We start from the raw sequence: 57,671 nt of genomic DNA, 5'->3' as shown, positions 1-57,671 counted from the left end.
TTCTGCTGAACGGGAGATGGCAAAGGGAGCCGGAATGCCAAAGTCGTCCTGCAAAATAGGAACAGAGCCCTTCGTACCTGCCTCACAGCTGTCCACACAAATAAAATCCACACCGCTGCTGCACAAAATATCCAGATCTGCTTCCAGGTACTTCCCGGCGCCAATCTTAGCCCCGATAGGTACGCCTCCTGTGATATCCTTCAGCTTTTTAACCAGTTTTTCTACGTCCCTCGCCTGCTGTACTTCAGGCTGGCGGGAATGGGCTACCAGATCATAACCCGCAGGATATCGAAAATATCTCAGCATATCCTCATCGATTTTCTCTGCCTTTGTCCTGCTGCCAATACCCCCAATGGCTCCCTGACCAAACTGAATTTCTATAGCATCACTTTTGCATAAGGTTTCTTCATCCTTTGACCAGTCACCTCGGTTATACTGCAGAATATAGTACTTTGCGGCTTCCCGTTCCTCTGGGATGATAGGACCTTCTCCGGAGGTTGCAGCAGTGCCTACCTGGGCAGTGGCTTTGGCAAAGGCAATTTTCACATCCTTTGATAGGGCTGTGCCATAGGCCATGGGAGCAATGAGAATAGGGATATCAATGGTAAAGGATTTTTTAGATTTTTTACCGATAACCACACGGGTGTCTACAAAGTCTTCAAATTCTATAGGGAGAGTATGGAGTTGTGCGATGTTGAACATAAGGTCATTCAAGCTGGGAAATTTTCTTATTGACCCTAGGGGGCGGTCGATAGCAATACCTGCTGCTGCTCGAAGCTCATTTTCAAGGGTTTCTATAATCCCTGTCTTATATGTAGCTGTAAAGATTTCGAATATATTCTCTTCATAATCATCGGTCATTAAGACCTCCGTATAAGTTGCTACCATACGTTTAAACATACGGCGAAAGAGATACCGGATTGGATGGCGTATAGGGGAAAAAGCCCTTGATTTTGATTTTTCAGACATGAAAAACCTCCTTTCTTGGACGATTATGATATTATTTTGCTTGAAACCGGGAGAAATATGTAGGAACAAAGAATTAAAAATAGAAAGGAGACATAGGTGAAAATCCGCATAGAGTTGACAGGGATATGCCAAAATATAAATATTATGGACAGTTAAGGAGGCAGCTGCTATGGGAACACTAAAAATTGTATCCTTTATTCCGGGGAGGCTAAGGCTCAAATACAGGGAGATCTATCAATTCAATCCTAGAGCTGCACAGTTAAAACAGAAGCTCTGTAGTATTGACGGTATTCGTAGTGTAGAAGTAAATAGCTCTAGAGATTCGATCTTAATCTTATACAATGAAAAAATCTTGAGTCAAGGACAGATTTGCAGTCTGATTTTAGGACAGAACCTAAATATTCCCACAGGAACGAAAGAAATTTCAAAATCTTTCTTAAAAAATCCGGACAATGAAGACAATAATATAACATACCAAAAAAAGCAGGTAATTGCAGGCGGTGTAGTTTTGGCTTATACCTTTATCAAGACAGTTGTGCTGGGAATACCTATGCTTTCATTAGGGCCCATCAATATTGCATCGGTCACTACCATCGTTATAGGATATGCCCTTTTTAGAAATGGTATAAGCGGTGTGCTGGTACATAAGAAATTCAACAACGATTTGCTAATTTCCGCTGCCACTGTGCTATCCCTGGCCATGAATGAATACATGACTGGTTTAGTGGTCATCGGGCTCATCAATCTCAGTGAGCTGTTTGAAGCAATGACAGTAGACCGGTCTAGAAAGGCTATACGCAATATGCTGGATAATCATCAAGAAAAGGCCTGGCTGCTGGTGGATGGGATAGAAGTGTCCGTGGATGCAGAAGCACTAAAGGTGGGAGATACTGTGGTCATACACAGCGGGGAGAAAATTCCTGTGGATGGAATTGTCCTCTACGGAGAGGCCGTAGTGAATCAGGGTCCTATTACCGGTGAATCGGTGCCGATCATTAAGGAAAAGGGAGATACAGCCTTTTCGGGAACCATCGTAGAGCAGGGTAAAATACTTGTACAGGCCAATAAGGTAGGGGATGATACCTCTATTTCCCGAATCATTCATATGATTGAGGAAGCCAGTACCACAAGGGCACCCATACAAAATATTGCTGATATCTATGCCGATAAATTAGTTCCCTATTCCTTTTTACTATCAGGATTGGTATATTTATTGACTGGGGACTTTATCCGCGCAGTGACCATACTGATCGTTGCCTGTCCCTGTGCTGCCGGCCTTGCAACACCTACAGCCTTAGCAGCGGCACTGGGGAATGCAGCAAAAAAAGGGATTCTCATCAAAGGAGGCAGGTATTTAGAAGAAATGGGACAAGTGGATACGGTTCTTTTCGATAAAACGGGAACTCTTACAAAGGGAAAACCCTTTGTGACTTCTATATATATGCTGGATCAAGAAGTGAATCAAGAAGAAACCATGTACTTAGCTGCCTGCTGCGAACAAGGCAATCGGCACCCTCTTGCTACAGCTGTAGTCAGCAAGGCACTGGAAATGGGCATTAAGCCGGAAACACCTGAGGAAGTGGAAGTGGTAGTAGGCCGGGGTGTGATCGCAGCCATCAAGGAAAGTCAAATTGTCCTTGGCAGCAAGCGAATGATGAAGGAACAGCACATCGATACTTCTATAGGGGCAGAAGCTGAAGAAAGAATGAAGAAAGCTGGTGAGACCACCATCTATATGGCAAGGAATGGAATACTAGTTGCCCTTATCGGCATCAAGGATGTGGTAAAAGAAGAAAGTGCAGGAGCTGTAGATGGACTAAAACAAAGAAGGATCGGTCATATTGCCATGATTACGGGAGACCATCAGGCCACTGCCGAAGCTATTGCAGGCCCTCTGGGCATAGAAGATATCTATAGCGACGTTTTGCCCGAAGGGAAAGCAGCCATCGTACGGCAGGAGAAGAAAAAGGGAAGGAAGGTACTGATGGTGGGAGACGGGGTAAATGATTCTCCGGCCTTAGCTATTGCAGATGTGGGTGTTGCTATGGGAACGGGAGGAACAGATATTGCCATTGAAACCGCAGATATCGTGTTGGCAGGGGATGATCCGCAAAAGATTCTGGAAGCTATAGATATCAGCAGAAAAACCATCGGTGTGATCAAACAAAGTTATGGGATCGCCATCGGCATCAATGCCCTGGGGGTTATTCTGGGAGCAGGAAGGCTGATTTCACCCTTTATGGCCGCCATTCTGCACAATCTCAGTACGGTAGGTGTAGTTTTGAATTCCGGGAGATTATTAAAGTACCAATCGAATAAAGGTACTATCAATAAGGGGCTATAAGAAACAGTATTTTTACAGAAAATCTTCTCTGATATTGTAGGATTTTGCAGGGACAGGCCTCAAGGCCTGTCCTTTAAAATAGACCATTTTATTGCCTAACAGAAGGGGGATTGGGCAATAATTAGGTATAGTTTCAGAGTCGAATGATGCAAATAGGAATTACTTGCATTTATAAAAAATGTGTGATATATTCGAGCTAGGTAAACGAACAGCACTTCGTTTCCACCCATCTCTGCAGCAGCAATCAGGCTGCTGCATTTTTTAAGGAGACCATTACATAGAAGGGAGTTTATAGGATGAAAAGTAAGGGTAATATTTTGATTGTAGTGCTTTTGATCGTAACAATGGTGCTATCCGCTGGTTGCGGGAAAGTTAATACGCCTCCTGCCCAAGGGGAAGGAGTAGAAGAAAAACTGCTGGTATATGCAAGCTTTTATCCCATGTATGATTTTGCCACAAAAATTGGCGGGGATAAGGCAGAGGTCAGAATGATGGTACCGCCGGGAGTAGAAGCCCACGACTGGGAGCCTACGGCAAAGCTGATGGGAGAAATTGAAAAGGCTGATGTGCTTATTTATAATGGATTGGATATGGAGCCTTGGGCAGATAAGCTATTGGGAGCCATACAAAATGATAAATTGATAACAGTAGAAGCAGTTGAAGGAATAGAGCTTTTGAAAACAGAGGAAGAAGCGGAAGATGAGCATGAGGAAGAAGATCATGCCCATGGAGAATTCGATCCTCATGTATGGTTAGATCCAATGAATGCCATGAAGCAGGCAGAAAACATTAAAAATGCCTTTATTCAGGCAGATGAGGCTAATAAGGATTATTATGAGGCTAATTATCAGGAATTTGCAAAAAAACTAATAGCTTTAGATGAGCAGTTTAAGCAGGAATTAAGCAGTCTAAAGAGAAAAGAAATAGTAGTTGCCCATGCAGCCTTTGGTTATCTGACCAATCGGTACGGCTTGGAACAGATTGCTATCCGGGGCATATCACCACAGGAAGAACCGAGTGCTGCAAAGATGGCGGAGATCAGTAAATTTGCTAAACAGCATGATGTTAAATATATTTTCTTTGAAACGCTAACCAATCCAAAACTGGCAGAGGTATTGGCAAGAGAGGTGGGAGCACAGACCATGGTGCTAAATCCCCTTGAAGGGCTCACCGAGGAAGAGCTAAAAGCTGGAAAGGACTATTTTGCTGTCATGGAGGAAAATTTAGCTGCACTGAAAAAAGCGTTAGGAGAATAATGCATGGAAAAGATCATTCAATTAAGGGATGTATCCTTTGGCTATGATGGCAACCGGGTACTGGAGAAAATCAATTTAGATATTTTTGAGGGGGATTATTTAGGGATTGTGGGGCCAAACGGCTCCGCAAAAAGTACCCTCTTAAAGCTCATGCTCAATATCCTGAGTCCCCAGGAGGGGAGCATCCGGCTGTTCGATCAGGAACAGCATCGCTTTAAAGACTGGGGCAAGATTGGGTATGTTCCCCAGAAGGCCACATCCTTTAACAGCAGCTTTCCGGCTACTGTAGAAGAGGTAGTAGGTGCCAACCTCTATCCGTTGATAGGACTTTTTAAACCCATGGGAAAAAAATACCGTGATAAAATCTATGAAGTCCTTCAGGTAGTAGGAATGGAATCTTATGGAAAGCGGCTGATCGGCAACTTATCGGGAGGGCAGCAGCAAAAGGTTTTTATCGCCAGAACCCTTGTGAGCTCGCCCCAGGTTATCTTGCTGGATGAACCTACCGTAGGGATTGATTTGAAATCCCAGGGAGAGTTTTACCAGCTTCTGGAGAAGCTAAATAAAGAAATGGGTATTACCATTGTTATGGTATCTCATGACATCGGTGTGATCACTGAAAAGGTAAGCCGTGTAGCCTGCATGGGGGATAAACGTCTGGTAACACACCACAGCTGCTGCAACATTCCTTTTAATGAAGTGCTGACTCAGTTTTACGGAGACAAAATGAAGTTGATGGTTCATAAACACAATCACTAAATAAAGGAGCAGTAGTATGTTAGAAATTTTACAATACAGCTTTATGCAGAGAGCACTGCTGGCGGGTATGATTATCGGAATTTTATGCCCTCTAATTGGTATTTTTATAGTACTCCGTAGAATGTCCCTGATCGGTGACAGTTTATCCCATGTGGCCTTAGCCGGGATTGCAGCAGGGATTCTGACAGGGATATATCCCCTTGGAATGGCCTTGGGTGCTTCCGTATTGGCAGCCTTGGCTATTGAAAAACTGAGAAAAACCTATGAACAGTATGCGGAGCTGGCCATAGCCATTATTCTATCCGCAGGGATTGGCATTGCAGTCGTGCTGATCAGTATGGCAAGGTCCTTCAACGTGGATTTATTCGGCTATCTATTTGGAAGTATAACTACTGTGCTGCCGGAGGATTTAAGGCTGATTGCTGCCTTAGGTCTATTCATTATCGGTTCAGTGGCATTATTATATAAAGAATTATTCTATATTGCCTTTGATGAAGAGGCTGCTGCTTTGGCGGGAATCCCTGTCCAGTGGATTAATATTTTCTTTATCATCGTGATTGCTGCCACGATTACATTGTCCATGCGCATTGTAGGGGTGCTGTTGGTTTCTTCCCTGATGGTTGTTCCGGTGGCCACCAGTCTTCAGATTGCAGGCAGCTTCAAACAAGCTATGCTATTCTCTTTGATCTTTGCAGAACTGGCTGTGATTTCTGGGATTATTATATCCTTTTATTTTGAACTGGCTTCAGGAGGAACCATTGTTTTAGTTTCTATCTTCATTCTGATAGCAGTGCTTTTGGGAAAAAATATACGGCAGGGTATCCAGGCAAAAAAAACAGTATCGGAAAATAAGAAGACGGCCTCTTTATAGGAGGGTAGGTCTATGAAGCGATTCAATGTGAATGAGTGGATCTGGTTTGCAATTTTACTGGGGTTTTCCTACTATATCTATAATCTGATTGCTACAGAAAAGATAGCTGTATTTATTCATCCTAAAATGATGAAATATGTGTACTTCTCCCTATTTGTATTTGTATTGCTTTCTATTTTTCAGATCAGGAGGCTTTTTCGCAGGAGCCATTCAACACCTGTAAAATTAGGCTATATCTTATTTATCATTCCCCTGATTCTGGGCTTTGGTGTAAATCCTCAGGGACTAAGTGCGGATGTGGCGGCAAAAAAGGGTATTACCTTCAATCAAGGGAAAGGTTCTATTTCCATACAAAATGGGCAGCCCCTATAGAAATTCATTTTATTTTCGAAGCTGAATTTTATAGGAATAAACAATCTATAAGCTATTTTGCGGAATAGTAGAATGCTGTGAGCTAGTACAGCTTGATAGGATTGTCATCCTGAACATAGGGAAGGATCTTGAGATCAAATCAATAGACCCATTCGCTGTGCTCAGGGTGACACGCTGTGATGGAGATAGATGTAGGGGCCAACAGTGTTGGCCCGCTGTGAATATGTATCGGTAGAACGATGTTCTCCCCTACAAATGATCTATTTGCTGATAGACATTAATCTGCAGAGAACCGTCGTAAGGGCAGACGACGGTGCAGACCAACAGAATAGAAGGGTTCTAATGTAGGGTTGGGCCTCTGTGCCCAACCGAATGGATAAAATCTTGATGGCGGGCATGGAAACCCGCCACTACGCATATGCGCATGAATGACATATATTCTAATTTGGAATGGCACAGGAGTAGTTCCTTACGCCAGATCCGGACATTTCCTTGTATAGATGGTCGGACGATTCCGTCCGACCATCTGTGTTATCTCTTTCTTATTGAGCTATCAAAAAAACTCATTGATATAGTTCTGATGTTTTGGAAAAATCTGTGCTAAAAGATTCAGCTTCTCCGGCTGTATCCGTATAAGCTCTAGCCGGATCGCCTGATCCATGTCAATAGCCCCCCAAAAAAGCTGGGAAAAGGCGTTGATACTGCAATACAGGTCTATATTCTCTCCAGAATAGGAAGCAACTTGAGCGGTACCTTTTTCTACGGTAACAAGAAATTTCCCGTGATTCCATGGCGCTGTTAAGTCCTGCACAGCTAAGGAAAACTCTCCGGAGACGGAAGATTCGAAGGAAAGATTCTCTAAAGCCATCTTTACATCTACTACCCTGCCAGCCATGAAGGGAAGGACTTTTACAGAGTTTACTGCCTTTGGTGTGATTCTGTCGGGAAGATACAAATAGGTTGGATCTCCCATGGGAGCAGTCCAGCCAACTTGATCCACTTGGGCTTTATGGCGATATAGAAAATCAAAAATAGCCCTCTGAGCCCAGGCAGTAGTGTACGCGATTTCTTTGGCAAAGAGCCTATGCTTTTCAAGGTAATACAACACATAGCCCACGGGCTGATGCTGATCGTCCCGAAGCAGCCGGGCATAACCGCCGTCGCAATATAAATCCTTTAACAGATTTAACCAATCCCTATGACTTCTGGCAATATAGCCTTGATAGGATGTCAGCCATTGGCGGTACACAGCATCCATAGAGGAAATATCCTTCTCAAGGGATACCATAGAAAATAGACCTCCCGGTTGAGATATTTTTCGCAAACTATCGGGGGGAACTTCATAACGAAGCTGGGTATAGCATAGTTCCCAGCCATAGGGTTGATAATAGGTGGTATCAAAGGGCATGAGTATGGATAAGCTGTGATTTCTCCGCCTCATTTCCTGCAAAGATGCTTCCAGTAAGGGTTTCATGAATCCCCGATTACGAAATTCCGGTGCCGTAATTACCCCTACTACGTAGGAGGCAGAAAAGCTGCTGCCTTTCAATTTTAACCTATAGGGATTAAGCTGCAGGCAGGATACAAGCTGGTTCTCGAAAAACACACCTATTGAATTTTCAGGCTTAAACACTTCATCAAAATACCAGCTATAGAAGGGTTCATTTTTTTCAAAGGCATATCCCCACAGCTCTTTTGCAGTGGGGATATGGTTTTTATCCAGCAGTCGAATATTCATATACACCTCTACTCCACAACCACATCGTATTTTTCTAATAGCCTAATGGGATGATAAGATTCTTTTGCCTTTCTCAGATTTGCAAAGCCCATATCTTCCTCACGATTTACATATTGAATATCCTTGCATTCTTCCTGGCAGAATAGAAAGTTGATAGCTTGATAAAGGCCCCGGATTTCAGCATTGGCTTTTTCGATGTGAATCAACATCGTATCAGCATCGGTTTGCTCTCCTAAGGTAAAAGCTTCTACCTGGCCATTGATGAGAAGGGCTGCCCCTTTGTAGTCCAACTGCTTCATGTGTTTCAGGGCCTCACCAACGGCCCTTTCTTCATTCTCCAATAAGTCCTTTTCCAAAGGGGAGTAATCTCCTGCCTTTAATCTTCTCGTCAAATTTATGCATTCATCTACAAGAGATGGAGTTATAGGAATATATTCATAGGAGGTGTTGCGCATAAAAAAGTTCAAGTGATTTTTTTTACTGTGATATTTTCGTCCCTGCAGCGTGGATAAATCCTTTGCAGCATAAATATAGTCAAAATTATCGCGATCACTTTTAAAGATGAGCCGGTGGGACTTTAGGTTTTGAAAATCCTCCAGCATGTGTACCGGTAAAAACTTTATCTTTAGAGGGTAAGAAAAAATCTTAAAGCGGTTTTTTAAGATCGTCAAAGTATGAGAAAGAACTGCCGGATCATAGGATTTTTGGGCCAGGGGCGGAAGGATAAAGGGTTCCCCATAATAATAGCCCGATATACATAGCAGTCCATTGATGACTTCATAGCGAAGGCTGTAGAGATGCCGCCACATGAAAAGGTTGGTGAAATTAATATCAGAAGCCTGATAGGGAAAACTTTGAATATAGCGATTAAATAGTTCCTGATCCTCAATGCGGATTTCGTTAGAAAGTAAGTTTGTCGTGTCTACGTATGCTTGACATGGTAACATAATAATCCCCTTAACTATAAATTTGTATTGGCTACTCCTTATGCTTATTTTTCCGGAAATAGCTGATTTATTTATACCCCAAAATATACCCCCTAATCCAACAGCAGGGTTATTGAACACTCCAGGAATATTATACCTTTTTATTTTTATAAAATCAAAAAATCCTTTGACAGGAAAAGTAAAGCTATACTATAATTATAAATGAAAACAATAATCATTTCCAATTAAGAAACACTATTATCATTTGGAGGGATGAAGATGGAGAGACAATCTGGTAAGTGCTATTGTGTACATAGAGATACAACAGATTTTCTACATTGGTTAATTGAAATATTAGGGCCCGTAATCTTAGGCGCTAAACCCTCAGAAATACTCAGCTTTCCACTGCATGAAGCAGACAGCATGATGAAAATCAGCGCAATAGAGTCGATTTTCGACCAGGACAGTAAGATTGCGTACAAAAAAATAAACTACCACAATAAATGTGTAAAGCTATTGTTCTATCATCCCTGTGTTCTGGAGGAGACCTTGAAGGAACCAAAAAATTTGAGGTTTTTAAAACATATGGGTTATAGTACAGAATATGAATTGGAAAAGTATTTGGAATACTTAACGGAAAAGATTAGACAAGGAAATATTCCTGATGAAATCGGGGTTTTTCTTGGATACCCATTAAAGGATGTGCTGGGGTTTATGGGACATCCTTCCCTAAAGCTTACGAAGATCAATGGATGGAGGGTTTACGGGGATGAACGGCTTTCTGATCGAAAATATAATGAAATTCTTAGAACAAAAAACCAAATCAAAAGAATGCTGCAGTGCAGCACACCAAAAAGTATTATCCAATCAGCTTCTTAATTAAATAATCCTAAGCAGGAAGCCTTCTGCTTAGGATTATTTTTTAAGATTACATTTCTCACAGTATCCGTAGAGTTCAAACTTATGGTCTGTTAAAGTAAACTGTTTATTGATTTTTTCATAAATGTGGGGAAAAGGGCAAAAATCAATGGATTCCGTTTTGCCGCAGCCCTTGCAGATAATATGATGATGGTGAGTGTCCTCCATGATTAGACCATAGTAGAAGGTACCATCGCTAATATTGGTCTTATGCAGAATGTCCAACTTTTCAAACAGTTCCAGATTTCTATAGATGGTAGAGAAGTTGGTTTGAGCATATTTTTCCTTGGATTTCATATATATTTCCTCTGCAGACAGAAACCGGTTCCTATGCTCGAAAAATACGTCCAGCATGGCATTACGCTGGGGTGTAAGCTTATATTCATGATCCTTTAAGATCTGTATTAACTTATCTTTATCAACCACGGAATTCACTCCCATAACTCTGTTTCTCTTATTGTATAATATTATGCCCATGAAAGCAATGGATATAGCTGTAGGGCAAGATGGCCAATGAATGACAGAAATGAGGATTTTTTCAACGGCAAGGGATTTATAGTTTATCTGAAAAAAGCCGGCGGGTGATCATCTCCCGCCGGCTTTATGAATGGATGGGGTTACATTAGTGCTTAGCTTCCGCATAGTCATAGGTAGGCTCTGCGTCGCGATCCTCTTTGCCATCAATTGAGAAATATATCATAATACACACTAAAATCAGCAGAATTTCCATCCTATCACCACCAATTATTTTATAGATAAATTATAGCATAATAATATTCTGAAAATTACAATGTCATTAATTTGTAATAAAAATGTAATTCGTGTAATAAAATGGAAAACTTGTCCAAAAAGTTTCTTAATAACAGTGCATATAGTGGATTTCCAATAGTTGTGAAATTGATTAAAAATTACATAGAGTAGTTATGTAACAAAGAGAAAAAAATATTAGCAGGAAACAAAATATTTATCCTTTGGAAAGGAGATCTAGAAATATGAGATTGCATAAATCAATGATAGTATTTGTAGTATTTGCCCTTATTATTGGGCTGGTAGCAGCAGGCTGTGCTCCTGCAAGAAGACCTATCACCGACAGAGGGGTAACACCTGGAACACCTGGTGTCGGTGGAATGGGCGGTGCCGGCGGAACAACCGGAACAGCTCCGATACCTCCTGCAACTGAGCCCCTGCCTCCTGGAGATGTAGGGCCGACTAGAGATCTTGGTGGAGCCGTAAACAGAGAAACTGAAAATAGAATTCAAAGAGAAGTAGAGGCTATGAATGGTGTAAGAAATGCAGTAGTCATTGTGAACGAAAATGCCGCCTATATTGGCGTAGAAATGGAAGGCGCTCGTGCAGGGCAGCTTACAACCGATATGAGAGATCAGATTGTAGAGAGAGTTCGGCGGGTAGAACCGACGGTTACAAGAGTTCAGGTATCAGCAGAAACAGGAGTGGTAGAACGATTGAGAGGTTTTGGTACAGAGATTAGAGGTGGAAGACCAGTAACTGGTTTTATGAGAGATATTGAAGATCTATTTAGAGCACCTGCGGGAACACGATAATTAAAAAATCCCCACAAATAAGAACCGGAAATTTCCGGTTCTTATTTGTTTTAGGAATATGAAAAGAGTATGCACCACCGATTTTCCTGGAACATAAGATATAGTACTTAGAATTTTCTTTTTTGAGATGTTCACCACACAGGGTACTAATGGAGTAGAGGGTGTAGAAAACTTTAATTTGTACACAAAATGAACACAATAGGGAAACAGTGCCCCTTTAACCTGCTAAGCTTAATGGATTTGACATAATTTTCTCCTGGAGTCAGGCGTAGTTGTCTGAGAGAAGCTAACTTCCCATTGAGCTATGGTGGGTTATCTAACAATGGCATCATAATTGCAATAAGTATAGTTAGTTTATTTATTAACAAAAAAAAGGGGGACTATACATGGGACACACCTACGAAGAAATAAAAATAGGAGACAAGGCCAGTTTCGAAAAGACAGTAACAGAAACGGATATTTACCTTTATGCAGGAATAACCGGTGATCTGAATCCTGCCCATATCAATCAAAGGGTAGCGGAGAATAGTATGTTTAAGGGCAGGATTGCCCATGGAATGCTGTCAGCAGGTTTTATTTCTGCTGTTTTAGGAATGCACCTGCCGGGACCGGGAACCATCTATCTTTCTCAGGAGCTTAAGTTTATGGCGCCGGTTTTTATAGGGGATACCATCCGGGCTGAGGCAGAAGTTATTGAAAAAATGGAAAAGGGAAGGATCCGATTGAAAACTGCCTGCTATAATCAGGAGGGAAAAACAGTGTTAGATGGGTTTGCTGTTGTATTAGCTCCGAAAAACCGTTAATAAAGTAACCATAAAAAGCCTAGGAAAGTATTCCTAGGCTTTTCGCAGGGAAAGGGCTAAAAGCAGCTAATGACGAAATATGTTCACTTTCTGTACACTGGTAGAATGGGGATAACGCCAGCAAATAACAGGGTTTAGGAAATAATTTGAACCTATCAAATGTGTAAATATTATGAACAATCCTATGGGTTCCAGGAAAAGAAGTATAAGGATAGGTCAGGATGATATGGGAAAGAAGCCGCTCAAGAGCCAGAAAAATCAAGAGTGCAGAATGCTTTCTAATGAATTTGTGAACCGGTGATACGGCAGAGATTCTAGTTTGGCACGATCCTTGCGAAAATAATAAATGAAAACATTTTCACAAGTAAGGAGGTTGTGTAGATGAGAGTAAGATTTACAACAGCAGAAGAAGCAGTAAAGATTATAGATAGCGGGAAAACAATTGCCACAGCCGGGTTTGTAGGAAACGCGGTTCCTGAAGAATTAGAAATAGCTCTGGAAAAACGGTTTGTTGAAACAGGGGAACCAAAAAATATGACCTTGGTATATGCAGCAGGACAAGGTGATGGAAAGGAACGGGGATTAAACCATTTAGGCCATGAAGGATTGCTGAAGCGTGTTATCGGGGGACACTGGGGTCTAGTGCCTAAGGTTCAAAAACTAGCCTTTGAAAATAAAATTGAGGCATATAACCTGCCTCAAGGGGTAATATCCCATATGTTTAGAGATATCGCAGCAGGAAAACCGGGAACCATCACCCATGTGGGATTAAAAACCTTTGTAGACCCAAGGATCGAAGGCGGTAAGCTCAACAAGGCTACAACAGAAGAGATTGTTGAGGTGGTAAAGGTACATGGAGAAGAATATTTGCTGTATAAGACATTTCCCATTGATTATGCCTTTATTCGCGGTACCTATGCCGATGAGAATGGGAATGTGACTATGGAAAAAGAAGCAGGCTCCCTGGAAGTGCTGTCCATGGCCCAGGCAGTTAAAAACTCTGGAGGAAAGGTAATTGTACAGGTCCAAAAAGTAGTAAAGAGCGGGACATTAGATCCAAAGCTGGTAAAAATACCAGGCATTTATATCGATACCATTGTAGAAGTTCAAAATCCGGAAAATCATATGCAGACCTTTGCAGAAAGCTACAATCCTGCTTACTGTGGCGAAGCAATTGTACCGGTAAACTCTGTTAAGCCTCTTGCTTTGGACGAAAGAAAAATCATAGCAAGACGGGCGGCCATGGAGCTGATACCCAATGCCATTGTGAACCTGGGGATTGGAATGCCGGAAGGGGTTGCGCTAGTAGCCAATGAAGAAGGCGTAGGAAACCAGATGGTGCTTACAGTGGAGCCGGGGCCTATCGGAGGAATACCTGCCGGGGGCTTAAGCTTTGGTGCCGCAGTAAATGCAGAGGCAATTATTGACCAGCCCTATCAATTTGATTTTTATGACGGCGGAGGCTTGGACGTGGCCTTCCTAGGTTTAGCTCAATGTGATGAAGCAGGAAATATCAATGTAAGTAAATTTGGCCCTAAAATAGCAGGGTGTGGCGGATTTATCAATATAACTCAAAATGCCAAGAAAGTAATCTTCTGCGGAACTTTTACGGCGGGAGGCTTAGAGATTGCAGCAGAGGGCGGAAAGCTGATCATTCAAAATGAGGGAAAAGTAAAGAAGTTTATTCAACGGGTAGAGCAAATCACCTTCAGCGGCGATTATGCAAAGGATATACAGCAACCGGTATTATATATTACTGAACGTGCCGTATTCAAATTGGAAAAAGAGGGACTTGTATTAAAGGAAATCGCTCCGGGGATAGATGTAGAAAAAGATATTCTGGCCCATATGGAGTTTAAGCCGATCATAGATGAGAATTTAAAGGTCATGGATGAGAAAATTTTCAGAGAAGAAAAAATGGGGTTAGTTTTATCCCCAAAAGAGATCTGCGATATTGAAGCATTGGAAGCCAGTGCATAGAGGTATGACAGGGATTTTTCTGCTTCGACAGAACTGTTCTGAGGAACAAACCAAATTCTGGGGAAATCCCCTGGCTTTGGCGCTGTTTTCTTAATATTTTGTAATATATAATTTTAAATGAGGAGGTATTATAATGGGTGTTTTTGGTATTCTTCTATCCTTAGGCTTATTGATGTATCTGGCCTACCGAGGTATAACCGTATTGGTGCTGGCACCGCTGTTGGCTTTGCTGGCGGTACTGATGAGTGGCGGTGCATCTCTGCTGCCTACTTATACAGAAGTTTTTATGGTAAACCTGGCCAATTACCTTAGACAGTATTTCCCACTATTCTTACTGGGTGCGATCTTCGGTAAACTGATGGACGAGACTGGCGCAGCAAAGGCTATTGCCCATGCTATCGTTCAGAAGCTGGGAAAAGAAAGAGCCATTCTTGCAATTGTATTATCCTGCGGTATTTTAACTTATGGCGGTGTATCCCTGTTCGTAGTTGCTTTTGCAGTGTATCCTCTGGCAGCAGCCTTATTTAGAGAAACAGGTACGCCAAAGCGATTAATTCCTGCTTGTATTGCTTTAGGATCCTTTACCTTTACGATGACTGCGCTGCCTGGAACGCCGCAGATCCAGAATGCCATTCCCATTCCTTTCTTTAAGACAGATGCTTATGCAGCCCCTATTCTTGGACTTATTGCCGGAATCATGATGTTTACATTGGGAACCCTATGGATTCAACGCAGAGCAAAGAAGATGATCGCTGCAGGAGAAGGCTACCTGCCGGATCATATGACCGATGAAACTGCAGCAACAGTAGAAGCTGATGTAGAAGTAAAGATGCCTTCTTTAGGAATATCCCTTGCACCTATCGGTATTGTTTTAGTACTAAACTTCTGGTTATCTAAAATGTACTTCCCGGGCCAAATAGAAGCCTTAACGCCGATCCTTGAAAAGTTTAACACCACACCAGGAAAGGTAATTGGTATATGGAGTATTATTGTATCCCTAGTAATCTCTATCCTATTTATTCTACTCACAAACTATAAGAGAATTAATGTGATGGAAGCAGTAAACAAAGGAGCCTATGGTTCCATGCTTGCTATACTCAATACCGCATCAGAAGTGGGTTATGGAAATGTTATTGCAGGTTTGACAGCCTTTGCAGCAGTAAAAGCCGCCCTATTGGGGGTAGCACCGGGAAATCCGCTGATTTCTGAAGCCATTTCTGTAAACGTGCTGGCGGGAATCACCGGTTCTGCTTCAGGAGGAATGAGTATTGCTTTGGGAGCTCTAGGAGAAACCTATTATAATCTGGCCTTGGAGAAAGGAATCAACCCACAGGTACTGCATAGAATTGCAGCCTTATCCTGCGGCGGCTTAGACTCCCTTCCACACAACGGAGCCGTAATCACCCTGCTGGGTATTTGCGGACTAAATCACAAATTGTCCTATGCGGATGTAGGTATGGTATCTGTAGTTATTCCTTTAGCCACTACAATAGTAGCCATTATTCTTGGAACCATCGGTATCGTATAAAATAAAGACATAAGCAAAAGGCAATAGCACAAATCCTGTCATTATTAGGGTTTGTGCTATTTGTACCTTTCGTAGCTTCTGAAATTTGATGCACCCGGTAGTAAAGCTGAGGAGGATCATTTGAAGAACATATAGAGGAGAAGGGATCTATGGACAAAATTCATGAATTAATCAAGGTGGCTCCAGATTTCTATCGGTTTTTAACAACCATTCAAGGCGAAGAAATTTTTATGACTATATCAGACAAACAGAACTTTATATATGCTAAATGGATGCCGAATTTTGATCTGGGAATTCGCTCCGGCGATATCATCAAGGAAAACTCTGGAGCCTATGCGGCACTGACAAAAAAAGTCCCTATTCGAAGAGAAATGGATAGGAGTATATTTGGCGTCCCCTACATTGTGTACTGCCAGCCTATTTTAGAAAAAGAGCAGGTAATCGGAACCATAAATATTGCAATAAAGACTTCAAAAAAAGATATTCTAATGGAGTCGGCCAATGACTTAAATCATTTTTCTAATGAGGTTTTTGCTGCTATGCAGGGCATCGCTGCACAAGCCAATATTTTAGACCAGGTTGGTGAAGATATGATGTGTGAAGCCACAGCGGCTAAGCAGCAGCTGGAAACCGCATCGGATTTAATAAAGGGGATTAAAAAAATTGCAGACCAAATCAACCTGTTGGGCTTGAATGCAGCCATTGAAGCAGCCAGAGTAGGTGAGAATGGAAAAGGATTTATGGTTGTAGCGGAAGAAATTCGCAAGCTCTCGGGAGAAAGCAAAGGCTTTGTGGACAAAATAGGACAATTTTTGTTAAATATAGAGCAGACCTCCGCAGTAATAAAGAAAAAAAGTCAACTGATCCATGATGCAGCGAAGGAACAAAGTAAAATGAGTGAAGAAACCGTCAAGACGGTCGAAACCCTGACTACGATGGTTGGAAAATTGCGGGACGTGGCTGAAAAGATAGGTTAATTGCATCAACATATTCTATTTGGAAAAAGTGAACATAACTATTTATTAAGTAAAAGTTTTAGGGGGATGGAGGATGGAGAAGGAAACCATCGAAGTAATCAGCTTGTTTGAAGGGGAAAAAACCCTAGAGGAGGCCCTTGTGGAGTTACTGATCCTAAAGCTGAATAATAAATAGGAGGGTTAGCCTTTGAGATGTGCTGTATACGTTCGTGTTTCTACAGAAATGGAAACACAAAATACCAGTATTGCACATCAGATAAGCTATTTTGAAAAGTACGTAGAGGAAAGAGGCTGGAGCTTGCATAAGGTCTATCAGGACCGAGAAAGCGGTGTTCAGACAAAAAATAGGATAGGCTTGCAGCAGCTTTTATCCGACAGCCGAAGGACAATGTTTGATGCAGTTCTTACGAAAAGCATATCCCGATTTGCCCGAAACACCTTGGAGGGCTTAACAATCATTCGAGAATTAAAAGAAAGAAATATTCGGTTTATTACCATAGAGGATGGTTTTGATTCTCAGGAATATGACGAATTTATGCTTACCCTGCTGCTTTCTATAGCCCAAAAAGAATCGGTCAAAATGAGTGAGCGAATCAGGTTTGGAAAGCTCTGCAGAGCAAAAAATGGAGAATTTAACGGCAGTACGATACCCTATGGCTATAAGAAGGATGGGAAAAATAAATTGATCCCTGCAGGGGATCTATCCACACTAGTGGTGCAGCAAATATTCCGCATGTATCTGGAAGGCCTGGGGCTATATAAAATTGCAAAGGAGCTCAATGAAAAGGGCTATCCGACGCCGGGGCAGAGGGCAGGAAGGAGCAACAGCAGCAAGCTCTGGCATCAGAGTACCATCCGCAAGATTCTTAGCAATCCCGTATATATGGGAGATATGGTACAGAATAAAACGAAAACCATAGATGTACTGACGGGCAAGCGTACAGAAAACCGAGCCGGCGACCTGATTTATGTACCCAAAACCCACGAGGCCATTATAGACCCTCAAATTTTTCACAGCGTACAAAACCGGCTGGGACGGAAGCATCAAGCCCGGACAGGCTATCAGAAGCATCTTTTTTCTAATCTGCTGATCTGCGGTGAGTGTGGCAGTAAAATGCATTTTAAAAAGGATAGAGAAGCCTATTTGTGCGGCAGGGTAAATAAAATGGGAAAAAAAATGTGCAGAGGTACATACATTTCTGAGGAAATGATAAAGACAGCGGTATGTACGGATCTGAGGAGATTGATTCAAAACCATATCCCTAAAGAGCCCTTTCTAAAAGAGGTCAAATTAGCGGTTAGGCAGCAGCGGGATGAAAAGAGGATCAGAAGCTTCAACCGGATGATTGAAAAGAGTGAAGGGAAAAAGGAAAGATTATTGGAGCTGCTGCTTCAAAAGGTCATTGACGAGGACAGCTATCAAAAAAAAGTTAAGGAAATTCAGGCAGAAATAGATGCTTTTGAGCACAGAAGAGAGATATTGCTAAAGGACAGGGAAAAAGACAGCAATCATGGATTGTATACAGCGGAACAAATATTAAGGGTGGAAGAATTAGATATTATGACAGTACAAAGTCTGATTCACTCCATTAAAATATTTAAAGAAAAGAAAATAGAAATCAGATATACATTTAGGGTATAATATTAAGTGTACAAAAAGTGTACATAGATCTAAATAGACCAATACACAAAAATGTCTAGCCGTGAACTTAGGACAATGAGAAAGAAATAAGGTATTGGCAGGATACTTGCATGAATAGCAGGTAGAACCTTTTATAAAATTTTCTAAGGAGGAGTATGATCATGAAAGAAGTTGTTATTGCCAGTGCGGTAAGAACCGCAATTGGAAGTTTTAATGGCACTTTAGCAGCATTGTCCCCTGCAGAATTAGGAGCCGTTGTAGTGAAAGAAGCTATCCATAGAGCAGGTATTAAGCCGGAGCAGGTTGATGAGGTATATTTAGGCTGCATCCTGCAATCAGGACATGGACAGGGTGTTGCAAGACAAGCGGCAGTCAAAGCAGGTATCCCTGTAGAGGTTCCGGCTACTACGGTTAATATTCTATGCGGATCCGGTCTTAGAACGGTTTCTTTGGCAGCCCAGACGATTATGACAGGAGATAATGATATCGTAATCGCTGGTGGAACAGAATCCATGAGCCAGGCTCCATATCTTGTAAAACAATCGAGATTTGGCCATAAGATGGGTCATGGGGAATTTATTGATTCTATGATCTATGATGCCTTAACTGATGTATTTAATAACTATCATATGGGTGTCACTGCGGAAAACGTTGCCGAGCAGTGGGGAATCAGCAGAGAAGAACAAGATGCCTTTGCAGCAAGAAGTCAGAACAGAGCAGAACGGGCAAAAAAAGAAGGCAAGTTTAAAGAAGAGATTGTGCCTGTGGAAATTAAGACCAAGAAGGGCATCACTGTATTTGATGAGGATGAATATATCAAAGAAGGGGTTACCGCTGAAGCTTTAGGAAAACTGAAGCCTGCCTTTAAGAAAGATGGTTCGGTTACAGCCGGAAATGCCTCCGGTATCAATGACGGCGCAGCAGCCCTTGTAATTATGTCTAAGGAAAAAGCAGAAGAACTGGGAATTACCCCATTAGCTACCATCGTATCCCATGCTACGACGGGGGTAGATCCAAGCATTATGGGTATCGGCCCTGTTTCAGCATCTAAGAAGGCCCTGCAAAAAGCAGGTCTGACCATTAAAGATATCGACTTGGTAGAAGCCAATGAAGCTTTTGCTGCCCAAGCCCTTGCGGTTGCAAAGGATCTGGAGCTGGAAGATGAGAAAGTAAACGTAAACGGAGGAGCGATTGCTCTTGGACACCCTGTAGGTGCCAGTGGTGCAAGAATCCTGGTAACGCTGCTTCATGAAATGAAGCGCAGAGATGCCAAGCGGGGACTGGCTACCCTTTGTATCGGCGGCGGTATGGGAACTGCATTGATCGTAGAAAGAAAATAGTTTTGGCATAGGGGATGCTTTACTGCATCCCCCTTATTTTAACAATTCACACCAGCGGGATAACATAGACCTGTGAAGGAGGTGTAAGTGCTGTGAAGCGCAAGGAGTATGGATATGTATTTAACACACTGAATACATTGATTGAAATATCTGATGAGGGGATTGTGGTCATCGACAGGGATGAAAATGTCACTTATTTGAACAATGCTGCTGCCCTTATGCTGGAGGTGGATCCCAAGGACTATATTGGACATAAGATGAAAAATCTGATTGAGGACACCACATTGTACCGGGTAATGATTACAAAAAAGCCGGAAAAAGATGTACATTTTAGCAAAAACAACAGAGACTTCATTGCCAATCGCTTGCCTATTTTTGATGGAGAAGAGGTCATCGGCGCCTTAGCACTTTTTAAGGACATCACAGACTATAACCGCATAGATAAAGCCTTAACCGATGAGCGGGAACATTCAAAGATTTTGGAAACCATCATTGAAACAGCCTATGACTGGGTGGTATTAGTGGATAAGAATGGCGTGGTTACAATGATGAGCCAGACCTACTTAGATTTTTTAGGGTTGAGTAAGGAATACGCCATTGGCCGCCATGTTACAGAGGTGATTCCAAATACACGGATGCATATTGTTGCGAAAACGGGAAAAAGCGAAATCGGAGAAATACAGGAAATAAAGGGCAATCATATGATTGCTACCCGTCTGCCTATTGTCATAGATGGCAAAGTCATTGGAGCTGTGGGCAAGGTAAACTTTAAAGATATAAGCGACTTTTATACCATGGCAAAGAAAGTGTCCAATATGGAAAGGGAACTGGAATACTATCGGGATGAGCTAAAAAAGGAAAGAGCCGGAAAGTATTCCTTCGAAAGCATCATCGGGGTCAGCTCGGGGATTGCAAAGCTGAAAAGCATGAGTCAAAAAGTAGCAAAAAGAAGCTCCAATGTACTGATTCTTGGAGAAAGCGGTACTGGAAAGGAGCTGTTTGCCCATGCAATTCACAACCTGAGTATGCGGGCCAATGGTCCTTTTATAAAAGTAAACTGTGCTGCTATACCCTCAGAACTGCTGGAATCCGAATTGTTCGGCTATGAGGAGGGCGCCTTTACCGGGGCCAAGAAGGGTGGAAAAATCGGAAAGTTTGAGCTGGCAGACAAGGGAAGTATTTTCCTGGATGAGATCGGAGATATGGATATGAAAATGCAGGCCAAGCTGCTCCGGGTTTTGCAGGAAAAAGAGATTGAGCGGGTAGGGGGTAATGCTGTAAAGAACATTGATGTTCGAATCATTGCCGCAACCAACAAAAAACTTGACAAAATGGTAGAGGAAGGGAAATTTAGAGAAGACTTATATTATCGCCTAAATGTAGTAACTTTAAATATACCATCCCTTAGAGAACGGAGTCAGGATATTAAACCTTTGGCAAAACATCTGGTGGATAAGCTGTGTCACAATATGGGTATTATCGTAACCAACATTTCAGAGGAAGCCATGCGTTATTTAACCAATTACAGCTGGCCGGGAAATGTCCGAGAACTGGAGAATGTATTAGAACGGGCGTTAAACCTGCTGGATAAAGAAACGGTTATTGAGACCCATCATTTACCGCCGAAAATTGTTGAAAATGCCAACGTTTCCAGTGGAAATACTGAGGACTTGCAAAGCACTTTAGCTCGGATGGAGAAGGAAATCATTTTGAAATGCCTAAAAAATGTAAATGGCAATAAAAAGGAGGCAGCAAAGCGGTTAAATATCAGCAGAACCAGTTTATATCAAAAGCTTGAACGGTACGGATATTAACGATGTAATCCACGTGTGTTCAAAAAGTAAACATACTAAAGCCTTATTTTATCTTATTTCTTCTATTTTGGCGATATAGTTGTGTACATTCTTTGTACACAAAGGCCATAAACCGGGCTGCAAATCCCGGTTCATTCTTTCCTGTGATCTTTTAAGCACAGTCAAGTCCGGGAAAGTAGAGCCTAAACAATCTACAAGGAAAACTTTTTTCACATTGGCATGAACTTTGCGAAATAAAAAGGCAGGTAAATATTTAATCAATGTGAGGAGGATATATAATGAGATTGAAGGATAAGGTAGCGATTGTTACAGGCGGCGGAAGAGGGATAGGAGAAACTACATGCATCCGATTTGCAGAAGAAGGGGCCAAAGTAGTTGTTGCGGATATGAATGAGGCAGATATTCAAATCGTTGTAGAGAAAATCAAGCAAATGGGTGGAGAGGCTGTAGGCATGAAGGTGGATGTAACCGACGGTGTACTGGTAGAGAAAATGATTGCAGAAACAGTGACCAAGTATGGCAAGTTGGATATCCTAGTAAATAACGCAGGGATCACCGCAGACGGCAAGCTGGTAAAAATGACAGAGGAACAATGGGATAAGGTAATCAATGTAAACTTAAAGGGTGTATTTATTTGCGGGCAGGCTGCTGCGAAGGTCATGAGCGAGCAGGGCTATGGTGTAATATTGAATGCCTCCTCTATCGTAGGCATCTACGGAAACTTTGGCCAAACAAACTATGCTGCAACCAAGTGGGGTGTTATTGGTATGGCTAAAACCTGGGCTAAAGAGCTGGGACCTAAGGGCATCCGGGTAAATGCAGTAGCGCCAGGCTTTATCATGACTCCGATGACAGAGAAGATGCCGGAAAAGGTACTGGATATGATGAAAGACAAATCGCCGCTAAAGACTTTGGGATATCCGGAGGATATCGCCAATGCCTATGTTTACCTTGCATCGGATGAGGCAAAGTTTGTAACGGGAACAGTGCTGAGTGTAGACGGCGGTGTAGTACTATAAGAATATATCTCCCTGGGAAAACCCTTCATAGCTCTATGAGGGGTTTTTGCATGTGATGTTTTAGCTGTTACTTTTATGTTAACAATGATAGCTATATTTCTGATTATGATATAATGATATAGGAAGAAAATTGCTTTTAAAGGAGCTAAACATGAAAAAGCTAAACAGCAAAGACCTCATTAAGTCTATCAATACTGCTGAAAACAGCGGGTACTTTGAAAACCTCAACCGAATTTACCGTACGATTCCCCAGGGGAAGTGCAGTGGCTGCACCCGATGCTGCAGCGAATCGGTAAATACCTACTATATAGAGTTTCTAAACCTGTATCGCTACCTTCAAGAGAACAGGAGGCTGTATGAGCAGTTATTTCCCAAAATACTGCGGTTTTATTTTTTAGAACTGGTAGAGCCCCAGGATTGTCCCTTTTTAACAGAAGAGGGCTTATGCAGTATCTATCATTATAGGCCCCTTAACTGCCGTCTTTTCGGCCATTGGACAAGGGAAGAATATGAGGAGAACTATAGAAATGTGCTGGCTGAGAATAAACAAACCCTAAAGTTATACAAAAATCGTTATGGCATTGATTTGCCTGATCAGGTGATTCATCACAAAATCCAATATTGTGAAGACTTTGAGATTCACAAGCGGATTAACCGGCCCCAGCGGCAGAAAATGATTGACAGCATCTTTACCATGGAGTCTGCATTTTTTATGCGGGGACTTTTGACGGAGGACGCCATCGGCATAGGTCTGATTGGCTGGCTGATCCATACGGTTTTTGATGGAGAAGAGGCCGGAGAGCTGCGGATTCAGATCATGAGGGAATACTTGGCAGAGGGTTATAGTGAAACACTGGAGAATATTATAGAAAAAACCAGGCCGGTGATATAATCCCATCCTCCTACTCTCTACACTCCATACTAACGGAATGAGTAGACCCTGTATTCTTATAATGTCATGTTATTGCATCATTGACATAAAAAGAGTGAACCCCGTTGCCAGAGACATAAGACCGAATACACGGGAAAAGGGGGTAGGAATTTGGATGTGAAGCAAGAAACCATAAATATTCGTATCTATGATCATAGGATAGATCAGATTATTGAAAGACCTATGGATGAGCTTATAAGAGAAATGGTTGCAGCGCAAATGCCTGTAACCTTTGAAATAGAGGCTCTCAAAGCTCAGGCGATTATTGCCAGAACAAGTATTGTCAGAAAAGCCAGAGTTTTTGGAGGTGAGGGATGCAGCAGACATACGGGTGCAGATATGTGCAACGGTGAATGTGAAAAATGGCTTCCGAAAGCGGAGTGGCAGGAAATCTGGGGATCTGATTTTGGGCAATATTGGGGAAAGATAGATCGCGCAGTTCGTGAGACTAAGAATTCCATTCTAACCATACACAATAAACCCATTGAGCCTAGAGTTCACCCTACATGTGGAGGGGCTACGGAAAACTCAGAGTGTGTAGAAGGCCATAAAGTGATTTATTTAAGAAAGGTACTGTGTGAATACTGTAAAAACTCTCCCCAGTGGCGAGAGATCAAAGAGATTACGCTGAAGGAATTAGAAGAAAAACTCGACATTGAAACAGGGGATCTTTCACCCTTAAGAGAGGTTCCTATGGCAGGAATATTTGATCATATCGAGAGAGATGACGGTGGAAGAGTGGTTTCCGTTAAGATTGCAGGTAAAAAGTTTACGGGAAGAGAAGTTATGAAGTTATTGGGACTCAATTCTACGAGATTTGGCTGGAAACCCACGGTCTTTCAATTTGAAACACAAGGTATGGGAGATGGTTTAGGGCTTTGTCAATATGGCGCCAATCAGATGGCGGCAGAAGGCAAAAAAGCCGATGAAATTTTAAACTATTATTTTACAGGAATACAAATCAAAGAATTTGAACAGCCTAGTATAAATAAGCCTTTGAAAGACAAAATATTTGTAGTAGATCCAGGACACGGCGGAGACAACGAAGAGGATGTAAAAGGTCCCACCGGTCTTCGGGAAAAGGATGTCAATCTCAGCATTGCATTAAAAGTGGCAGATCTATTGGAAGAAGCAGGGGCAAAAGTTTTTGTAACAAGGAAGGAAGATATCTATGTACCTCTGGGAAAACGTGCAAATCTAGCCAATGATCTCCGGCCAAATTTCTTTTTAAGCATACATCAAAATTATTTTGCCAACCCCAATATATCCGGCAGTGAGATATATCATTATCGCGGGGATCAGGATGGAGAGGCACTGGCAGTTCAGATCCTTAAAGAATTGTCCAAAGGGATAGGAACAGCAGACCGGGGTGTTAAAGTAGCAGACTTTTTTCTCCTAAGAGAAGTAAGAACCAGTGCATTACAGATTGAAGTTGCCTATATAACCAATCCGGAAGAAGAAGCGAAGCTCAAGGATGAAGAATTTCGGAGCAAGGCAGCAGAAGCTATTGTGAAAGGATTGATTCGATACTATACCTATCAATAAAATAGAAGAACAATATTGTTCTTCTATTTATATTTTTTATAAGAATTTCTCTTGATTTATTGACATTCATACTATACCATTGTATAATATTTGATCAATAATTTGACATATTTCGTGAAGTATGGTATGATAATACTGTATACTTTGAAAGAAGGTGATTAGGTGGCTTCAAAAAATACATTAGCCGAAATTAAAAGAAATGTGGAACATCTTGTTGGTGAAAAAGTAAGATTAAAAGCCAACAAGGGAAGAAAGAAGGTATCCATTAAGGAAGGGATCCTTGAGACAACTTATCCTAACATCTTTGTTGTGCGTATTGACGGCGGATATAATTCAGTAAGAAGGGTTTCTTACAGTTATTCAGATATACTTACAGAAACAGTAGAAATTACACTCTGTAGTAACGAAAAGAAAGTACAAGTCAGCTAGCAGAAAGGCCATCTATCGAAAGGTAGATGGCTTTTTATTTTGGAATCATAGTATTACAAATTGTGGAGGTTTCAAAAAATCATGCAATTTTTCTTAAGTTTCTTAAAAAAGCAGCAGGAAATAAGAAAATTAAGAAGAATTTAAAAATATTACGTTTTTGTAAAACTACGTATGCCTCTATCAATAGAAAAAGAAGGGAGGGAGAATGGAGCAAGTGCAATTATTTTATTTACTTTAATGATACTACTACAGACGAAATACGGGTTTCTATGATTTTGGAGAGAGAAAAAGCAGAGGAGTATAGTACGAGTACATCTTAGGTGGGACTTAACCGATATTATACTTTTATTCAAGTGAATGGAGGGATTAATCGATGGAAAATAAAATACCTAGAAAAATTACCTTTGGAGAGGCTTTCCTTGTAATTATTTTCTTAGTAGCTGCCCTAATGAGTACATTGATGGTTTTTGGCGGAGATCCGCACATGCCGATCTTAGCGACTACTATCGTTGCAGCTTTAGTGGCAATCCGTGCAGGGTATAAGTGGAGTGATATTGAAGAAGGAATTATCGATACCATTCGTATGTCTATGCAAGCAGTCTTAATTCTTATGATTATCGGTTGTATCATCGGAACCTGGATTTTGGCCGGTGTTGTTCCAACCATGATCTATTATGGACTTAAAATACTATCTCCGGGAATTTTCCTTGTGGCTACATGTCTAATTTGTAGTATTGTTTCTTTAGCAACAGGAAGCTCCTGGACAACTGCAGGTACCGTAGGTATTGCATTATTAGGCGTTGGAGGAGGCCTTGGCATTCCGCTGCCCATTGTAGCAGGTGCTATCATCTCCGGAGCATATTTTGGAGATAAAATGTCACCCCTTTCCGATACGACAAATCTGGCACCGGCTATGGCTGGATCCAACCTGTTCGATCATATCAAGCACATGGTTTTTACAACGGGGCCAAGTCTTTTGATTGCTCTTGTACTTTATGGGATTATCGGAATGAGATATGCGGGTAAAGAGCTGGATGTGGCTGGCATTAACACCCTGCTGGAGACCTTGGGAGGCCAATTTACCATCAGCCCGCTGCTGTTAATTCCTCCTGTATTAGTAATTGCTATGGTTATTTTCAAAGTACCGGCAATTCCCGGCCTAATTGGCGGAACTATATTAGGCGGGTTGTTTGCAGCAATGTTCCAGGGCGCAGACATGAGTGCAATCATTGATGCTGCTCACTACGGATTTGTGTCTGAAACAGGGGTAGAAGCTGTTGATGAGTTATTATCCCGAGGCGGTTTGGACAGTATGATGTGGACCATCTCCTTAATCTTGCTGGCTATGTCTTTCGGCGGTACTATGGAAAGAACGGGAATGCTTAATGCCATTGCAGAAAAGATCTTAACCTTTGCAAAGAGCACCGGTTCTTTGGTAACGGCTACCATTTTAACTTGTATCTTTACAAATCTTACTACAGGGGATCAATATCTTTCTATCGTTGTACCGGGAAGAATGTACAGAAACATCTTTGCAGAAAAAGGACTTCATCCAAAGAACCTGTCCAGATGCCTAGAGGACTCTGGTACCCTGACCTCACCGCTGGTGCCGTGGAACACTTGTGGAGCTTTTATGTATAGTGCTTTGGGAGTTCATCCTTTTGCCTATCTGCCATATGCTTTCCTAAACCTTATCAATCCATTGGTTTCCATCTTCTATGGATTCACCGGAATCACCATGGAGAAGCTGCCGCAGGCTCAGGTACAGGAAAACTAAAAATTCATGGGGCTGTCGAAAGGCAGCCTTTTTATGTGAATCATACCAAAATAAAAAATTTATAGAAAAATCTTTATTTATAAATTTCAATTTTTATACAATATGCAAATAAGTTTCGGACACGAAAATTATTCATAATCTCCAGAAGATTGCAATAAAATACAAAATCCTTATAAAAAGCCTTTTAAGGGGAAAATGAATGAATATCCAAGTAAAATACAAAATATGGAAAATCACATAAGGTTCTTGAAAAAAGCCAACTTGAAAGTAGACTGAATATTGTATATACTGAAGCTAGAAATGAGATTTATTCATATCCAACTTTGGCGGATAGGGGTAAAAATAAGAAAGGGGGCAAAATAATGTCAGACAACAAACCATTTCTGCAGGTCAGATCGGAGATTGGGAAGTTGAAAGCCGTTATGTTGCATCGACCTGGAAGAGAACTTGAAAGAATCACACCACAATACCTGCATGAACTGCTTTTCGATGATATTCCCTGGTTGAAGAAGATGCGCAAGGAGCATGACGGATTTGCAGATGCCTTAAGAACCAATGGGTGTACTGTATATTATTATCAAGAAATGCTGGAAGAGATTATGCGGGATGACAAGATTAAGGAGCAGCTGGTTGCTGAGGTTTTAGAAAAGAGCAACATTGCAAACCCTGATTTGGAAGCACAGATTAAAGAGTTTTTGATGAAGAAAGCTTCCAGCGAAGTGGCAGAAATCTTGATCGCAGGACTTCATAAAAAGGACTTTCAAGAAGGCATTCGAGACAAGCGTTTGGTGGACTATATCAAGGAAGAATATCCCTTCTATATCAATCCTTTGCCGAACCTATACTTTACAAGAGATCCCGGAGCTGTTATAGGAAGCGGCCTTTGTATCAACTCTATGAATACGTTTGCCCGAGAACGGGAAACCATGATTTTAAACTATATCTATACTTACCATCCAACCTTTAAAAAAGAAGTTACACCCCTATGGTATGATTATCATAAAAAATACAGCTTAGAAGGAGGAGATATTCTAGTTCTTGGCGAAAATGTAGTAGCTATTGGCTGCAGTGAAAGAACCTCTGCCAGAGGGATTGAGGATGTAGCGGCCAACCTGTTTCATCATGACGAGAAAATCCGTCAGGTACTGGCCATACAGATTCCATTCACAAGAGCCTATATGCATTTAGATACGGTATTTACCATGGTGGATCACGATAAATTTACCATTTATCCAGGGGTTGAGGAGAAATTAAGAGTATTCCGCCTAAGTCCGGGAAAAACCCATCCAAAAGTAGACCTACTGCCGGATTTGCAGAGTGCCCTTAAAGAAGCATTGAATCTGCCGGCCATCGATCTGATTCAAAGCGGCGGCGGCGATGAGGTTACTGCTGCCAGAGAGCAGTGGAATGACAGCACCAACACCCTCGCTATTGCACCGGGAGTCGTGGTTACCTATGATCGAAATGAAGCTTCCAATGAAACCCTGCGACAGCACGGCGTTAAGGTAATCGAAATAGAAGGCTCTGAGCTGGTACGGGGCAGAGGGGGCCCACGCTGCATGAGTATGCCTTTAGTACGAGAAGAGCTATAAAACAATATGGGTATAAAAAATGCTTGTTTAAACAACAATGATTATGAGTCAACAGATGAACTTTATGAAAGGTGCAAGATTCAAGGTGCCCGGTACAGGAATTAAAACCATCTTTTATTTTTGCCCTCGTATCTTGTACCTCGTTAGTAAGCAGATACTCTTATAGTATGAGCTTATAATATACGCTGGATAATTGGTTTCTCAAATTACATATCAATATTGAAGGAGGAAAAAAGCATGGCAGTAAATTTAAAAGGAAGAAGTTTTTTAACATTAAAGGATTTTACCCCGGAAGAAATCAGATATTTGCTGGAATTATCAAAAGATCTAAAAAATAAGAAGAGAATGGGCGGAAAAGAAAAGCTATTAGCTGGTAAAAATATTGTATTGCTTTTCGAAAAGGCATCTACGAGAACAAGATGCGCTTTTGAGGTAGCCGCAATGGATGAGGGAGCCGGCGTTACTTTTCTAAGCTCCAATGACAGCCAAATGGGCAAAAAAGAATCTTTAGAGGATACTGCCAAGGTATTGGGCAGAATGTATGACGGTATTGAATTTAGAGGCTTCGCCCAATCAACCGTAGAGCTTTTAGCAGAGCATTCCGGCGTACCCGTATGGAATGGTTTAACAGATGCAGATCATCCGACCCAAATCTTAGCAGACCTGCTTACCATCATGGAGCACGTGCCAAAGGCTTTAAATAAAGTAAAAATGGTTTATGCCGGAGACGCTAGAAATAACATGGGCAATGCATTGCTGATGGGTGCTGCAAAAATGGGCATGCATTTTGTTGCCTGCGCACCAAAGGAACTTTTCCCAGAGGAAAGCCTGGTAGCAGAAATGAGAGAAGTAGCCAAGGAAACCGGTGCAGTGATCGAGCTGACTGAAAATATTGACGAGGCAGTAAAAGGTGCTGACGTCATTTATACAGATGTATGGGTATCCATGGGAGAGGAAGATCAATTCGAAGAAAGAATCAAGCTGCTGCATCCTTATCAGGTAAATATGGAAATGCTTCGCAAAACAGGAAATCCGGATGTAATCTTCCTCCACTGTCTGCCAGCCTTCCATGACCTGGAAACCAAGGTGGGAAAAGAAGTTTATGAGAAGTATGGGCTAAAAGAGATGGAAGTAACCGATGAGGTGTTTAGAAGCAGACATTCAAAAGTATTTGACGAGGCAGAAAACCGACTGCATACGATTAAAGCGGTAATGGTTGCAACCATGGCATAGAAAGCAAACTAAATCAAGGGGGTAACAGCATGAAAAAAGACAGAGTGGTCATTGCCCTTGGCGGAAATGCCCTGCAGGCAGATCCCAAGGATACAACTGCAGAAGCGCAGTTGATAACGGCAAAAGAAACGGCAAAGCCTTTAGTGGATTTGATAGAAGACGGACATGAACTGATTATCGCCCATGGAAATGGCCCTCAAGTGGGACAAATCGTAGCTACTTATGAAGCGGCAGCCGGTGTACCCACCATGCCTTTCCCAGAATGTGGCGCCATGAGCCAAGGCTATATAGGCTATCACCTTCAGCAGGCCATTCGAGAAGAAATGCTGCAAAGAGGAGTACAAAAGAATGTAGCGGCCATTGTAACTCAGGTAGTAGTAGACAAAGAGGACCCAGGCTTTAAGAATCCGACAAAACCGGTAGGTTCCTTCTTTTCGGCAGAAGAGGCAGAAGTCCTGCAAAAGGAAAAGGGCTATGTCATGAAGGAGGATGCAGGAAGAGGCTGGAGAAGAGTCGTGGCATCTCCCGAGCCTGTGGATGTAGTAGAAGCACCGATTGTAAAAACCTTAGTAGATGCCGGTCATGTAGTAATCACTGTAGGGGGCGGCGGAGTACCAGTAATAGATAAGGGAAATGGCGTATTGGAAGGAGTTCCTGCGGTGATCGATAAGGACTTTGCCTCAGAGAAGATCGCAGAGATTCTGGATGCAGATTATCTGATCATCCTCACCGCTGTTGAAAAGGTATCTATCAACTTTAATAAGCCCAACCAGCAGAATTTAGATGTCATGACCATCGCTCAGGCGAAGCAGTATATCGAAGAAGGACATTTTGCACCAGGCTCCATGCTGCCGAAGGTAAAAGCGGCTATGAAATTCGTTGCATCCAAGCCTGGCAGAAAAGCACTGATCACCTCTTTGGAAAAAGCTAAAGAGGGTATTCAGGGAAAAACAGGTACAGTGATCGTAGGGTAACCTATCAAAATACTGGAGAAAACTTCAGATTACTGAAAAAACTTAGATTCGTGTCATTCTGAATGAAACGAAGTGAAATGAAGAATCTGAAAAAAACTTAAATCATTAGATTCTTCGCTGCGCTCAGAATGACAATTAGGGCGATTGCCATACTTATAAAAATACCGGAAAATCCCGGTATTTTTCTTCTCGTGAGACCTGGGGAAGTTTCTCGACGAAGGAGAGACGCGTCCCTAAGTCTCACAAGGAGAAGAGGCATAGCCTGGATTTTCCTTAAGAAATACCGGAAAATTCCGGTATTTTTTTGTGTTTACCTGATAGAATATAAGTGGAATAAATTACCACAATTCTTTTTTTGGGAAAACCTTATTTTTCATGAAACTTTTTCTAACTTTTATACGTCTATTTATATACAGATCAACCATTAAGTAGTAATATAAACAATTTTTCGCAGAAAGCAAGGTGATCGATTCCAGCGAAAAGAAAATAGTGCCTACCGGTAAAAAATAGTTTAAACTGCACAGATGAACGTATAAAAGGAAATAGGACAAATAAAGTTGAAGGAAACAAAAATGGAGGGATCATGATGGTAAAACGAAAAGGCCTCGCATTTATGCTGGCGGCAACACTGGCTGCTACACCTACAATTCCAGCCTTTGCAGATGTACCTGTAAAAACCATGCCTGTAATGACCATGGAAGTAAAGGCCGCAGAAGGCACACCGGAGAAGCAGCCGGATATCAGCAAGGAAAAAGCATTGGAGACAGCAAAAAAAGCTTTAAAAGAGTACTTCGGTATAACAGTGGATGACAAGAAATATCAAACCAATACTGAATATCGAAAGGATTGGAGCAGTCCTGACCGATATGTATGGGCGATGAATTGGAATTATAACGATCACATGGAATATTTCTATACGGGAATTACCATTGATGCAACCACCGGTGAGATCTTGGAAATGAACAAAGATGGCGGAAAGTATAGTGAACAAGGTACGAAGGTTACCACCATCACAAAGGAAGAAGCCCAGAAGAAGGCTGAGGAATTTGCCAATAAGATTGTACCGGGAATGCTTGCCCAGACAAAACTAATGGAAAATCAGGATGAGCACTACCGTGATATGTACGGTGGATCTTATCCGGTATTTTACTATTTTAACTATCAAAGAATCCATGAGGGAATCAAATACGATGCAAACTATATCAATGTAGGAATTGATGGTGCGACAGGAGAAATCCGTAATTTTGGCTACAGATGGGATAAAACCCTTTCCAATTTACCGAAAAAAGACGGTATCAAGACTTTGGAAGAGGCTACGAAGATATACCGGAACAACATGGGAATGGAGCTGATCTACTTCCCAATCCGAGATCCATTTAAATACGAGCCGGTGCCTAAGACGGTGAAATTAGCTTATCGTGCTACTTACAAATTTGCAGATATGGTTGACGCCAAGACAGGCAAAATGATCGGCTGGAATGGAAAAGAACAGGACCAGCAGATGAAGTTTGCAAGTCTGACAGAAAAGCAGATTGATGATATTTATAAAAAGGCTAAGCCTGTGGTAAAAAGAGCAAAGGAGTTAACCAAGGAAGAAGCAGAAAAGGTTGCTCTGGCAGTGTTAAAGGCAGAGCTTGGAGATCAGGTAAAGGTGAACAGCACCAACTATGTTGAAGGTGACGGTTACTGGGAAAGTGCCGGCAGAAAAGCATGGAACATAGAATTTACCGTAGAAACTAAGGATAGCAAGGCTGCCAGTGAAAAAATGGCCATGATGCCAAATAACGGCAGAATTATGATTGATGCGCTGACAGAGGAAGTATTGGCCTTCAACAACTGGCAATACTATGACATGCCATACGGTCAACCCTTTGAGCCTGCTTTAACTTGGGAAGAGGCCTTTGCAAAGGCTGTGGAGATGATTGAAAAATATCACCCAGGAAAAATCAAGAGTGTTAGAACCGATCAAGCCAATGTAATCTACCAGGAGATGGTAGATGGGAAATTGATTCCGCCGATGGAATATTATTTTAATTTCCCTAGAGTGGTAAATGGTGCAACTTACGAAGAAAACCAAATCAGCATCAGCTTTAATAATAGAACCGGTAAGATACAGCATTTCAATGCAAGATGGCAGGAGGATCTCAAGTTCCCATCAATAGGAAACGTGATTTCTGAGGAGGCAGCGAAGGATGCAATATTTAAGGTAAATGAACTGGAGTTGGCATACTTCCGTTTCAACACCAACAACGATTATCAGAATCCTGTTTTCGATACGAAACTGGTATACAGAATAGCACCGAAAAAAGCACCATTTAATCCATATATGATGATTGATGCTGCTAATGGCAACATGATGGATTACAATGGAAAAACCATTCCAATTGATGCAGTCAATGATTTTGACAGTCTGATTAAAGGACACTGGGTAGAAAGAAGTGCAAAGTTACTGGCTCAGCAAGGCATTATTGACAAGAACACCTTTAAGCCAAATGAGTCAATCAGCAAGCTGGAAGCCGTTAAGATGCTTGTTAAGGCACGGGGAATGGATTACTACTATCCGGTGAAGGAAGCTGCAGATAAGCTGAAATTCTCTGATGTCAGTGAAGACAGTGATGACTATCGATTCATCCATATGGCTATGCGCTACGGTATCATTGAAAACAAAGAAGGAAAGTTTGACGGTGCCGCAGCAGTGGATCGGGAGCAGCTGGCCGTAATGCTAGTTAAAATGTTAAAATATGATGCTTTGGCCAAGACAAAGGACATCTTTAATATATCCTTTAAGGATCAGGCAGATATCTCACCGGAGAATATAGGATATGTGGCAATATGCAAGGGACTGGGACTGCTGGGTGCTGATACAAACTTCAGACCGAAGGATACCGCTACAATGGCAGAAGCAGCAGACATGATCTACAAGGCATTGGGAAATATCAATAGATAAAAAGTTTATAATAGATACAGATAATATAGACAAACGCTAGTAAAATGAAAAATAAATGTAGGGGACGACCCCTGTGTCGTCCCGAAAAAGCGGGCAGACACGTAGGTCTGCCCCTACAAAACAATATTTTGTTTTAGACGCGTAAATCTATACTGTATCACTCATTATAAAACCTTTAACGGGTATCCATAACTGGAAACCGGCAATCAACAAAGGCGACAATGTCGCCTTTGTTATTTCAATTCAGGGGGTGTGTCTATATGACAACAAAGAGAGTACTGTCCATATTGATTGTTCTGGTTCTTGTGCTGGGGAACATGGTTTTAGCCTTTGCAGAAGAGAAGAACAACGGGCAAACAGAATTAAAGGCAAAGATTTTAAAGGATGAAGCAAAAGCTGCAGCAGAAAAGGTACTAACAGAATACTTCAAGCAGGAAATCGATGACAAAAAGTTCCAAAGCAGATATGAGCTTCGCAGTGATTACGAGCTTCCAGGGAATCCGATCTGGGAAATCTATTGGGACTATAACAGCAGCGATAAAGGACTGCATATTCGTGCGGTAATAGACGGAACCACAGGGAAAGTCCTGGACATTAACCGCCATGAGTATACCTTTGGACAGGATCAGTCTGCAGTGGCTGCTATCACAGAGGAGGAAGCTAGGAAAACTGCCGTAGAATTCCTCCAAAAAATCAATCCAGAGGAATTTAAGGAAGTTAAACCTGTTGAGGATTCCATGAATATGTACTATGGAGGATACTATCCGAGAAATTATTATTTCCGATATGTACGCATGGTCAATGATATAGAATTTGAAAGAAACTACATCAATGTAGAGATCGACGGGATGAAGGGAACGGTTTCCTCCTACAGCTGCCGATGGTATGATACACTGAACGTACCTTCTAAGGAGGGTATAGTAGGGGTGGAAAAAGCAGCGGAGGTATTTGCGAAGGACATTAAAATGGAATTGTCCTATTTGCCTCAAAGAAAGGATCCAAATTTTTACGATCAAAAGGTAGAGCGGGCAAAGCTGGTTTATGTACCAAGCTATGCCAAGGGCTATGTTGTGGATGCCAAGGAAGGTGCTATGCTAAACTGGAGAGGGCAGACCACGCTGGAGGCAAAAACGAAAGATCTGACCCAGAAACAAAAAGAAGATATTCTAAAAAGTGCAAAACCTGCTGTAAGACAGTCGAAAGAAATCGATAAGGATCGCGCTGCGAAGATCATGGAAGAAATCATCAAAGAGTTTATGGGTGAAGGCTATGAGATTGAGTCTATGCGGTATCTATCTGGGGAAAACTTCTGGGAGAGTTCTGGAAATCATGCTTGGTCTGGTCAATTTGTAAAAAAAGACAGTGCCAGAAGATATGAAGAGGGGGGCAGCATCACCATCAATGCCTTTACGGAAGAACTGATTTCCATCTACAGCCACTATTGGTACGGGCCAAGTCCTGAGCCCTTTGAACCGAAGCTGGATTGGGAAGCTGCCTACGATAAAGCCATTGAAGCCATTGGTACTTACTTCCCTACGAAGATCAGAAATATTCAAACAGAGCAAACCTATGTGAAACACGAGCAATACATTGACGGTAAGCTGGTTCAGGAACAATCCTACTATTTCCACTTTCCTAGAACCATCAATGGTATCATCTATGGCCAAGACAATATCACCGTAAGCGTGGACATAAAAACCGGACAAATCAGAGAAATGCGGTGCAGCTGGAACGAGGATTTGATTTTCCAAACAGCCCAAGGGGCAATGGCAAGGGATGCAGCCCTGAAAATCTTCCTGGATAATCATGAGCCCCAGCTGATTTACACTATGTTTAATACTTCTGAGGATGCCAGAAATCCCAAAATGGAAACGAAGCTGGTATACCGGCTGAAGGCGAAGAATACAGCCTATCCATACTATCAAATGGACGCATTTACCGGTAAGTTTTTAGATTTTAATGGAGAAGAGATTAAAGAAACCGGAAGCGACTTTAAAGAAAAGATCAAGGGACACTGGGCAGAAAAAGAGCTAAGTGTATTGGCTTCTCAGGGAATCATTGATCCTAAAACCTTTGATCCAAATAAAAAACTTACAAGGATGGAAGCCATCAAATTGATGCTTACAGCTAGAAACTATAGAATATACATGAATCAGGAAGTAGAGGATCTAAAGTTTACCAACATCAGTAAATCAGATAAAAACTATAAAGAATTGCAAATGGCAGTACGGTATGGACTGCTGGAGAATAAGGAAGCAGCCTTTGACGCCGATGCTGTGATTACCCGTGAGGAAATGGCCGTACTGTTGATCCGATTGATGCAGATGGAGAACTTAGCAAAGATCAAAGAGATCTATGTACTGCCTTTCAAGGATGCCAACAAGGTAAGTCCTGATAAAATCGGATACATTGCCCTCTGTAAGGGATTAGGACTTATCAGCGGCAGTGATGGTTTCTTTAGGCCTCAAGATGAGGCAACGATGGCAGAACTGGCTGCAGCTGTTTATAAAGGCCTTAGCACCATCCGAAATCTCAGATACTAAAAAAACTGTAGGGAACGGCCCCAGTGGAGGAAACTGAAAAAGTCCAATTCTTTGCTGTGAAGTTAGGTCTGTCATTCTGAACGCAGTGAAGAATCTTGAATTTTAGCCATTTAAAGATTCTTCATTTCACTTCGTTCCATTCAGAATGACAAAAACCTGGACTTTTTCTGCAGTCTCCTCCTGTGCCGTTCCGCTGGAAACACCTCACATGAATACACGAAAGAAGTGGAGAATTTCAATTTTTTCACTTCTTTTTTTGTTGCAAACCGCATAAATATAGTAAAGACAAATCGGCTTGGCTATACAAAAATATAACATATTTTTGTGTCCTATAAATATGAATATAGTAAGAAATAGAAGGCTAATAAAAGGAGGAGGAAGATGCATGTCCGTTGAATTAATTCGCGATTTACTGAAGATAGATCAAGTTAAAGGGGAAAATCAAACACAGGTCCTTGTAGAAGGGGATATTCTTGTTCCGGACATTAAACCAGATATATCCAACGTGCTAACCGTTGAGGGGGCAGCCAATATTACGAAGAAGGAAGTACAGCAGGATAAGATCGTTGTAGATGGGGTTGTAAACTTTAAGATATTCTATACCGCAGAAAATGGAGAGCAGCCTATGTACAGCATGAACGCCAGTGCAGGATTTAGCCAGAATATTGATATGCCTGGCATAAAACCTGACATGATGGGGGAGGTAGCTGCAGAAGTTGAGCATGTAGACTTCCAAATCACCAATGAAAGGAAGTTGGCGGTAAAAAGCGTGGTAAATCTCTCTGCAAAAGCCTTAGACAGTGCAAGAATGGATGTACTGAGGGAAATCTATGGCCTAGAGGATATACAGGTGCTGCGCAATAAGATTCAGTACAACGACCTTGTAGGCACCAACCATGCAGAAACCATCGTAAGGGAGACCTTTGAGGTTGATGAGAATCTGCCGGAAATTCGTGAAATCCTAAGGTGTGAAGCTGTAGCTGTGGAAAAAGAAACTAAGGTGACCGACGGAAAGATAATTATCAGCGGCATTGTAAAAACCAATACCCTCTACCTGGGAGAAGATGACCGCAATCCAATGATCCAGTTGAAGCATGAGATTCCATTTACTCACTTTGTAGAATTGAATGGTGCCATGAAGGATATGGATAGTAAGATTAATATTAAGGTAGACGATATTTTTACAGAAGTGAAAGAAAATCTGGATAGAGATCGAAAGCTGTTTGATGTGGAAGCTACAGTAAAAATAGATGCCTCTGTTTTTGATAAAGAGGAAAAGGAAGTTATCATAGATGCTTACAGTCCGAGCAAAAAGCTGAAGGTAGAGAAAAAGCCTGTGATATTCCAGCAAACCCTAGGCAAAAATACTGCAAACATGATTGTAAAGGAAACCTTAGACATTCCCGAAAATCAAGGGGATGCCTTCAAGATATTGAGTGTGAACACAAGACCGGTACTTACAGACTACAGTCTAACGGAGGATAAAACCATCATTGAGGGAGTTATTGAAGCCGATGTGCTGTATTTATCCCAGGGAAAAGATCAGAAGGTACATAGCTTCCAACAAGAAATACCATTCAGACACTTTGTTGAGATCCCCGGAACCAAGGAAAATATGGAAGCAGACGTAGATATTAAGGTCTTTGATGTAGATTTCAGTTTAATTAACCCGGAGCAGGTTGAAGTCAAGGTGAATGTAGGGGCTTCCTGTGTCGTTAAGAAAAATGCACAATTAGAGGTATTGGTGAATGCTGAGGAACTGGAGGAAGTAGTAGATGTAACCAAGAATCCAAGTATGACCATCTACTTCGTTCAGCCGGGGGATACCCTATGGAAGATCGCAAAGCGCTATAATACAACCGTAGAAAATATTGTAAAGACCAATGAGATTGCAGATCCAAACCACATTATGCCGGGCAACCAGATCATCATCCAAAAGACTTATGAATATAAATTCTAGAAATGAAACCCCGTAGTAGTTTATGCGGGGTTGACTTTTTGAATGAAGAATATTTAATAGCAGCACTTGATGGGGCAGCAGGATAAGCAGTCGCTACAGCGTTAAAACTGGGTTTTGCAGAGTCTGCATGATACGCTGCCCCAGTAGATTTAAAACTGCGTTTTGTAGGCATACCATGCAGTCCCCATGAGTTAAAATGTCGATAAGATCACCTTGATATAAGTAGAAAGTTCATATAAAATAAAACCAAACAGAATAGACAAGCTTTCCGATAATAGCAAACCCGGTGAAAGCCGGGGACGCAAAGCCACAGGTCTAAAGTGAGGAATCACAATGACGGCTGGGTTGCCGAAGAAGCATATAGAGTATTCTCTTTTGCGGGCAATTCAGAGCTTTGTCAGTAAAGGAGGATTTTTTTATGAGACCAATTAAGTACGGTCAAATTCTTATGGCCTTTTTCATGGGATTGCTTTTCATGCTTCAGGGAGTGCCTGTTTCCGCAGAAACTGCTTATCTGAAAAGTAAAGGTGTTACTTTAATCCATGAAGCTCAGCCACAGGTTGAAGGAAAGATTCATTTGAAAGGTGAAAGTGAAAAAACGCAAATAAAGCTTTTAATCATAAAGGATGAAGAAAAAAAGTGGTATGAGCTGCCTCTTCAGGAGGGTAAATTTGATGAAGAAATCTGGCTGACCATGGGCAAGGGGAAGTACACCGCTGCGATTATGATTCATGAGGGCAATAGAAAATACAGCTATGGACCGAAGATAACCGTAGAAAATATAGGAGATGTAAATCGATTTTTAGTGCCGGCAAAGCATATCGAGAGTGAAGATAACAAAATCCGTCAACTGGCAGAAAAGATCATTGAGGATAAAGCCAGCGATCGGGAAAAGGCTAAAGCAATATATGATTGGGTAACTGCAAACATCCTTTACGACTATGATAAATATCTCAAACACCAAGAGGGAAACTATGACAATGAGTATGGCGCCTTGCATACATTGGAAACAAAAAAGGGAGTTTGCTATGACTATGCAACCCTTACAGCTGCCCTTTGCAGAGCAGCAGGGTTACAAACAAAGGTTGTTAAGGGACAAGCTTCAAATGCATATTACAATGGATATCATGCATGGAACGAGGTATATCTGCAAAATGAAGATAAATGGATTTTCCTAGATACGACTTTTGCAGCTTGTGAAAACAAAGAATATTTCGACAATGAAAAAAATGTAAAAAGTCATAATAAGCAGGAAGAATTCTAAAAAAGTGGACAATTTGTTCACTTTTTTATTTGGGTGATGTATGGCGAGGGTAGAAGAAATAGGAAAGGCTTTAAAGAAGTATGTAAAAAAAAGGGGATAAGTTTATAGATATGTGCGACCAAATATTACAAATATTTCATAGGGCCATGCATATACTGTAAATATGAGAACATAGGACTATAGTCCTAAAAGGGAGACGAAGATACATGGCCTGAAGCTGGGCACCTAGGCCATGAAGAGTCAGTGGTGCAACCGACCCAATTAGCATGATGTGGTAGGTTTTTTATTTTGTATAAATAAAGTAGATGAATGTGTAAATAATAGTATAAAAGTAATAAAATGGTAAATCATATAAATAAATTAGGTGGATGAGGATCAGCTTTTCATTAGAGGGAGGCATTTATTTGAATTCACAGTGGGGAAAAAAGGTGGTAAAGCTAGTACAAAACGAATCGCAGGAGATGAAAATCCTTATTTTTTACCGACTATTATCTCTCTGTATTACTTCCTTTTTCTATTTGATAAGTGATTTTAACCATACGATACAAAGAAAACTGTTTATTCTTATCAGTATTACCATATCGGCAGGTCTGCTGGCATATCTGTATATAGCCAATGAGGGTGAAGAGAAAAAAATCAAATCTCTGATTCTTCTAGAAACTATAGGAAACTGCCTGATTTTAATTCCTTCAGGAGGGATGAGCAGTCCCTATGTATGGTATGCATTGAATACCATCATGATTACAGCAGTAAAACTCAACAAGAAATACTGTGTTATGAATCTAGTTGCCTATGTCCTCATATCGACAGCGGCATATCCAATGCTGAGAAAAGGACAGGGAGGGCTGTTAGAAATATTACAGAAAGAATCAAATCTGATCATAAGCTTTGTTTTGATTAGTGCTGCTGTATTAAGATTATCTACATTATCAAAGGATGTCCAAAAAAAAAGTGAGAAGGTACAACAAATAAATGATCAACTGGTAATAGCGAATGAGAAAATTAAAGCCTCCATTGAACATAGTGTATCTTTATATCAGGCCATACATTCCTTCTCAACACAAATGAAGGAGAATGAGCTAATCGAAATATTCATGCACTATGCCAAGATCATAATGAAAACAGAGGACATTTTTTTCATTAGTATTATATCCGATAAAGATAAGGTGTTGTTTAGAGATAATGACCAAGTGTTGCAAGGTCAGCTTAATGATTTAAGAGAGAAGATAGCACAGAACTGGAATACTATAGGTCAATCGGACATACCCATTATATTCGGGGAAGAAAAAAGCTTTGCTGTGATGGCTGTAAAATCAAACTATACCCATTATGGCGTATTGGCATGTGATATGACCAATATTAAGAAGGACATCAGGCATCAGGAGCACTTGGAGCAATTAAAATTTTTGGCAGCATTGGGGTCTATTGGTCTAGAGAAGGCTCAATTGGAGAAAGTAAATGAGAGATTAGCCATTACACAGGAGCAAAACAGGATTGCCAATGAAATCCACGATAGTGTACTGCAGAGGCTTTTCAGTATGTCATTTTGTATTTTTGGATTGGCAAAAAATTTAGAAAAGATGAATAAAAATCAGATCAGGAAAGAACTAAGCGTACTTAGAGCTTCCCTAGACAGCTCTATGAAGGAGCTGCGTTCAACAATCTATGGATTGAGCTGGCAAAAGAACGGTCTTGATTCATTTAAAGAGGATATCCTTAAATATATTCGTGAGATACAGGATTTGAACAATGTGAATATTTATTTTGATATTTTTGGAAACTATGAACTAATGACAACAAGACAAAAAAAGGCAGTTTATCGGATCATATGTGAAGGAATAGGCAATGCAGTCCGACACGGAAAATCTACAGAGATCAAGGTTTTACTTAATATTGGTGCTGCTATCAGTTCCCTGGAGGTAACCGACAACGGTACAGGATTTGATATCAATAGTGTGGTTGAAAATAATCAAAGGGGATTAGGCCTGAAAAACATAGATTTTCTGGTTAAATCCCTAAATGGTATATTGCATATTCATAGTGAAATAGAAAGAGGAACGACTATTCTTATAGAAATTCCGTGCGAAATAACGTTGTTGGAGAAGGAGGATGTGGTATGAAGATACTAATTGCCGATGATCATCCCATGGTTCGAAAGGGTTTAGTATCAGCCCTATCCTTTGAGGAAAATGTTGAAGAAATTAATGAAGCTGCAAATGTTAAAGAAGCGGTTGCGTGGATTACTCAAAATGAACCTGAAATAGCAATGATAGATCTGAGGCTAGGAGCAGAAGACGGTTTGGAGATTGTCCAAAAAGTGAGGAAGCAGGGAGCAAAAACGAAGTTTATCGTATTGACTTCATCAATGAAAAAGGATGACTTCTTAAGATCGCGGGATGCAGGAATAGACGGGTATATATTAAAGGATGCCTTCCCAGAGGATATTGTATATGCTTTTCACACCGTATCCAGGGGAAAGAAGTTTTATCATCCGGAGTTTACGCAGTATGAAGGCAGGCAGGAGCAAAAAAGTGAACTGGACCAACTCACCCAAAGAGAAAAGGACGTATTGAGAGAGCTAGGAAAAGGGTTCAGCAATATAGAGATTGCTGAAAAGCTATTTATTTCAGAGCATACGGTGAAAAAACATGTCAGTAATATTTTACTAAAATTGAATCTGGCACATAGAACCCAGGCAGCATTGCTGTCTAGGGATGCCAGATAGAGCATATGAAAAATGGGAAGAGAGAGCTGTTACAAAAATGCAAAGGGGTGAGCAGGTTTGGCCAGGAGAAGAAGGAAACAAACCAAGATGTTCAGAAGTACACCAATCATTTATATGACAACCCTTCTGATGTTAAATGCTATAGGTATTAGTTATGCAGTTTGGAATGATAACACAACCATGAATGCTTCAATATCTACAGGATTTATTGAACCGTATTTTGAAGTAGATGAAACCAGATTCATAGGAAATGATAAAGGGGAGGTGACGCTGTACTTGTCAGAAGATAAGCGGACTCTGGAAATAAACGGCTGGTGCTATCCAACCTTTAATGAAAATCTATTTGTTAAAATAAAGAACAGAGGAACGATACCGGTATCCTTCAGCAACCTCGAAGTGCTAGAGGCTTCAGAATTAATAAAACAGGTGAGAGAACCTCAATACAGAATGGCTGGAGATTATGAAGGAGAGCAGTTACTCGGAGAAGAGGATGAAAAAATCTTTAAGCTGAATATTCAAGCAGGAAACCAAGGAATTCAGTCGATGAGGAAAAGCCCCATGGATGTAGAACAACCAGCATCAGAGGAACACAGTTTTATGTATGAACTTCAATTTGAACAAGGATTGAAATAGTGAATTGTAGATATAGAGAGGGAAGCGGTAGAGAACCCTAGTTTAGTATAAATGGGTGGAGGTATAGCTGTGAGAAAAAAATTGGTAGTAATAATAAGCAGCCTGTTATGTGGATTTTTAGTAATGTCAGGAGGATACGGTTTGTGGCAGAAGCAGCTAACCATAACGGGCCGTATTGAAGTTAGACAAGAACCGGTGGAAGAAACAGCTTTAACAAAAAGCACTCTGACTGCCGGTGGAGGAGGTGGCGGGGGAGAAATAACAATTCCAAATGTGCCTAGTGATCAAACAACCGACATCGAGATTACGCTTCCTACCAACCAAGGGGAGACAATAATAGAAGGGAATAGTAGAAATGAAACTGTTCAAGATGAGCCAACAGAAGCAGCAGATAATCCAGGTCAGCAGCAAAGCACAGATTCACAAGACGGGAGTTTAGGGGATGCTGCAGTAGACAATACCTCTGTGCAAGAGATGAGTACTTCAGATAGTAGCTCTGAAGCAGAAGAATCATCAAAAAGTTCCGATAGTTCGGAGGGCGCAACAAGTGATGGTAGCGGTTCTGATAGTGATTTGTAGGGGTTGCATATCATGCAACCCGATATGGAATATATAAAGATTTGTAGGGTACTGTATAGGATTCGGTCTGCATGCAACAAGAATTGCTTTACAGAAATTGTCAATTATACAACCCATCAATTTTATTCGGGTCGCATATTATGCGACCCCTACCTTTTGGAATTGAACCAAGATGCTCTGTAGGGGCTGCATAGCAGCAGCCCGCCATACTACAAAACCTGAAGAAAAAAGGGGGGAAACAATGATAACCAGAGAGATCTATCTACCTTCACGACGATCTAAATTGCGCTGTGGCTTAATCTTCGCAGGATTAATCATAATCTATATTTTAGACAACTCACTTATCAGGGGATGGATGGGTTACAGGACTTACAGCTATTTCCTAAACCCTTGCCTATGGCTAAGCGTTATTTACGGGTTATGGACAACCTCTAGGCTTCGTCCGAAATCACGATTAAAGCATAGAGCTGCCATCAACTTATGGGCTTTCAATTTTGCGGTTATATTTATATGTATTTCCGTCATAGCGGGACTGATTGATGGTTTAGGTAAAAGCCCATACAGTCGTACTTTTGTTGGCATGGTGCTCAATATCTATACAGCAGGTGCTGCACTGATAGGGAGGGAATGGATCAGAAGCCACTTGGTCAATAACTTAACTAAAGAAGATAATTATCTAGTGTTTATCCTTCTTGCCCTTTTATTATCTTGTACAAGCATATCCTTTAACCGATATGCGGCATTAAATGACTACAAAGGCATCGTACAGTTTCTTGCCCAATATTTTATACCTGAGTTCTGCCACAGCCTTTTTGCTACCTATTTAGCTTTTTTAGGAGGTCCATTGACTTCGATTATTTATCTGGGCATTATTCAGGGCTTCCATTGGCTGTCACCCATACTGCCAAATCTCAAATGGATCACAGCTGCCCTTATAGGTACCCTCTGTCCCGTATTTTTCCTTATGTCTATGCAGAATATCTATATGGAAGCAGCAAAGGAGATCCGGATACGAAAGGAAGACCAAGAAAGTGCCTTAAGCTGGGTGATCACCAGTGTGGTATCCATCGGCATTATATGGTTTGCCGTAGGGGTGTTTCCGATCTACCCTTCGGTGATCGCTACTGGCAGCATGGAGCCTATGATTAAGCCGGGAGATGTGATTTTAGTCAAAAAGATTTTGGACATGGATGGAATCAATCAGCTGAAAGCGGGAGATGTGATACAGTTTCGAAGAGACAGTATCCTTATATCTCATAGGATTGTTGAAGTGAAAAAGGACGAAGAAGGCATCCGCTACCGAACAAAGGGGGATAATAATTCCGGCGAGGATACGGAACTGGTAAAGCCGGAAGATGTGAAAGGGACCATTATCTATGTGATACCGAAGGTAGGCTGGCCCACACTGCTGCTGAAGAGCAGGAAAGATATTGAGCTGAATCAAATCGTATTTTAGATAAAAATGAAGGTAGAGTTAAGGCTCTACCTTCATTTTTATTGTCTTGTGAATATAGAACATCACACTGCTGGCTTGATTTTGAAAGGGGTAGAGAAGAGTCTCATTGCCCTCCTATGCTTTCCCCACAATCAGGATTAAATACTTAATTTTAGGTATATGGTAAAAAAGTAGTAGATATGTAGGTAAATGGTAGAGAAAACCTTTAGAAAATTACTACAAAGGGATAGTTGAAAACTACACCTTCGCAGGACGTAAAAACAGGGCAAAAAGCCTATAATCAGTAGTGTAAGAAAGTGAGGGATGGATTTTATCTTGCTCAAAGAACATTAAAGCGAGATAGAAAATATAAAAACAAAATAAAAGGAGAGATGTAAATGAAAAGATCAAGATTCTTAGCTTTGGCACTAGTCGTAGCAGTTATGCTAATGGGTGCTGGCTATGCAGCATGGACAGATCAAGTATTTTTAACAACTACAGTAAACACAGGTAATTTTAAAATGGAAATTGACAAAGGAACGAATAGTACAGTTCGTACAGGAAGTCGGCAAGCGGATAACTTAGTTCATAAATGGCATCATTTTGACTGGACAAGTGGAACTAGAGCTAATGATGTTAGCTTTGTAGGCGATGATACAATGGTAGTTCAGTTATCAGACTTATATCCCGGTGGAGTAGTTCAAGTTGATATGAGGACAAATAATATGGGTACAATACCTGCTAAACTAGGGAGTATAAACGTTCAGTACCTTGAAGGAGACTACAATCTATTCACCAAACTAGTAGCTAAATCAACTTGGAAGGCTGATGTAACAGGGGATCGCGTACAAGATAAGTGGAGCCATGGACCAAATCAATGGGCATCACTTCAAGATGCTATGAATAATTTAGTAAATGATACTAATACAAAGAATTTAGTAATTGAGCCAAACGGATGGTTTTCTTTAGGACTTGGCGAAGAGGACGAAGAAGATGGTTGTATCCAGTTTAAATTACTTGAAGACGCTGGCAACTATTATCAAGATAAAACTGTTAAGTTCAAAATAACATTCAATTGGGAACAATGGACAACGGATCCAAACTCAAATCCATATACTAACTATGGTGGAGATGGAGATCTTCAATAAATCTAATTTGCAAAAATAAAGAAGAGTAAGACAGATTCAACCGCTCCCTGTCAAGTAGATAGTGAAAAAAATAAAAGATTCTATACGACGTCAACCATCAATTTGGTTGGCGTCATTTTTATGCTGCCCGATTCATAAGATGTAGTCTATAAATAAAGGGACGGTTCTTGAATTGAATGAGCAGATAAAGAAGAAAATAACACAATTGTCTGGAAGATTCATATAAAATGCGAATCTGTACAGATGCAAGAAAAAGCTAGGTGTAGAAGTGCTCACTTCATCACTAATTATGTAGGAATTTGTAGGATGATTGGCCATACTCTCGGAGAGGGAAAATCTAGAAAATATAGAATAACTATGGAAACGGGGTATAGGAGTGGGGCAAATGAAAATCAAACTAAATAAAAACATAAGAATAATAGGGATCGGTATGCTTGTAATAGGCATTGGGGCCCTTTCTTTTTTATTATACAAGGGGGTGTATAGTCCCGGATTCAAAGAGGAGAAGGTAGCCCTCTATAGTTATCAGCAAAAAACCAATATAGACTACAAAGCTATTTTAAAGCCGAATGTTTTGTATTCTCACGAAAGCCTAGGGCCAGGGGAGGTCTATATTACCGAACTGATCGATTATATACAGGCTAGCTTTACTTATGAATTTATCGGTGAAAGGGCTGCTGCGTTAGAGGGAAATTATGAAATCATAGCAAAACTAGAAGGGACTGTAAAAGAGGGGGAAAAAGCACTGACTATCTGGAAAAAATCTTTTATCCTGCAGCCAAAGCAAAGCTTTCAGGTGAAGGATAAGATGGTTTTACTAAAAGGAAATGCCAATATACGGCCAGAAGAATACAACAACTTTGTAAAAACAGTTAATGAAAGCACTAAGGTAAATACACCTGTAAGCTGTATTATATCCATGAATGTGAATCTAAAAGCAAATACCGATAAGGGCGTAGTAGAGGAGAAGATGGCACCAACAATGGTGATTCCACTGAATACCAGCTATTTTTCCATAGATAGCAAATTGACAGAAGAAAAATCTGGCCAGATTGAAGAGACCAGGCAGGTACCAGTGTCTGTAAATCAGAAAAAGGTCATCGTATATGGTGTTATTCTTGGGCTTTTGGTGATTTTAGGGATAATTATGATATTCTTTTCAGAAACAAAGGCACCCTTGGACCCAAGGCAGAAAAAGCTTCAGCAGATATTCAAAAAAAACGGAGATCGGTTGGTAGCCTTAACCCGGGATATACCCGTACCTTGGGGAAATCACAAAGAGGTTAAATCCATAGATGATTTGGTTCGAGTTGCAGACGAGATAGGAAAGCCAATTTTCTATAAATATAGTCCTGATTATAAAGAGATATTAAGATTTTATGTGATCGATGATGATCAGATGTATCTATGGCATGTAAATGAAGAGTTGTCAAAAACCGATAAGGCATTAAATGCACCATCCACTGCATCGGAAGTGTAGGGGTTGCACAGGGTGCAACCCGCATAAATACATAAAAATAACCCGAAAGGATTAGAAAAAGTAACCTTATGTATGGCGTAAAAGTCAGTAGAAACGAATACAATAAGATAGAGTAAACCTATCGAATTGCTGTATATGGGGTGATATCAATGAAAAGAAAAAAGAAGCGCCTGAGTATGTTTTTGCAGTTTTTTATCATAGTACTTATCGTAGGTTTTTTTGCCAACGATTTCATAGAGGCCACCTATGCAACCATGACCCAGAACAATCCTAATGTAATTATTACAATAAATTCTTCTGGTCAGGTTCAACCTCCTGAAGGAGATTTGTTTGGAAGTGTATTATGGTATCCGGGAAGAGCTGAAAATGGTATCATACGGATACGGAATGATTTCAAGCGTATGAAGATCACGAATATGGCCATAGATGTAGATATGAGAAAAACAAGAGATGGATATGATCCAGATAGGGTCTATAATTCTTTCATAGATCATATGTGGCTTACAGTGAAAAAAGGAAAACTGACGATCTTCGACAAAGATATCATCGATTCAAAAACCTTTAGGGATCTATTATATACAGCTGGAAACAGGCAACAGGCAGGAGTGACCTTAGCAGATTCCGATCAATTCTATATAGACAAAAACGATTATGTAGATCTGAAATATACTCTGCTTATGGACGAGGACTCAGGCAATGAACTGCAAAGCTTATCCTCGAAGGTATCTTTTTTGATCAATGTAAATGAACTGTCCGTTCCAGCCGATCCCAGTGATCCCGATGACCCGGTGGATCCAAGGGATCCAGAGGAACCTTTGGAAGAAGAACCCATAGAGATCATACCGGATATTGCAGGCCACTGGGCACATGATTGCATTGTTACTCTATTGAAGCATGGTATCATCAAAGGGTATCCAGATAATAGGATTCGTCCAAATCGACCAATCACGCGGGCAGAGGCTGCGGTACTCATTGGAAGAGCATTAGAGCTGGATGAACAAAACAAACTATTCTCAAGCTACATTGACTATATACCGGGGTGGGCAAAGGGTTATATCATTGCTGTATCAGAGAAAGAAATTTTTAAAGGATATCCTCTTAAGCGATTTAAGGCCAATAAGAATATTTCCCGTCAGGAAATGGTTACTGTGCTGATCCGGGGATTTAAGAAGGAATTGATAGATGAAGAATTAACCTTCACAGACAAAGATGAAATTGGAGAATGGGCTTTGGAATTTGTAAAGGCAGGGGTACATCATGAGATATTGGCAGGTTATCCCGACAAGAGTTTCAAACCGAAAAATGACATTACAAGAGCAGAAGCCTTTACTATTATCTGCAAGCTGTTGGGACTTCATGATGAGCATACCGATAAAGTATTCGAAGAGAGAGAATCCATAATTGTACCGGAATCCTAGAGATTGCACAGTGTATAACCCGTAACAGTGAGATGTGAGTAAGCGGTCTGCAGGGTATGCAGCCCCTACAGGGACGAATTTTCTTCGTCTCTTTTTTTCTTTTCCTCCCTAGGGTTGAAGGAATTTAGTTATGCAGTATATAATATTATATATTGCATACATGATTGGACAAGACCAGTGATACAATAAAAATAGATACAATCCTTATGAGGGGTGAATTCGGTGCAAGCAATCAGACGTAAGGCCAGAGCCAAGATAAATATATCTCTGGACGTATTAGGCAGAAGAGCGGATGGTTATCATGAGGTAAAGATGATCATGCAGCAGGTGGACCTTTATGATGAAGTAGAAGTTCGGGAGATCGAGAGCGGGATTGTATTGGAGAGTGACTGCGGCTTTATTCCAAAGGATCAGGGAAATATCGCCTATAAAGCTGCTCAACTGATGCTGGAGAAGTATAATATCCACAAGGGCGTACACATATATATAAACAAGCAAATTCCTGTGGCAGCAGGTCTGGCAGGGGGAAGTACCGATGGGGCAGCGGTGATGCTGGCACTTAACGAACTATGGAATATCGGTGCCAGCCGGGAAGAGTTGATGACCCACAGCGTAGCATTAGGTGCAGATGTACCCTTTTGCATTTTAGAGGGAGCTGCCTTGGCAGAGGGCATCGGTGAAAAGCTAACCCCCATCAAAGGTTTGGAATTTGCTTGGGTGGTCCTTTGCAAGCCCAATATTTGCGTTTCAACGGCAGAGGTATACAAAAGCCTCCAATTGGAAAAGCTTCAGAAGCATCCTGATACCGATAAGCTGTTGATTGCTATGGAGAACAATGATTTGCAAACCATTGGAGAAAATTTGCACAATGTATTGGAACAAGTAACGGAAACCATGCACCCCATTGTTAAGGATATAAAGCGGCGTATGATGGAATATAATGCCCTAGGCAGCCTGATGAGCGGCAGCGGCCCAACGGTTTATGGCTTATATAAAGATTATTATAAGGCAAGGAGTGCCTGTGAAAATTTATCGAAGGTATATAAACAAACTTATGTTGTCAAAACTTACAATAGGGGGAATGCGTGATGAGTCTTCATGGTATGAACGGTTTAAAGCTGCAGAATTATCAACCGCTTCGTGATGTAGTTTTTGAACATTTGAGAAATTCTATTATCAATGGCGAGCTAAAGCCCGGAGAAAGACTGATGGAGGTACAGCTGGCAGAGCACTTGGGTGTCAGCAGAACGCCGGTGAGAGAAGCTATTCGAAAACTGGAGCTGGAGGGCCTCGTGGTAATGGTGCCGAGAAAAGGCGCCTACGTAGCTGATGTGTCGATTAAAGACATCCTAGATGTGCTAGAGGTGCGTTCTGTTTTAGAAGGGCTGGCGGCCTATCTGGCAGCAGAACGGATGACAGAGGAAGAAATGAAGGAACTGGAGTTGATCTCCTACCACTTCAAGCGATGTATTGAGAACGGCAATACTGAAGGCATGATTGAAAAGGACATGCAGTTCCATGACAGAATCTTCCGATCTACTCGCAATACAAAGCTCATCCAGATTGCCCAAAGCTTTCAGGAGCAGGTGCAAAGGTTTAGGATCACTTACTTTTCAGAGTATAATAAACCGAAGGACCTATTAATAGAGCATCAGGCGATTTTAGAAGCCATCGCCAACCGTGATGCAGTGGCTGCGCAGCAGGTGGCTCAGCAGCATATTGACAGCTTGGAAAACAATATTGTCATGCTGGCCAACAAAAATACGATGAAGTAGGTTTTAATACAAAATATTAAGTAAGGGACGACCCATAGGCATCAACTTAACCCATCATTTGTCATCCTGAGCGGAGTAAAACGGAGTCGAAGGATCTTAGCATTTAAGCCCTTTTAAAGATTCTTCATTTCACTTCGTTGCATTCAGAATGACAAAACCTGGACTTTTTCAGTGGCTTCCACACAGGTCTGCCCCTGCCATAGAAAACATATGCATCTAAAAAGAGGTGAAAGAAAGCATGACAAAGGCTGTGATCTTAGGGGGACAAGGTGAAGTCTTAGAAGGAAAGCTGCAGAATAAATCGCTGCTGAAAATCCATGATAAGGCAATGATCCGATATGTAATTGATGCTCTCCAGGAAACACAGTGTATAGATGAAATTTTGGTGATCGGGGATGTAGAGGCATTAAAGAAACTGGCATTAGACCCATCGGTGCGGCTGATGCAAAGCAGTTCATCCCTGATCGAAAATATACAAAGAGGAATTGCGGCCTTCCCGGGAGAAAGAATATTGATCTCAACCAGCGACATCCCCATGATTACAAAGGATGCCCTAAATGATTTTGTGATGCAAAGCATGGACCTGGAGGCAGATTTATGCTATTCCATCGTAGAAAAGGAAACCTTAAAAGCCAGGTATCCCGAGGCTAAGAGAACTTTCGTAAAGCTGGCCGACGGTGTTTTTACGGGGGGGAATCTGTTCTTCGTGGATACAGGAAAGATCGACCGGTATATGGCAATAGGCAGGAAAATGCTGCTCCATCGAAAGAATCCTCTCCGAATGTGCAGCTTATTGGGATTAAAATGTTTAATGAAGCTGATCTTTGGAAAGCTATCTATTGAAGATATCGAAAAACGGGTGGAAAAGCAGATGAAAATTCGGGGAAAAGCAATCATATCCACCTATCCCGAGGTAGGCAATGACATCGATAAGCCGGAAGATATTTTAATGGCAGAAAAATATATCATTTAATAAAAATGCAAAAGGAGCAGCCAAAGGCTGCTCCTTTTGCATATCCCTAGGCAGTTATGCAAATAGTATAATAGAAGATTTCTATTGGAGAAGGTGATACTATTTTACAAAAATGGATGAATATTATAGTCAAAGAAGTGGAAACCATCTACTCTGCACCGGTAATGATGCTGGTGATTGCAGTAGGGTTATTTTCCCTATTATTCGATGGGCCAGCCTTAAAAAAGAAAAAACTCAAAAACGAAGCAAAGCTGTGCAGATATATGGGCCTCCTATATATATTTGGAGGGATAGGTTTGTACATATTGTTGCAGATTTTTTAATATCAAAAGACATATCTAGATAAACCGTAGAGGAGGCTTAAAATGGATTTTTTTAAAGAACTTTTCTCAAAGAAAAAAAACAATCCACGGGAAAAGATTCCTGTCAAGAAAGATTATCATGAAAATCTTGATAGGATAAAAGAGATTCTGGCAGGAACCGACGATGTAGTCTATAGAGAATTTAAGGTGGGAAAGCAGCAAAAAATGCACTTTGCCACCATATTTATAGATGGATTGGCAGATAAAGATCTGCTGAATGAAAGTGTACTAAAAAGTCTGATGCTGCTGTCTCGTATGGCAGAATTAGATCTTCACAGTCTGCGGGAGAAAGTTTATGAGGTAATTCGGGATGCTGCCCTATCGGTATCTGATATGAGAGAAGTAGAAGAAATCAACGAGGCCGTAGACAATATCCTTTCCGGAGAAACGCTCCTGATTTTTGATAATTGGGAAAAAATAGTGGTGATTGCTACAAAAAAGTGGCCTTCCCGAGGTGTAACTGAACCTTCCACAGAAACCGTTATTCGTGGGGCCCAAGAAGGCTTTACAGAAACCATGCGCATGAATACTGCCTTAATACGCAGGAGAATACGTGATCCAAAGCTGTGTATTAAACAGATGCAGATTGGCAGAAGATCTAAGACCGATGTTGCAGTGATCTACATTGAGGAAATTGTCAACAAGGCAGTATTGAAGATGGTTAAGGAACGTTTGGACTATATAGATATTGATAACATCATGGAAAGCGGCTATATCGAACAGTTAATCGAGGATGAATGGCGATCCCCCTTTCCTCAGATACAGCATAGCCAAAGGCCAGATGTAGTGGCTGCGGCACTTTATGAGGGTCGGGTAGTCATCCTTGTGGACAATACACCCTTTGCCCTGATAGCTCCGGCAACCATTACAGCGCTCCTTCAGTCGCCGGAAGATTATTATGAACGGTTTTTTATTGCTTCGGCCATAAGATTGTTAAGATATTTTTCATTAGGAACTGCACTGCTGTTGCCGGCCATTTATATAGCCATTACTTCTTATCATCCGGGAATGTTGCCCACGTCCTTAGCCTTATATGTGGCGGGAAGCAGAAATAACGTACCCTTTCCTGCATTTATAGAAGCTTTTATCATGGAGGGGGCTATTGAGCTGCTGAGAGAAGCAGGGATACGCCTTCCTGCACCTATTGGCGCCACAATTGGTATTGTAGGCGGTCTGGTGCTGGGGCAGGCTGCGGTGGAGGCTGGTATTGTAAGTCCGCTGATGGTTATTGTGGTAGCTTTAACAGCCATGGCCGCTTATTCAACACCTAGTTACAGCTTTGCCATTGCTTTTCGGCTCTTAAGGTTTATGCTGATGGCAGCCGCCGCTTTTTTGGGGTTGTATGGTGTGATGCTGGCCCTACTTATGATTCTGACCCACTTATGCAATCTCAAAAGCTTTGGGGTACCCTACTTAAGTCCTTATGCTGCCAGCAGTACAACTTTTAATGATTTTAAAGATTCTTTTATCAAAGTATCTTTGCGTTTCATGCAAAAAAGACCTCAATATCTACATAGAGAAGATAGTACCCGTTTAAAGAAAAATCCCATAGAACCTGCGGGGGAGGAAGATGAAGATGAACAGAAATAACGACGTGATACTTAGCAGTCAACTGGCAGCCATATTGGCTATAACGGTGGTAGGGGTGGGAATTTTGACACTGCCGAAAGATGTGACAGAAAAAGCGGGGCCTGATGGTTGGATACTGGTGTTGGCAGGAAGTTTTCTTGCACTGCTTGCAGGTTTGGTCATGTACATGGTAGTAAAAAAATTCCCCGGTAAAACTTTTGTGCAGCTTAGCAGCACCATCCTTGGAAAACCATTGGGTCTGCTGCTGTCCGCAGTTTTTTTTGTATACTTGACCATATTGACCGCCTATGAAGTTAGAGCCTTTGGAGAGATTACAAAGCAGTATCTGCTTTTTAATACGCCTTTAGAGGTGTTGATAGTTACCATGCTGTTGGGCACAGCTTATACAGCCAGAAGCGGGATTGAACCAATTGCTCGGCTTTCAGAAATACTATTTCCTATTGTTACACTCACAGCCATATTGATTGTACTGCCGATTATCCCAGAAGTCGATCTGACCCATTTTTTACCTGTGTTCAGAACCCCTGTCAGTCAGTTGATCAAAGGGGTGCCTACGGTTTTTTTTAGCTTTATAGGCATAGAGCTTATTCTTGTTTTTGCTGGCTTTGTAGATAGACCGCAAAACATTCATCAAACCGTCTATCTTTCTGTTGGGCTCATAACCTTTTTTTACATATCCATCGTTGTGATTACAGTAGCTAGATTTGGACTGACTGAAACTACCCATATTATCTGGCCGGTGTTGGAAATCTTTAAGACCGTCCAGTTTCCCGGCACCTTTATTGAAAATATAGAAGTTTTTATTATGTTCATATGGATCATTTCCATATATATGACGACAGCAGTCGTCTACTATGGTGCAAGCCTGCTGCTCAGTGAAGTGATTGGTTCTAAGGAATATAACTATTTTGTACTGCCTTTGTTGCCCATTGTATACTTTATAGCATTAGTCCCCGACAATGTAGCCCAGTTAGGGGATTGGATGGGCCAATATGCAAACTATGGCGGGACCTTCTTCATGGCTGTAGTGCCGCTGTTGATGCTGTTCCTTAGCCAGTTAAGAAAGAATAAGGAGGCAAAAAAAAGTGGCTAAAGGAAAAATGGGAATATTGATATTAGGGGTCATATGCTTTTTAAGCGGCTGCTGGGACAAGGTAGAAATCGACAAGCAGGCATTTGTTCTTGGCATAGCCATTGACAAATTCGAAAAAGAGGAAAAAGCCCAGCAGAAAGCAGATTTAGAGATGGAGAGCAACGGGGCAAGAGAGACGGAGGAAAGTGCAAGAAATCGCTATTCTGTGACCTTTACCTATCCCAATACGGGCTTAATCGCCGGGAAGGGAGAAGGAGATCCTAACTTTATATTTACTTCTGTAGGCGAAAATCTCAATGACGTTCGAAAGCTGCTGACTAGTCGGATCGATTCAAATCTATATTTTGGACATACAAAGCTGATTGTAATCGGAGAAGAGGCGGCAAAAGACACAGTGATGCTAAGAGAGATTTTTGATGCCATTGAAAGAAGCCCAAGCCTAGGCAGAAAAATTGATCTGATGATCACCCGGGGCAAAGCCAAGGAGGTTTTAAGCTGCTCACCTCCGCCAACGCCGGCAGTGGCACTTTTTATTAGGGATTTGATGATGCAGCAGAGCCGAACAGCACGGATTCCCGATGCTGATCTGGGGTATATCCTGCGAAGTATGCACGAGAGCAATACAGCGATTGCCCCTAGAATTATTTGCAGTGAGGATGATGTTAAAGTAGCAGGCTGTGCGGTGCTTAAGGATTTTAAAATGCTGGGCTGGCTGGGAGAGCTGGAGACAAGAAACTTAATGATCCTGATGAATAAAACAAGATCCATCCAAATTGCGGTAAAGGTGGATGGGGTTGAAACAGGTTGTGAGCTTCGCCAAAGCCTTGGGAAAATGAAAGTATTTGAAAGGGACGGGGAGATTGTAATCAGTTTTGCCATCGAAATGGAGGGAGAAGTAGAGCAGCATATGTTTGAAATCCGTCAAGGGGCCTATATCGACAAATTTATCAAAAATGTGGAAACCCAATTGGCTCAAGAGCTCAAAGCACAGATAGAGAGTACCTTTATAAAAATTCAAAAAGAATATGGTGCTGATTTGGTGCAGGCAGGAGAGTATCTTCGCAAGTTCCAGCCAGATATATGGGAAAAGGTGAAAGATAATTGGGATGAAATTTTTCCCAATGCAGAAGTAGAAATAACGGTGAAAGCTGCTATTCGAAGGGTGGGAACAGTTAGGTAGGAAGGCAGACCTAAAATATTCCAAGGAAAAAAGCCTACAATGGAGTTTAAAAATTCCCCTCTTTGCTAATACTGAGAGTAGAATAAAAACGTAGCAAGAGGGGGATTTTTATGAAGGACAATTTTAGAATTGTAGACTTAAATAAGGCAAAACAGCGGTGGATCATCGGGTTGGTATTGATTGCCATGGTGAGTACATATTTCGTTTTTACAGGCTTTGAGGTACAGGCAGATAAGGACAGCTATAAGGATCGGCTCATAAGATTTCATGTATTGGCCAACAGCGATGCACCGGAGGATCAGGCCTTAAAACTGAAGGTACGGGACCGGGTGATTGCAGAGATGAATCCTAAATTTGAGCAATCCAAAAGCCTGGAGGAGACAAGGGATATCTTAAAAGCCAATCTGAAGAATATAGAAGCCATTGCCAGGGAGGAGCTGCAGAAAAATGGCAGCACCTATGCGGTAAAGGCGGAGCTGGGATGGGTAGATTTCCCTACAAAGAACTATGGCAGCATCACTTTGCCCGCAGGTTCCTATGAGGCATTAAGAATTGTAATCGGAAAAGGTCAGGGAGCTAACTGGTGGTGTGTCCTTTTTCCGCCCCTGTGCTTTGTAGATATGAAGAGCGGCCTGACCAATGAAAAAACGAAAAGAGAGCTGATGAGTGTGCTGACAGAAGAGGAATTTAATATGATCCGTACCGCCGGCAGTGAAGATGCTATCCCTGTTAAGCTGAAATTTAAAGTAGTAGAGATTTTTGAGAGTGCTAAGAACAATATCGGCCGGGTAGTAGGATTAAAATAAAGAAGGAAAGGGTGCCGCCCTTTCCTTCTTTATTATGAAAATATACCCAGTGCTCAATCTTCGAATAATTGATTCCAGCCTTACAAAAAATAAAGCTGTATTCACAAATTTGTGGGTAGTGTAAAGTAGTTTATGAAAGAATAAAGCAAATAAAATCACATGTAATCTACGGAAAAAATCAAAACAGCATTAAATGGTTGGTGAATTTATGCCGAGTCAAGGGATTAAACTGGTTAGCGCCACCCTTGACAGCATGACAAACAATGCTCTGAAATTATTACCGACGGCGAAAGAACTCAAAAGCAGATAAACTTCACCGTCAAATTCACAGCATTGTAGCATTGTTCCTTACATGCCATCAAGGGCAAGTCCTACGGATGGCTATGTCCCTCAGGCTCAAGAATCTAAAAGCAAATAGAACTAAACATGCTGATTTTTCTGTATGTTTAAGATAGTCTGTT

At 41.3% G+C, this 57,671-nt stretch carries 47 protein-coding genes and 2 riboswitches (1 of these 49 running past the window's edge); of the genes, 43 read left to right on the top strand and 4 right to left on the bottom strand.

The window, feature by feature from the left end; all coding sequences use genetic code 11:
- On the bottom strand, positions 1–969 hold the 5' portion of the coding sequence (locus BUB56_RS02375) for an FMN-binding glutamate synthase family protein (RefSeq protein WP_110939781.1). The gene continues 501 nt to the left of window position 1, outside the view; only the first 969 of its 1,470 coding nucleotides appear in the window; the start codon lies at positions 967–969; its stop codon lies off the left edge, out of view.
- A 169-nt stretch (positions 970–1,138) separates the two neighbouring features.
- Here BUB56_RS02375 and BUB56_RS02370 point away from each other — a divergent pair, with 169 nt between their 5' ends.
- The 6 genes from BUB56_RS02370 to BUB56_RS19280 all read left to right on the top strand — a co-directional run bounded on the left by BUB56_RS02370 (position 1,139) and on the right by BUB56_RS19280 (position 6,919).
- Positions 1,139–3,313 carry a heavy metal translocating P-type ATPase gene (locus BUB56_RS02370; protein ID WP_110939780.1) on the top strand — a complete coding sequence of 725 codons (2,175 nt, stop codon included), beginning with the start codon at positions 1,139–1,141 and terminating at the stop codon, positions 3,311–3,313.
- Between the two features lie 296 nt (positions 3,314–3,609).
- Positions 3,610–4,569 carry a metal ABC transporter substrate-binding protein gene (locus BUB56_RS02365; protein WP_110939779.1) on the top strand — a complete coding sequence of 320 codons (960 nt, stop codon included), beginning with the start codon at positions 3,610–3,612 and terminating at the stop codon, positions 4,567–4,569.
- Between the two features lie 3 nt (positions 4,570–4,572).
- Entirely contained in the window at positions 4,573–5,328 is a 756-nt protein-coding gene (locus BUB56_RS02360; RefSeq protein WP_110939778.1) for a metal ABC transporter ATP-binding protein, read from the top strand.
- A 16-nt stretch (positions 5,329–5,344) separates the two neighbouring features.
- Positions 5,345–6,199 (top strand): metal ABC transporter permease, encoded by an 855-nt coding sequence (locus tag BUB56_RS02355; protein WP_110939777.1) that lies wholly within the window; start codon positions 5,345–5,347, stop codon positions 6,197–6,199.
- Positions 6,200–6,211: 12 nt separating this feature from the next.
- Positions 6,212–6,571 carry a DUF1980 domain-containing protein gene (locus BUB56_RS02350; RefSeq protein WP_110939776.1) on the top strand — a complete coding sequence of 120 codons (360 nt, stop codon included), beginning with the start codon at positions 6,212–6,214 and terminating at the stop codon, positions 6,569–6,571.
- Positions 6,572–6,778: 207 nt separating this feature from the next.
- Positions 6,779–6,919 carry a hypothetical protein gene (locus BUB56_RS19280; protein ID WP_190014095.1) on the top strand — a complete coding sequence of 47 codons (141 nt, stop codon included), beginning with the start codon at positions 6,779–6,781 and terminating at the stop codon, positions 6,917–6,919.
- A 205-nt stretch (positions 6,920–7,124) separates the two neighbouring features.
- On the opposite strand, the gene BUB56_RS02345 is transcribed toward BUB56_RS19280, so the two are convergent.
- Positions 7,125–8,309: a GNAT family N-acetyltransferase gene (locus BUB56_RS02345; RefSeq protein WP_110939775.1), complete on the bottom strand. Its 1,185-nt coding sequence runs from the start codon at positions 8,307–8,309 to the stop codon at positions 7,125–7,127.
- Between the two features lie 8 nt (positions 8,310–8,317).
- Positions 8,318–9,256: a DUF2156 domain-containing protein gene (locus BUB56_RS02340; RefSeq protein ID WP_110939774.1), complete on the bottom strand. Its 939-nt coding sequence runs from the start codon at positions 9,254–9,256 to the stop codon at positions 8,318–8,320.
- A gap of 258 nt (positions 9,257–9,514) precedes the next feature.
- Between BUB56_RS02340 and BUB56_RS02335 the strand changes: the two genes are divergently transcribed.
- Positions 9,515–10,114, top strand: coding sequence for a DUF3793 family protein (locus BUB56_RS02335; protein ID WP_190014093.1), 600 nt, complete (start codon positions 9,515–9,517; stop codon positions 10,112–10,114).
- A 36-nt stretch (positions 10,115–10,150) separates the two neighbouring features.
- Here BUB56_RS02335 and BUB56_RS02330 read toward each other — a convergent pair whose 3' ends face one another.
- The gene (locus BUB56_RS02330) at positions 10,151–10,579 is read right to left on the bottom strand and encodes a Fur family transcriptional regulator (RefSeq protein ID WP_190014091.1); all 429 of its coding nucleotides are present in this window, start codon (positions 10,577–10,579) and stop codon (positions 10,151–10,153) included.
- Positions 10,580–11,145: 566 nt separating this feature from the next.
- Between BUB56_RS02330 and BUB56_RS02325 the strand changes: the two genes are divergently transcribed.
- The 36 genes from BUB56_RS02325 (at position 11,146) to spoIIR (ending at position 57,210) form a co-directional block, all read left to right on the top strand.
- Complete coding sequence (locus BUB56_RS02325; RefSeq protein ID WP_110939771.1) at positions 11,146–11,715, top strand: YhcN/YlaJ family sporulation lipoprotein; 570 nt, start codon at positions 11,146–11,148, stop codon at positions 11,713–11,715.
- Between the two features lie 386 nt (positions 11,716–12,101).
- A complete protein-coding gene (locus BUB56_RS02320) occupies positions 12,102–12,518 on the top strand; it encodes a MaoC family dehydratase (protein ID WP_110939770.1) in 417 nt (138 codons plus the stop codon).
- A 381-nt stretch (positions 12,519–12,899) separates the two neighbouring features.
- A complete protein-coding gene (locus BUB56_RS02315) occupies positions 12,900–14,498 on the top strand; it encodes an acyl CoA:acetate/3-ketoacid CoA transferase (protein WP_110939769.1) in 1,599 nt (532 codons plus the stop codon).
- Positions 14,499–14,631: 133 nt separating this feature from the next.
- The gene (locus tag BUB56_RS02310) at positions 14,632–16,026 is read left to right on the top strand and encodes a GntP family permease (RefSeq protein ID WP_110939768.1); all 1,395 of its coding nucleotides are present in this window, start codon (positions 14,632–14,634) and stop codon (positions 16,024–16,026) included.
- A 149-nt stretch (positions 16,027–16,175) separates the two neighbouring features.
- Complete coding sequence (locus BUB56_RS20075; protein ID WP_110939767.1) at positions 16,176–17,003, top strand: methyl-accepting chemotaxis protein; 828 nt, start codon at positions 16,176–16,178, stop codon at positions 17,001–17,003.
- A gap of 187 nt (positions 17,004–17,190) precedes the next feature.
- Positions 17,191–18,645: a recombinase family protein gene (locus BUB56_RS02300; RefSeq protein WP_110939766.1), complete on the top strand. Its 1,455-nt coding sequence runs from the start codon at positions 17,191–17,193 to the stop codon at positions 18,643–18,645.
- A gap of 161 nt (positions 18,646–18,806) precedes the next feature.
- Positions 18,807–19,985: an acetyl-CoA C-acetyltransferase gene (locus tag BUB56_RS02295; protein WP_110939765.1), complete on the top strand. Its 1,179-nt coding sequence runs from the start codon at positions 18,807–18,809 to the stop codon at positions 19,983–19,985.
- 92 nt (positions 19,986–20,077) lie between these two features.
- Positions 20,078–21,799: a sigma 54-interacting transcriptional regulator gene (locus BUB56_RS02290; RefSeq protein ID WP_242946198.1), complete on the top strand. Its 1,722-nt coding sequence runs from the start codon at positions 20,078–20,080 to the stop codon at positions 21,797–21,799.
- A 278-nt stretch (positions 21,800–22,077) separates the two neighbouring features.
- Positions 22,078–22,818, top strand: a complete 741-nt coding sequence (fabG, locus tag BUB56_RS02285; RefSeq protein ID WP_110939764.1) for a 3-oxoacyl-ACP reductase FabG — start codon at positions 22,078–22,080, stop codon at positions 22,816–22,818.
- Between the two features lie 151 nt (positions 22,819–22,969).
- Entirely contained in the window at positions 22,970–23,710 is a 741-nt protein-coding gene (locus BUB56_RS02280; RefSeq protein WP_110939763.1) for a YkgJ family cysteine cluster protein, read from the top strand.
- Positions 23,711–23,866: 156 nt separating this feature from the next.
- Entirely contained in the window at positions 23,867–25,294 is a 1,428-nt protein-coding gene (gene spoIID, locus BUB56_RS02275) for a stage II sporulation protein D (protein ID WP_242946201.1), read from the top strand.
- A 162-nt stretch (positions 25,295–25,456) separates the two neighbouring features.
- Positions 25,457–25,723: a Veg family protein gene (locus BUB56_RS02270; RefSeq protein WP_110939761.1), complete on the top strand. Its 267-nt coding sequence runs from the start codon at positions 25,457–25,459 to the stop codon at positions 25,721–25,723.
- A gap of 373 nt (positions 25,724–26,096) precedes the next feature.
- Positions 26,097–27,500, top strand: a complete 1,404-nt coding sequence (nhaC, locus tag BUB56_RS02260) for a Na+/H+ antiporter NhaC (RefSeq protein ID WP_110939759.1) — start codon at positions 26,097–26,099, stop codon at positions 27,498–27,500.
- Positions 27,501–27,862: 362 nt separating this feature from the next.
- Entirely contained in the window at positions 27,863–29,092 is a 1,230-nt protein-coding gene (gene arcA / locus BUB56_RS02255) for an arginine deiminase (protein ID WP_110939758.1), read from the top strand.
- A 237-nt stretch (positions 29,093–29,329) separates the two neighbouring features.
- On the top strand, positions 29,330–30,325 hold the full coding sequence (argF, locus tag BUB56_RS02250) for an ornithine carbamoyltransferase (RefSeq protein WP_110939757.1): 996 nt from the start codon (positions 29,330–29,332) through the stop codon (positions 30,323–30,325).
- Between the two features lie 29 nt (positions 30,326–30,354).
- Positions 30,355–31,299, top strand: a complete 945-nt coding sequence (arcC, locus tag BUB56_RS02245) for a carbamate kinase (protein ID WP_110939756.1) — start codon at positions 30,355–30,357, stop codon at positions 31,297–31,299.
- A 586-nt stretch (positions 31,300–31,885) separates the two neighbouring features.
- Entirely contained in the window at positions 31,886–34,246 is a 2,361-nt protein-coding gene (locus tag BUB56_RS02240) for a YcdB/YcdC domain-containing protein (protein ID WP_190014089.1), read from the top strand.
- Between the two features lie 260 nt (positions 34,247–34,506).
- Complete coding sequence (locus tag BUB56_RS02235; RefSeq protein ID WP_190014087.1) at positions 34,507–36,789, top strand: YcdB/YcdC domain-containing protein; 2,283 nt, start codon at positions 34,507–34,509, stop codon at positions 36,787–36,789.
- 385 nt (positions 36,790–37,174) lie between these two features.
- Positions 37,175–38,749, top strand: coding sequence for a DUF3794 and LysM peptidoglycan-binding domain-containing protein (locus tag BUB56_RS02230; protein ID WP_190014085.1), 1,575 nt, complete (start codon positions 37,175–37,177; stop codon positions 38,747–38,749).
- Between the two features lie 266 nt (positions 38,750–39,015).
- Positions 39,016–39,102: riboswitch (cyclic di-GMP riboswitch) on the top strand.
- Positions 39,103–39,167: 65 nt separating this feature from the next.
- A complete protein-coding gene (locus BUB56_RS02225) occupies positions 39,168–40,013 on the top strand; it encodes a transglutaminase-like domain-containing protein (protein WP_110939752.1) in 846 nt (281 codons plus the stop codon).
- A 183-nt stretch (positions 40,014–40,196) separates the two neighbouring features.
- Positions 40,197–40,280, top strand: a riboswitch (cyclic di-GMP riboswitch).
- A 137-nt stretch (positions 40,281–40,417) separates the two neighbouring features.
- Positions 40,418–42,133 (top strand): sensor histidine kinase, encoded by a 1,716-nt coding sequence (locus BUB56_RS02220; protein ID WP_190014083.1) that lies wholly within the window; start codon positions 40,418–40,420, stop codon positions 42,131–42,133.
- Positions 42,130–42,738 (top strand): response regulator, encoded by a 609-nt coding sequence (locus BUB56_RS02215; protein WP_110939750.1) that lies wholly within the window; start codon positions 42,130–42,132, stop codon positions 42,736–42,738. Before BUB56_RS02220 ends, BUB56_RS02215 begins: the two co-directional genes overlap by 4 nt.
- 57 nt (positions 42,739–42,795) lie before the next feature.
- Positions 42,796–43,371, top strand: a complete 576-nt coding sequence (locus BUB56_RS02210; RefSeq protein WP_110939749.1) for a hypothetical protein — start codon at positions 42,796–42,798, stop codon at positions 43,369–43,371.
- 141 nt (positions 43,372–43,512) lie between these two features.
- On the top strand, positions 43,513–43,950 hold the full coding sequence (locus BUB56_RS02205) for a hypothetical protein (protein ID WP_190014081.1): 438 nt from the start codon (positions 43,513–43,515) through the stop codon (positions 43,948–43,950).
- Between the two features lie 241 nt (positions 43,951–44,191).
- The gene (locus BUB56_RS02200; protein WP_110939747.1) at positions 44,192–45,406 is read left to right on the top strand and encodes a signal peptidase I; all 1,215 of its coding nucleotides are present in this window, start codon (positions 44,192–44,194) and stop codon (positions 45,404–45,406) included.
- A 377-nt stretch (positions 45,407–45,783) separates the two neighbouring features.
- Complete coding sequence (locus BUB56_RS02195) at positions 45,784–46,533, top strand: hypothetical protein (RefSeq protein WP_110939746.1); 750 nt, start codon at positions 45,784–45,786, stop codon at positions 46,531–46,533.
- Positions 46,534–46,918: 385 nt separating this feature from the next.
- The gene (locus BUB56_RS02190) at positions 46,919–48,013 is read left to right on the top strand and encodes a DUF5305 domain-containing protein (RefSeq protein ID WP_110939745.1); all 1,095 of its coding nucleotides are present in this window, start codon (positions 46,919–46,921) and stop codon (positions 48,011–48,013) included.
- A 149-nt stretch (positions 48,014–48,162) separates the two neighbouring features.
- A complete protein-coding gene (locus BUB56_RS02185) occupies positions 48,163–49,431 on the top strand; it encodes an S-layer homology domain-containing protein (protein WP_110939744.1) in 1,269 nt (422 codons plus the stop codon).
- Positions 49,432–49,653: 222 nt separating this feature from the next.
- The gene (gene ispE / locus BUB56_RS02180; RefSeq protein ID WP_330392533.1) at positions 49,654–50,520 is read left to right on the top strand and encodes a 4-(cytidine 5'-diphospho)-2-C-methyl-D-erythritol kinase; all 867 of its coding nucleotides are present in this window, start codon (positions 49,654–49,656) and stop codon (positions 50,518–50,520) included.
- Positions 50,520–51,206 carry a GntR family transcriptional regulator gene (locus tag BUB56_RS02175; RefSeq protein ID WP_207650381.1) on the top strand — a complete coding sequence of 229 codons (687 nt, stop codon included), beginning with the start codon at positions 50,520–50,522 and terminating at the stop codon, positions 51,204–51,206. Before ispE ends, BUB56_RS02175 begins: the two co-directional genes overlap by 1 nt.
- A gap of 238 nt (positions 51,207–51,444) precedes the next feature.
- Positions 51,445–52,179 (top strand): NTP transferase domain-containing protein, encoded by a 735-nt coding sequence (locus BUB56_RS02170; RefSeq protein ID WP_110939743.1) that lies wholly within the window; start codon positions 51,445–51,447, stop codon positions 52,177–52,179.
- Positions 52,180–52,295: 116 nt separating this feature from the next.
- Positions 52,296–52,502, top strand: a complete 207-nt coding sequence (locus tag BUB56_RS20330; protein WP_110939742.1) for a CLC_0170 family protein — start codon at positions 52,296–52,298, stop codon at positions 52,500–52,502.
- A 42-nt stretch (positions 52,503–52,544) separates the two neighbouring features.
- Positions 52,545–54,131 carry a spore germination protein gene (locus BUB56_RS02160; protein WP_110939741.1) on the top strand — a complete coding sequence of 529 codons (1,587 nt, stop codon included), beginning with the start codon at positions 52,545–52,547 and terminating at the stop codon, positions 54,129–54,131.
- Positions 54,118–55,224, top strand: coding sequence for a GerAB/ArcD/ProY family transporter (locus BUB56_RS02155; RefSeq protein WP_190014079.1), 1,107 nt, complete (start codon positions 54,118–54,120; stop codon positions 55,222–55,224). Before BUB56_RS02160 ends, BUB56_RS02155 begins: the two co-directional genes overlap by 14 nt.
- Positions 55,217–56,404, top strand: coding sequence for a Ger(x)C family spore germination protein (locus BUB56_RS02150; protein ID WP_110939739.1), 1,188 nt, complete (start codon positions 55,217–55,219; stop codon positions 56,402–56,404). The genes BUB56_RS02155 and BUB56_RS02150 overlap by 8 nt, the downstream gene beginning before the upstream one ends.
- 110 nt (positions 56,405–56,514) lie before the next feature.
- Positions 56,515–57,210 (top strand): stage II sporulation protein R, encoded by a 696-nt coding sequence (gene spoIIR / locus BUB56_RS02145; protein ID WP_110939738.1) that lies wholly within the window; start codon positions 56,515–56,517, stop codon positions 57,208–57,210.
- Positions 57,211–57,671 lie beyond the last annotated feature (461 nt).

This window comes from Geosporobacter subterraneus DSM 17957 (assembly GCF_900142145.1).
GTDB lineage: Bacteria > Bacillota > Clostridia > Peptostreptococcales > Thermotaleaceae > Geosporobacter > Geosporobacter subterraneus.
The sequence above is the reverse complement of the archived record's forward strand: the minus strand, read 5'-3'. Positions and strand labels throughout refer to the sequence as shown.

Coding starts and splice junctions, on each gene's coding strand:
- BUB56_RS02310 (WP_110939768.1), top strand. CDS start 14,632: ATGGGTGTTTTTGGTATTCTTCTATCCTTAGGCTTATTGATGTATCTG.
- BUB56_RS20330 (WP_110939742.1), top strand. CDS start 52,296: ATGAATATTATAGTCAAAGAAGTGGAAACCATCTACTCTGCACCGGTA.
- BUB56_RS02175 (WP_207650381.1), top strand. CDS start 50,520: ATGAGTCTTCATGGTATGAACGGTTTAAAGCTGCAGAATTATCAACCG.
- BUB56_RS02315 (WP_110939769.1), top strand. CDS start 12,900: ATGAGAGTAAGATTTACAACAGCAGAAGAAGCAGTAAAGATTATAGAT.
- BUB56_RS02360 (WP_110939778.1), top strand. CDS start 4,573: ATGGAAAAGATCATTCAATTAAGGGATGTATCCTTTGGCTATGATGGC.
- BUB56_RS02225 (WP_110939752.1), top strand. CDS start 39,168: ATGAGACCAATTAAGTACGGTCAAATTCTTATGGCCTTTTTCATGGGA.
- BUB56_RS02365 (WP_110939779.1), top strand. CDS start 3,610: ATGAAAAGTAAGGGTAATATTTTGATTGTAGTGCTTTTGATCGTAACA.
- BUB56_RS02350 (WP_110939776.1), top strand. CDS start 6,212: ATGAAGCGATTCAATGTGAATGAGTGGATCTGGTTTGCAATTTTACTG.
- BUB56_RS02345 (WP_110939775.1), bottom strand. CDS start 8,309: ATGAATATTCGACTGCTGGATAAAAACCATATCCCCACTGCAAAAGAG.
- BUB56_RS02190 (WP_110939745.1), top strand. CDS start 46,919: ATGAAAATCAAACTAAATAAAAACATAAGAATAATAGGGATCGGTATG.
- BUB56_RS02325 (WP_110939771.1), top strand. CDS start 11,146: ATGAGATTGCATAAATCAATGATAGTATTTGTAGTATTTGCCCTTATT.
- argF (WP_110939757.1), top strand. CDS start 29,330: ATGGCAGTAAATTTAAAAGGAAGAAGTTTTTTAACATTAAAGGATTTT.
- BUB56_RS02340 (WP_110939774.1), bottom strand. CDS start 9,256: ATGTTACCATGTCAAGCATACGTAGACACGACAAACTTACTTTCTAAC.
- BUB56_RS02215 (WP_110939750.1), top strand. CDS start 42,130: ATGAAGATACTAATTGCCGATGATCATCCCATGGTTCGAAAGGGTTTA.
- BUB56_RS02280 (WP_110939763.1), top strand. CDS start 22,970: ATGAAAAAGCTAAACAGCAAAGACCTCATTAAGTCTATCAATACTGCT.
- BUB56_RS02370 (WP_110939780.1), top strand. CDS start 1,139: ATGGGAACACTAAAAATTGTATCCTTTATTCCGGGGAGGCTAAGGCTC.
- arcA (WP_110939758.1), top strand. CDS start 27,863: ATGTCAGACAACAAACCATTTCTGCAGGTCAGATCGGAGATTGGGAAG.
- BUB56_RS02355 (WP_110939777.1), top strand. CDS start 5,345: ATGTTAGAAATTTTACAATACAGCTTTATGCAGAGAGCACTGCTGGCG.
- BUB56_RS02295 (WP_110939765.1), top strand. CDS start 18,807: ATGAAAGAAGTTGTTATTGCCAGTGCGGTAAGAACCGCAATTGGAAGT.
- BUB56_RS02235 (WP_190014087.1), top strand. CDS start 34,507: ATGACAACAAAGAGAGTACTGTCCATATTGATTGTTCTGGTTCTTGTG.
- nhaC (WP_110939759.1), top strand. CDS start 26,097: ATGGAAAATAAAATACCTAGAAAAATTACCTTTGGAGAGGCTTTCCTT.
- BUB56_RS02320 (WP_110939770.1), top strand. CDS start 12,102: ATGGGACACACCTACGAAGAAATAAAAATAGGAGACAAGGCCAGTTTC.
- BUB56_RS02200 (WP_110939747.1), top strand. CDS start 44,192: ATGATAACCAGAGAGATCTATCTACCTTCACGACGATCTAAATTGCGC.
- BUB56_RS20075 (WP_110939767.1), top strand. CDS start 16,176: ATGGACAAAATTCATGAATTAATCAAGGTGGCTCCAGATTTCTATCGG.
- BUB56_RS02195 (WP_110939746.1), top strand. CDS start 45,784: ATGAAAAGATCAAGATTCTTAGCTTTGGCACTAGTCGTAGCAGTTATG.
- BUB56_RS02170 (WP_110939743.1), top strand. CDS start 51,445: ATGACAAAGGCTGTGATCTTAGGGGGACAAGGTGAAGTCTTAGAAGGA.
- fabG (WP_110939764.1), top strand. CDS start 22,078: ATGAGATTGAAGGATAAGGTAGCGATTGTTACAGGCGGCGGAAGAGGG.
- BUB56_RS02240 (WP_190014089.1), top strand. CDS start 31,886: ATGGTAAAACGAAAAGGCCTCGCATTTATGCTGGCGGCAACACTGGCT.
- BUB56_RS02155 (WP_190014079.1), top strand. CDS start 54,118: ATGAACAGAAATAACGACGTGATACTTAGCAGTCAACTGGCAGCCATA.
- spoIIR (WP_110939738.1), top strand. CDS start 56,515: ATGAAGGACAATTTTAGAATTGTAGACTTAAATAAGGCAAAACAGCGG.
- BUB56_RS02230 (WP_190014085.1), top strand. CDS start 37,175: ATGTCCGTTGAATTAATTCGCGATTTACTGAAGATAGATCAAGTTAAA.
- arcC (WP_110939756.1), top strand. CDS start 30,355: ATGAAAAAAGACAGAGTGGTCATTGCCCTTGGCGGAAATGCCCTGCAG.
- BUB56_RS02335 (WP_190014093.1), top strand. CDS start 9,515: ATGGAGAGACAATCTGGTAAGTGCTATTGTGTACATAGAGATACAACA.
- BUB56_RS02160 (WP_110939741.1), top strand. CDS start 52,545: ATGGATTTTTTTAAAGAACTTTTCTCAAAGAAAAAAAACAATCCACGG.
- BUB56_RS02185 (WP_110939744.1), top strand. CDS start 48,163: ATGAAAAGAAAAAAGAAGCGCCTGAGTATGTTTTTGCAGTTTTTTATC.